48 protein-coding genes and 2 pseudogenes (2 of these 50 cut by a window edge) are annotated in these 57,086 nt (G+C 68.6%); 26 read left to right on the top strand and 24 right to left on the bottom strand.

Features of this window, described 5'->3' with window-relative positions:
* The 8 genes from mdcA to ACYCO6_RS23100 form a co-directional block, all read left to right on the top strand.
* On the top strand, positions 1–1,459 hold the 3' portion of the coding sequence (gene mdcA, locus ACYCO6_RS23135; protein WP_459763678.1) for a malonate decarboxylase subunit alpha. Its footprint begins 188 nt before the window's first position; 1,459 of the gene's 1,647 nt are visible here — the last part of the coding sequence; its start codon lies beyond the left edge, outside the window; the stop codon is at positions 1,457–1,459.
* Positions 1,460–1,649: 190 nt separating this feature from the next.
* The gene (gene mdcC, locus ACYCO6_RS23130; protein WP_459763676.1) at positions 1,650–1,958 is read left to right on the top strand and encodes a malonate decarboxylase acyl carrier protein; all 309 of its coding nucleotides are present in this window, start codon (positions 1,650–1,652) and stop codon (positions 1,956–1,958) included.
* 2 nt (positions 1,959–1,960) lie between these two features.
* Positions 1,961–2,890, top strand: coding sequence for a biotin-independent malonate decarboxylase subunit beta (locus tag ACYCO6_RS23125; RefSeq protein ID WP_459763674.1), 930 nt, complete (start codon positions 1,961–1,963; stop codon positions 2,888–2,890).
* A complete protein-coding gene (mdcE, locus tag ACYCO6_RS23120; protein WP_459763672.1) occupies positions 2,877–3,593 on the top strand; it encodes a biotin-independent malonate decarboxylase subunit gamma in 717 nt (238 codons plus the stop codon). Before ACYCO6_RS23125 ends, mdcE begins: the two co-directional genes overlap by 14 nt.
* Complete coding sequence (gene mdcG / locus ACYCO6_RS23115) at positions 3,586–4,245, top strand: malonate decarboxylase holo-[acyl-carrier-protein] synthase (protein WP_459763670.1); 660 nt, start codon at positions 3,586–3,588, stop codon at positions 4,243–4,245. Before mdcE ends, mdcG begins: the two co-directional genes overlap by 8 nt.
* Positions 4,242–5,168 carry an acyltransferase domain-containing protein gene (locus tag ACYCO6_RS23110; protein ID WP_459763667.1) on the top strand — a complete coding sequence of 309 codons (927 nt, stop codon included), beginning with the start codon at positions 4,242–4,244 and terminating at the stop codon, positions 5,166–5,168. The genes mdcG and ACYCO6_RS23110 overlap by 4 nt, the downstream gene beginning before the upstream one ends.
* Positions 5,169–5,345: 177 nt before the next feature.
* On the top strand, positions 5,346–6,329 hold the full coding sequence (gmd, locus tag ACYCO6_RS23105) for a GDP-mannose 4,6-dehydratase (RefSeq protein ID WP_459763665.1): 984 nt from the start codon (positions 5,346–5,348) through the stop codon (positions 6,327–6,329).
* Positions 6,330–6,398: 69 nt separating this feature from the next.
* Positions 6,399–7,880, top strand: a complete 1,482-nt coding sequence (locus ACYCO6_RS23100; RefSeq protein WP_459763663.1) for an aldehyde dehydrogenase — start codon at positions 6,399–6,401, stop codon at positions 7,878–7,880.
* A 56-nt stretch (positions 7,881–7,936) separates the two neighbouring features.
* Here the strand turns inward: ACYCO6_RS23100 and ACYCO6_RS23095 are convergent, their stop codons facing one another.
* From ACYCO6_RS23095 to ACYCO6_RS23085, 3 genes are read right to left on the bottom strand one after another with little or no spacing between them, the layout of a single operon-like run.
* Positions 7,937–8,062 (bottom strand): DUF2474 family protein, encoded by a 126-nt coding sequence (locus ACYCO6_RS23095; protein WP_459763661.1) that lies wholly within the window; start codon positions 8,060–8,062, stop codon positions 7,937–7,939.
* An 11-nt stretch (positions 8,063–8,073) separates the two neighbouring features.
* Positions 8,074–9,087, bottom strand: coding sequence for a cytochrome d ubiquinol oxidase subunit II (gene cydB, locus ACYCO6_RS23090; RefSeq protein ID WP_459763659.1), 1,014 nt, complete (start codon positions 9,085–9,087; stop codon positions 8,074–8,076).
* A 5-nt stretch (positions 9,088–9,092) separates the two neighbouring features.
* Positions 9,093–10,535 carry a cytochrome ubiquinol oxidase subunit I gene (locus ACYCO6_RS23085; protein ID WP_459763657.1) on the bottom strand — a complete coding sequence of 481 codons (1,443 nt, stop codon included), beginning with the start codon at positions 10,533–10,535 and terminating at the stop codon, positions 9,093–9,095.
* Positions 10,536–10,730: 195 nt separating this feature from the next.
* Between ACYCO6_RS23085 and ACYCO6_RS23080 the strand changes: the two genes are divergently transcribed.
* On the top strand, positions 10,731–11,543 hold the full coding sequence (locus tag ACYCO6_RS23080) for a universal stress protein (RefSeq protein ID WP_459763655.1): 813 nt from the start codon (positions 10,731–10,733) through the stop codon (positions 11,541–11,543).
* 11 nt (positions 11,544–11,554) lie between these two features.
* Here ACYCO6_RS23080 and ACYCO6_RS23075 read toward each other — a convergent pair.
* The 5 genes and pseudogenes from ACYCO6_RS23075 to ACYCO6_RS23055 all read right to left on the bottom strand — a co-directional run.
* Positions 11,555–11,689 (bottom strand): annotated as a pseudogene (locus ACYCO6_RS23075) (helix-turn-helix domain-containing protein); the annotation flags it as partial.
* 430 nt (positions 11,690–12,119) lie between these two features.
* Positions 12,120–12,785 carry a methionine ABC transporter permease gene (locus tag ACYCO6_RS23070; RefSeq protein WP_459763653.1) on the bottom strand — a complete coding sequence of 222 codons (666 nt, stop codon included), beginning with the start codon at positions 12,783–12,785 and terminating at the stop codon, positions 12,120–12,122.
* Positions 12,775–13,842 carry a methionine ABC transporter ATP-binding protein gene (locus ACYCO6_RS23065; RefSeq protein WP_459763651.1) on the bottom strand — a complete coding sequence of 356 codons (1,068 nt, stop codon included), beginning with the start codon at positions 13,840–13,842 and terminating at the stop codon, positions 12,775–12,777. The genes ACYCO6_RS23070 and ACYCO6_RS23065 overlap by 11 nt, the downstream gene beginning before the upstream one ends.
* A gap of 312 nt (positions 13,843–14,154) precedes the next feature.
* Positions 14,155–14,949 (bottom strand): MetQ/NlpA family ABC transporter substrate-binding protein, encoded by a 795-nt coding sequence (locus ACYCO6_RS23060; protein ID WP_459763649.1) that lies wholly within the window; start codon positions 14,947–14,949, stop codon positions 14,155–14,157.
* A gap of 1,102 nt (positions 14,950–16,051) precedes the next feature.
* On the bottom strand, positions 16,052–16,471 hold the full coding sequence (locus ACYCO6_RS23055) for an efflux RND transporter permease subunit (protein WP_459763647.1): 420 nt from the start codon (positions 16,469–16,471) through the stop codon (positions 16,052–16,054).
* Between the two features lie 914 nt (positions 16,472–17,385).
* Here ACYCO6_RS23055 and ACYCO6_RS23050 point away from each other — a divergent pair.
* Positions 17,386–18,105, top strand: coding sequence for an HWE histidine kinase domain-containing protein (locus ACYCO6_RS23050; protein ID WP_459763645.1), 720 nt, complete (start codon positions 17,386–17,388; stop codon positions 18,103–18,105).
* Positions 18,106–18,430: 325 nt separating this feature from the next.
* Here the strand turns inward: ACYCO6_RS23050 and ACYCO6_RS23045 are convergent.
* Both ACYCO6_RS23045 and pucL read right to left on the bottom strand, forming a co-directional pair.
* A pseudogene (locus tag ACYCO6_RS23045) lies at positions 18,431–19,034 on the bottom strand (methyl-accepting chemotaxis protein); the annotation flags it as partial.
* 297 nt (positions 19,035–19,331) lie between these two features.
* Positions 19,332–20,174 (bottom strand): factor-independent urate hydroxylase, encoded by an 843-nt coding sequence (pucL, locus tag ACYCO6_RS23040; protein ID WP_459763643.1) that lies wholly within the window; start codon positions 20,172–20,174, stop codon positions 19,332–19,334.
* A 166-nt stretch (positions 20,175–20,340) separates the two neighbouring features.
* Between pucL and ACYCO6_RS23035 the strand changes: the two genes are divergently transcribed.
* Genes ACYCO6_RS23035 through guaD form a run of 4 tightly spaced genes read left to right on the top strand, consistent with a single transcriptional unit; the run spans position 20,341 to position 26,622 of the window.
* Positions 20,341–21,180 carry an FAD binding domain-containing protein gene (locus tag ACYCO6_RS23035; protein ID WP_459763641.1) on the top strand — a complete coding sequence of 280 codons (840 nt, stop codon included), beginning with the start codon at positions 20,341–20,343 and terminating at the stop codon, positions 21,178–21,180.
* The gene (locus tag ACYCO6_RS23030) at positions 21,177–23,912 is read left to right on the top strand and encodes a molybdopterin-dependent oxidoreductase (RefSeq protein ID WP_459763639.1); all 2,736 of its coding nucleotides are present in this window, start codon (positions 21,177–21,179) and stop codon (positions 23,910–23,912) included. Before ACYCO6_RS23035 ends, ACYCO6_RS23030 begins: the two co-directional genes overlap by 4 nt.
* Complete coding sequence (locus tag ACYCO6_RS23025; RefSeq protein ID WP_459763637.1) at positions 23,912–25,258, top strand: NCS2 family permease; 1,347 nt, start codon at positions 23,912–23,914, stop codon at positions 25,256–25,258. The genes ACYCO6_RS23030 and ACYCO6_RS23025 overlap by 1 nt, the downstream gene beginning before the upstream one ends.
* Complete coding sequence (guaD, locus tag ACYCO6_RS23020; RefSeq protein WP_459763635.1) at positions 25,258–26,622, top strand: guanine deaminase; 1,365 nt, start codon at positions 25,258–25,260, stop codon at positions 26,620–26,622. The genes ACYCO6_RS23025 and guaD overlap by 1 nt, the downstream gene beginning before the upstream one ends.
* 21 nt (positions 26,623–26,643) lie before the next feature.
* Here the strand turns inward: guaD and ACYCO6_RS23015 are convergent, their stop codons facing one another.
* From ACYCO6_RS23015 to ACYCO6_RS22985, 7 genes are all read right to left on the bottom strand, one after another.
* Positions 26,644–29,361 (bottom strand): ATP-binding protein, encoded by a 2,718-nt coding sequence (locus ACYCO6_RS23015; protein ID WP_459763633.1) that lies wholly within the window; start codon positions 29,359–29,361, stop codon positions 26,644–26,646.
* Positions 29,362–29,611: 250 nt separating this feature from the next.
* The gene (locus tag ACYCO6_RS23010; RefSeq protein ID WP_459763631.1) at positions 29,612–30,217 is read right to left on the bottom strand and encodes a K(+)-transporting ATPase subunit C; all 606 of its coding nucleotides are present in this window, start codon (positions 30,215–30,217) and stop codon (positions 29,612–29,614) included.
* Between the two features lie 21 nt (positions 30,218–30,238).
* A complete protein-coding gene (kdpB, locus tag ACYCO6_RS23005) occupies positions 30,239–32,329 on the bottom strand; it encodes a potassium-transporting ATPase subunit KdpB (RefSeq protein ID WP_459763629.1) in 2,091 nt (696 codons plus the stop codon).
* Between the two features lie 57 nt (positions 32,330–32,386).
* The gene (locus tag ACYCO6_RS23000) at positions 32,387–32,584 is read right to left on the bottom strand and encodes a hypothetical protein (RefSeq protein ID WP_459763627.1); all 198 of its coding nucleotides are present in this window, start codon (positions 32,582–32,584) and stop codon (positions 32,387–32,389) included.
* A 1-nt stretch (position 32,585) separates the two neighbouring features.
* Positions 32,586–34,301 (bottom strand): potassium-transporting ATPase subunit KdpA, encoded by a 1,716-nt coding sequence (kdpA, locus tag ACYCO6_RS22995; RefSeq protein WP_459763625.1) that lies wholly within the window; start codon positions 34,299–34,301, stop codon positions 32,586–32,588.
* Between the two features lie 22 nt (positions 34,302–34,323).
* Positions 34,324–34,413: a K(+)-transporting ATPase subunit F gene (locus ACYCO6_RS22990; RefSeq protein ID WP_459763623.1), complete on the bottom strand. Its 90-nt coding sequence runs from the start codon at positions 34,411–34,413 to the stop codon at positions 34,324–34,326.
* Positions 34,414–34,806: 393 nt separating this feature from the next.
* Positions 34,807–35,856: an ABC transporter substrate-binding protein gene (locus ACYCO6_RS22985; protein WP_459763621.1), complete on the bottom strand. Its 1,050-nt coding sequence runs from the start codon at positions 35,854–35,856 to the stop codon at positions 34,807–34,809.
* A gap of 163 nt (positions 35,857–36,019) precedes the next feature.
* Between ACYCO6_RS22985 and ACYCO6_RS22980 the strand changes: the two genes are divergently transcribed.
* Positions 36,020–36,379, top strand: a complete 360-nt coding sequence (locus ACYCO6_RS22980) for a hypothetical protein (RefSeq protein WP_459763619.1) — start codon at positions 36,020–36,022, stop codon at positions 36,377–36,379.
* Between the two features lie 102 nt (positions 36,380–36,481).
* Positions 36,482–37,456, top strand: a complete 975-nt coding sequence (locus ACYCO6_RS22975) for a homocysteine S-methyltransferase family protein (protein ID WP_459763617.1) — start codon at positions 36,482–36,484, stop codon at positions 37,454–37,456.
* Between the two features lie 151 nt (positions 37,457–37,607).
* On the opposite strand, the gene ACYCO6_RS22970 is transcribed toward ACYCO6_RS22975, so the two are convergent.
* Positions 37,608–41,339: a vitamin B12-dependent ribonucleotide reductase gene (locus ACYCO6_RS22970; RefSeq protein ID WP_459763615.1), complete on the bottom strand. Its 3,732-nt coding sequence runs from the start codon at positions 41,337–41,339 to the stop codon at positions 37,608–37,610.
* A 513-nt stretch (positions 41,340–41,852) separates the two neighbouring features.
* Here ACYCO6_RS22970 and ACYCO6_RS22965 point away from each other — a divergent pair.
* The gene (locus ACYCO6_RS22965) at positions 41,853–42,269 is read left to right on the top strand and encodes an NADH:ubiquinone oxidoreductase subunit NDUFA12 (RefSeq protein ID WP_459763613.1); all 417 of its coding nucleotides are present in this window, start codon (positions 41,853–41,855) and stop codon (positions 42,267–42,269) included.
* A gap of 128 nt (positions 42,270–42,397) precedes the next feature.
* Positions 42,398–43,057 (top strand): DUF2155 domain-containing protein, encoded by a 660-nt coding sequence (locus ACYCO6_RS22960; protein WP_459763611.1) that lies wholly within the window; start codon positions 42,398–42,400, stop codon positions 43,055–43,057.
* A gap of 4 nt (positions 43,058–43,061) precedes the next feature.
* Here the strand turns inward: ACYCO6_RS22960 and aat are convergent, their stop codons facing one another.
* The 4 genes from aat to ACYCO6_RS22940 form a co-directional block, all read right to left on the bottom strand.
* On the bottom strand, positions 43,062–43,745 hold the full coding sequence (gene aat / locus ACYCO6_RS22955) for a leucyl/phenylalanyl-tRNA--protein transferase (RefSeq protein ID WP_459763609.1): 684 nt from the start codon (positions 43,743–43,745) through the stop codon (positions 43,062–43,064).
* Between the two features lie 77 nt (positions 43,746–43,822).
* Positions 43,823–45,175: an acetyl-CoA carboxylase biotin carboxylase subunit gene (accC, locus tag ACYCO6_RS22950; RefSeq protein ID WP_459763607.1), complete on the bottom strand. Its 1,353-nt coding sequence runs from the start codon at positions 45,173–45,175 to the stop codon at positions 43,823–43,825.
* Between the two features lie 105 nt (positions 45,176–45,280).
* Positions 45,281–45,754 (bottom strand): acetyl-CoA carboxylase biotin carboxyl carrier protein, encoded by a 474-nt coding sequence (gene accB, locus ACYCO6_RS22945; protein ID WP_459763605.1) that lies wholly within the window; start codon positions 45,752–45,754, stop codon positions 45,281–45,283.
* Between the two features lie 161 nt (positions 45,755–45,915).
* Positions 45,916–46,698 carry a DsbA family protein gene (locus ACYCO6_RS22940; protein WP_459763603.1) on the bottom strand — a complete coding sequence of 261 codons (783 nt, stop codon included), beginning with the start codon at positions 46,696–46,698 and terminating at the stop codon, positions 45,916–45,918.
* Positions 46,699–46,913: 215 nt separating this feature from the next.
* Here ACYCO6_RS22940 and ACYCO6_RS22935 point away from each other — a divergent pair, with 215 nt between their 5' ends.
* The gene (locus tag ACYCO6_RS22935; RefSeq protein WP_459763601.1) at positions 46,914–48,068 is read left to right on the top strand and encodes a pyridoxal phosphate-dependent aminotransferase; all 1,155 of its coding nucleotides are present in this window, start codon (positions 46,914–46,916) and stop codon (positions 48,066–48,068) included.
* Positions 48,069–48,072: 4 nt separating this feature from the next.
* On the opposite strand, the gene ACYCO6_RS22930 is transcribed toward ACYCO6_RS22935, so the two are convergent.
* Positions 48,073–48,771 carry an HAD-IA family hydrolase gene (locus tag ACYCO6_RS22930; protein ID WP_459763599.1) on the bottom strand — a complete coding sequence of 233 codons (699 nt, stop codon included), beginning with the start codon at positions 48,769–48,771 and terminating at the stop codon, positions 48,073–48,075.
* 162 nt (positions 48,772–48,933) lie between these two features.
* On the opposite strand from ACYCO6_RS22930, the gene ACYCO6_RS22925 reads away from it, so the two are divergent.
* The 7 genes from ACYCO6_RS22925 to ACYCO6_RS22895 all read left to right on the top strand — a co-directional run bounded on the left by ACYCO6_RS22925 (position 48,934) and on the right by ACYCO6_RS22895 (position 55,379).
* A complete protein-coding gene (locus ACYCO6_RS22925) occupies positions 48,934–49,398 on the top strand; it encodes a hypothetical protein (protein WP_459763597.1) in 465 nt (154 codons plus the stop codon).
* 130 nt (positions 49,399–49,528) lie between these two features.
* A complete protein-coding gene (gene rpiA, locus ACYCO6_RS22920) occupies positions 49,529–50,242 on the top strand; it encodes a ribose-5-phosphate isomerase RpiA (RefSeq protein WP_459763595.1) in 714 nt (237 codons plus the stop codon).
* A gap of 43 nt (positions 50,243–50,285) precedes the next feature.
* A complete protein-coding gene (locus tag ACYCO6_RS22915; RefSeq protein WP_459763593.1) occupies positions 50,286–50,846 on the top strand; it encodes a DUF2059 domain-containing protein in 561 nt (186 codons plus the stop codon).
* Positions 50,847–50,904: 58 nt separating this feature from the next.
* The gene (locus ACYCO6_RS22910) at positions 50,905–52,125 is read left to right on the top strand and encodes an O-antigen ligase family protein (RefSeq protein ID WP_459763591.1); all 1,221 of its coding nucleotides are present in this window, start codon (positions 50,905–50,907) and stop codon (positions 52,123–52,125) included.
* On the top strand, positions 52,122–53,504 hold the full coding sequence (gene gor, locus ACYCO6_RS22905) for a glutathione-disulfide reductase (protein WP_459763589.1): 1,383 nt from the start codon (positions 52,122–52,124) through the stop codon (positions 53,502–53,504). Before ACYCO6_RS22910 ends, gor begins: the two co-directional genes overlap by 4 nt.
* 55 nt (positions 53,505–53,559) lie before the next feature.
* The gene (locus ACYCO6_RS22900) at positions 53,560–53,880 is read left to right on the top strand and encodes an RNA polymerase sigma factor region1.1 domain-containing protein (RefSeq protein WP_459763587.1); all 321 of its coding nucleotides are present in this window, start codon (positions 53,560–53,562) and stop codon (positions 53,878–53,880) included.
* A 116-nt stretch (positions 53,881–53,996) separates the two neighbouring features.
* On the top strand, positions 53,997–55,379 hold the full coding sequence (locus ACYCO6_RS22895; RefSeq protein ID WP_459763585.1) for a class II 3-deoxy-7-phosphoheptulonate synthase: 1,383 nt from the start codon (positions 53,997–53,999) through the stop codon (positions 55,377–55,379).
* Positions 55,380–55,687: 308 nt separating this feature from the next.
* Here the strand turns inward: ACYCO6_RS22895 and ACYCO6_RS22890 are convergent, their stop codons facing one another.
* Positions 55,688–57,086 carry the 3' portion of an EAL domain-containing protein gene (locus tag ACYCO6_RS22890; protein ID WP_459763583.1) on the bottom strand. 1,469 nt of this gene lie beyond the right edge of the window, so 1,399 of the gene's 2,868 nt are visible here — the last part of the coding sequence; its start codon lies off the right edge, out of view — the gene reads right to left on this strand; the stop codon is at positions 55,688–55,690.

Genomic DNA, 57,086 nt, shown 5'->3' with positions numbered 1-57,086 from the left:
CACCGCCTGCGATCCCGGCAAGGTGCACGACCTTCACATGGTCCAGTCGGGAATCGTGCTGCCGGAGCACCTCGACGTGTTCGAGACCGGCGTCGCCAAGCGGCTCGACTACTCGTATTCCGGTCCGCAGGGCGCGCGCATCGCCAAGATGCTCTACGGCGGCCAGATCGAGCTTGGGGCGGTGCATACCTACCTGGAGCTGTTCGCCCGCTACTTCATTGACCTGACACCCAACGTGGCACTGATTGCGGGCGTCTCGGCCGACCGGGACGGCAATCTGTATACCGGGCCGAACACCGAGGACACGCCCACCGTCGTAGAGGCGACGGCGTTCAAGAACGGCGTCGTGGTCGCACAGGTGAACGAGATCGTCGACAAGGTCCCCAGGGTCGACATCCCTGGCGATCGGGTCGACTTCGTGGTCGAGGCCGACACGCCGTTCTACGTCGAGCCGCTCTTCACCCGTGACCCGGCGGCGATGACCGAGACGCAGATCCTGATCGCCATGATGGCGATCAAGGGGATCTACGCCGAGTACGGCATCCGCCGGCTCAACCACGGGATCGGATTCGGGACGGCGGCCATCGAGCTGCTGCTGCCGACCTACGGCGAGAAGCTCGGCCTCAAGGGCAAGATCGCCACCCATTGGGCGCTCAACCCGCACCCGACCCTGATCCCGGCGATCGAATCCGGCTGGGTGAAGCAGATCCACTGCTTCGGCTCGGAGGTCGGCATGGACCGCTACATCCGCGAGCGGCCCGACATCTTCTTCACAGGTGCGGACGGGAGCCTGCGGTCGAACCGGGCCTTCTGTCAGACAGCCGGCCTCTACGCCTGCGATATGTTCATCGGCGCGACGCTCCAGATCGACCTAATGGGCCATTCCTCGACGATCACGCAGTCGCGGGTCGCGGGGTTCGGCGGTGCGCCCAACATGGGCTCGGACCCCCACGGTCGCCGCCACCCGTCCGATGCCTGGATGAAGGCGGGGCGGGAAGGGCAGATCGTCGGCGATCCGGCGCTGATGCGCGGGCGCAAGCTCGTGGTGCAACTGGTCGAGACCTTCGGCGAGAAGCTGGTCCCAACCTTCGTGGAGAAGCTCGACGCCCTAGAGCTTGCGAAGAAGATCGGCCTCGAACTGGCGCCGGTGATGATCTACGCCGACGACGTGACCCACATCGTCACCGAGGAAGGCATCGCCAACCTCCTGCTCTGCCGGGACGCCAACGAGCGCGAGCAGGCGATCCGTGGGGTGGCCGGCTATACTGAGGTCGGCCGGGGTCGGGACCGGGGGAAAGTCGAGGCCTTGCGCGCCCGGGGCGTCATCCGCCGACCGGAGGATCTCGGCATCGAGCCGCTGGACGCCGACCGGGCGCTGCTCGCCGCGAAGTCGATCAAGGATCTCGTGCACTGGTCCGGCGGGCTCTACGAGCCGCCGGCCCGGTTCCGGAACTGGTAGGAAAGGCGAGACGCCCGGCCGCCCCATCCGCCGCCTCATCCTGAGGTGCCGGGCGGCAGCCCGGCCTCGAAGGACCCTTCCCGGAATCGCGCTGATTTCTGGAGGGCTCCTTCAAGGCCTCCGCTCTGCTTCGGCACCTCAGGATGAGGTGTCTTGTTTGGATGAAGGGTCCTCTTTCTAGGAACCGGCCATGGAATCCCTGACCTTCCGCCACACCACGAAGAAGCCGCTGCCCGGCTCGGTGCCGAACGCGATCACCGGCGTGGTCGCCTCGGGCAATCTGGAGGTGCTGCTGGAGCGGGTCCTGCCGCCGGATTCCTGCGAGGTGGCCATCGAGACCCCGATCGCCGGATACGGCGACGTCTGGGAGGCGGTGGTGGCAGATTTCGTCGCACGGGCCCAGCCTGGCGGCCTTCGCATCAGCATCAACGACGGTGGCGCACGCCCCGACACCGTGTCGCTGCGCCTGCTCCAGGGCGCCCGGCTGATGGAGGCCTGACCATGGCTGGGGACCGCCCTGCGAGCGTCGATCCGGATGCGCTGAGCTGGTACGAGGCAACGGCCCGCCAGCGCGCCGTGGCGCTGACGGATCCGGGAAGCTTCCGGGAATTCCTCGGCCCGACCGAGCGGTGCATGAGCCCCCACCTGCCGCTCTTCGATCTGCCCCGCGCCTTCGATGACGGCATCGTGGTCGGCCGCGCGACCCTCGACGGCAGCCCTGTCCTGATCGCCGCCCAGGAGGGCCGCTTCATGGGTGGCGCCTTCGGCGAGGTGCACGGGGGCAAGCTGGTCGGCCTGCTCCGGGCTGCCTTGGAGCTGAAGCCGAAGGCGGTGCTGATCCTGTTCGACACTGGCGGCGTCCGTCTGCAGGAGGCCAATGCTGGCGAGACGGCCATCGCCGAGACCATGCGGGCCATCGTGGACGTTCGCGCGGCCGGGATTCCGGTGATCGGGCTGATCGGCGGCCGGGCCGGCTGCTACGGCGGTGGCGGCCTCATCGCCGCCACGTGCTCGCGGCTCGCGGTATCGGAGGGCGGTCGCATCTCGGTGTCCGGCCCCGAGGTCATCGAGACCAACAAGGGCGCAGAGGAATTCGATTCCCGGGACCGGGCGCTCGTCTGGCGCACGATGGGCGGCAAGCACCGCCGGCTCACCGGTGGCGCCGATGCGTTCTGCGCCGACACCGTCGCGGCGTTCCGGAGGGCCGCCCTCGACCTGATCGGCCGGGCACCGGCCTTCGACCTCGACGCCCTCGAGGCCGAGCAGGCGCGGCTCGAAGCCCGGATCGCGCGGTTCGGCGATTGCCGCGATGCCACCGATGTCTGGGCGCGCCTCGGCGTGAACGATCCCGAGTCGGTTCCGGCGATGGACATCGACGCCTTCGACGACACCGTGGCCCGGGTCAGGGAGGCCGACCATGACGCTCGCTGAGATTCTCGCTTCCTTGTTTCCGAAGGGGCATGCCGTCTCGGTCCGCGACGGACTGGTGACCGGGAGCGGCCCCTTCGCGGGCGGCCAGATCCGCGTCGTGGGTGTTGACGGCGATACGCCGCTCGGAGTCGACGGGGCGCTGACGCTGTCGCGTGCCGTGCTCGACGCGGTCCGGGCGGGCGACCGGGCACCGATCCTGGTGGCGGTCGATTCGGACAGCCAGCGCATGAGCCGTCGGGACGAGCTTCTGGGCTTGAACGAATGCTTGGCGCATCTCGCCAAGACACTGCTCCTCGCGGACCGTTCTGGGCATCCGACGATCGGGCTGATCTACGGCCATTCGGCCGCCGGTGCCTTCATCGCCACGGCGCTTGCCACGCGGGTCCTGGCGGCGCTGCCCGGCGCCAATCCGAGCGTAATGGACCTCCCCTCGGTCGCCCGTGTCACCAAGCTGCCCCTGGAGAAGCTCCAGGACATGGCGAAATCGACACCCGTCTTCGCGCCGGGCATCGACAACATGGTAGCGACCGGCGCGGTCCATGTGGTCCTCGATCCGGACAAGCCGCTGGACAGCCAGATCCGCGACCTCATCGCGGATCTGCAGCCCGGTGACGTGCGGGACCGTCTCGGCGAGGAGCGCGGCGGCCGTCCTGTGGCGCGGGCCGTGGCCGAGGCGGTGGCCGGTCAGGCCCGCCTTGCCTGAACGCTACACGCGCCACGATCTCGTCCGCGCCGATCCTGCGGCCTGGGCAACGTGGCTCAAGACCCGGGCCGATCTCGACGGCGTTCCCCACGTCGCCGGATGGGCCGAGGCGGGACGGCCGCTCATCGTCCGCCGCCGTGTGCCGGGCGAGTCCGCCTCGGATGTGTCGCTCGGTCTGCCCTTGCCGCCCGCCGACGGGAAGCGGCGGATCGGATTGGCCCTGCCGGCAGCGGCGCTCTCGCCCGTGACCGAGGTGACCCTCGCTGCGGTCGCCAAGCTGGCGCCGGTACTATGGGGTTCGACCCTCGATGCGCTGGTAGCGCTCGGGCGTTCCCACGGCAGCGCACCGCGGCCGTTCGGCGGGTTGCTGTGGCAGGCCGTGACCGGCCTGACTTACCTGAGCACGAGCTCCGATCTCGACCTGCTCTGGCCTTGCGGTGAGACAGTGCCTTCCGGCCTGCTTGATGGCATCGCCGCCATCGCGGAGGCGGCGCCGATGGGCATCGACGGAGAGATCCTGCTGTCGGACGGCGCCGGCCTGCACTGGCGCGAATTGCGCGATGCGCCGGATGGCGGGTCAGTGCTGGTCAAGAGCCTGGATGGCCTCGTCCTGCGCCCCGTCGATCCTCTCCGAGCTAGGGTCATCGGATGACGCTCGCGATCCTCCTGTCCGGTCAGGGCGGTCAGCACCCGGCCATGTTCGACCTTACGGCCGAACATCCGGAGGCTCAGGAGGTCTTCGCGGCCGCGAGGCCGCTCCTCGGCGGCGCAGACCCGCGCGATCTCGCCCGAAGCGGCGGCGAAGCGCTGCACGCCAATCGTTCCGGTCAGATCCTCTGCTGTGTTGCCGCGCTCGCCGGCTGGCGCGCGCTCGGGCCGGCACGGTCGGCGCGAGCCATTGTGGCCGGCTACAGCATCGGGGACCTCGCGGCCTGGGGCGTCGCCGGCCGCTTCGATACAGAGACCGTGCTGAGGCTCGCCGCCCGACGCGCCGAGGCGATGGATGCCGCCTCCGGTGCAGGTTTCGGTCTGGCCGGGATCCGCGGCCTGAGGCTCGAAAGTCTCGGTCCCCTCGCGGAGCGGCACGGGTGTCACCTCGCCATCCGCAACGCCGCAGATAGCGGCGTGGTCGGCGGGCGGCGCGACGCCCTCGACGCACTATGCCGCGAGGCGAGTGCGTCCGGGGCGCAGCGAGCGGTCGTCCTGCCGGTCCACACGCCGTCCCACACGCCGCTACTGGCGGCCTCCACACAGGCATTCCGTGCGACGCTCGGCACGACGACCCCATGCCGTCCCCCGCCCGGAGCGCCGCGCCTCGTCAGCGGCCTCGACGGCGCAGCCGTCTTCCGCGTGGAGGAAGGGCTCGAAAAGCTCGCACGCCAGATCTCGCACACCATCGACTGGGCGGCATGTCTGGAGGCCTGCCGTGAGTATGGGGCCGATCGCGTCCTGGAACTGGGGCCTGGCCACGCCCTGGCCACCATGGCCCGCAACGCGCTCCCAGAGGCGCGGGTCCATGCGCTGGAAGAATTCCGATCCCTCGCGGGAGTCACCGATTGGCTGACCAGGCGGTAGGCGCAAGGGATCGAACTTGCGAAAGTTCGCCCGGGCGGCGTCTTTATTCGCCCGTTGCCCGCATCCGGCACGCCGCTACGGTGTGCAGCTTCGCACAATATTGATGTCGGACCCTCGCCTTGACGCGGATGCCGCCGGGGTCGTAGCAGCCGGGCATCTTCGGGACGGGACGGGTTCATGACGGCCAAGCGAGCGCTGATCACGGGTGTGACGGGCCAGGACGGGGCGTATCTGGCGCAGCTGCTCCTGGAGAAGGGCTACGCGGTCACCGGGATCGTGCGCCGCTCCAGCCATGCCGGCGTGTTCGACCACCGGCTGAAGTGGCTCGGCATCCTCGACGACGTCGAGCTGGTCGACGGCAACCTGCTCGACCTCTCGGCGCTGATGCGCATCGTCCAGGCCGCCAAGCCCGACGAGATCTACAATCTCGCCGCCCAATCGTTCGTCACCTCCTCCTGGCAGCAGCCGCTGCTGACCGGGCAGGTCACGGGCCTGGGCGCCGTGCACATGCTGGAGTGCCTGCGCTCGGTGGCGCCGCACGCGCGCTACTATCAGGCCTCGACCTCGGAGATGTTCGGGCTGATCCAGGAGGAGCGCCAGAGCGAGTCGACGCCGTTCTACCCGCGCTCGCCCTACGGCGTGGCCAAGCTCTACGCGCACTGGATGACCATCAACTACCGCGAGAGCTTCGGTCTGCACGCCTCGAACGGCATCCTGTTCAACCACGAGAGCCCGCTGCGGGGTGTGGAGTTCGTCACCCGCAAGGTCACGGACGCGGTGGCGCGGATCAAGCTGGGCAAGCAGAAGGAGCTGCGGCTGGGCAACATCGACGCCAAGCGCGACTGGGGCCATGCCCGGGACTACGTGCAGGCGATGTGGCTGATGCTGCAGCAGGACCGGCCGGACGACTACGTGATCGCCACCGGGCGGACCACGACGGTGCGGGGCATGTGCGCGATCGCGTTCAAGCATGTGGGCCTGAACATCGACGATCATCTGGTCATCGACCCGGCCCTGTTCCGTCCGGCGGAGGTGGAGGTGCTGCTGGGCAACCCCGCCAAGGCCAAGGCGACCTTCGGCTGGGAGGCGCAGACCAGCCTCGAGGCGCTGATCACCGAGATGGTCGACGCCGACATCAAGCGCCTCAGCGCCAACGCCTGAGCGGCAGAGGCTCGCCGCCACCCGCCCGCTGGTCCATATGGCGCGCATCCTGTCTCGGAGGTGCGTGCCGTGAAGACCTACCAGCTCTACATCGACGGCGAGTACGTCGATCCGACCGAAGGCGCTTGGTTCGAATCGGTCGATCCCTACCGGGGTGAGCCCTGGGCTCGGATTCCCCGGGCTTCGCGGGCCGACGTCGATCGGGCGGTGGCCGCCGCCAGGCGCGCTATGTGGGAGGGGCCCTGGGCCACCATGACGGCCTCGGCGCGCGGCAAGGTGTTGCGGCGGATCGGCGACTTGGTGGAGCGCGAGGCGAAGGCTCTGGCGGAGGTCGAGGTCCGTGACAACGGTAAGCTCTTCGCCGAGATGTACGGCCAGACCCGCTACCAGCCCGAATGGTGGTGGTATTTCGCGGGGCTGGCCGACAAGGTCGAGGGCGCCCAGGTGCCGATCGACAAGCCGGAGACCTTCGCGTTCACTCGGCACGAGCCGGTGGGCGTGGTTGGGGCGCTGACCGCCTGGAACTCGCCCCTGCTGTTCGTGGCCTGGAAATGCGCGCCCGCGCTCGCGGCCGGCTGCGCGGTCGTGATCAAGCCTTCCGAGTTCGCCTCAGCCAGCACGCTCGAATTCGCCCGCCTGACCAAGGAAGCCGGGCTCCCGGACGGGATGTTCAACGTCGTGACCGGCTTCGGCGGCGAGGCGGGCACCGCCATCGTCGAGCATCCGGATGTCGCCAAGATCACCTTCACGGGGTCTGACGTCACGGGCGCGAAGGTCTACGAGGCGGCTGCGCGCCAGATCAAGCGCGTATCCCTGGAGCTCGGCGGCAAGTCCCCCAACATCGTCTTCGCCGATGCCGACCTGAAGGCCGCCGCCGCGGGCGCGATCTCGGGCATCTTCGCGGCGACCGGGCAGACCTGCATCGCCGGCTCCCGTCTCCTCGTGCAGAACAGCATCCGCCAGGAATTCACCGAGCGGCTGGTCGAACTCGCCCGCACCGCCAAGCTCGGCGACCCGATGCAGGCCGACACCAATATCGGGCCGATCACCACGCCGCCCCAATACACGAAAGTGCTCGACTACATCGCGCTGGCCAAGAGCGAGGGTGCACGCTGCGTGTTCGGCGGCAATCCCGCCTCCGGACCCGGCGTGATCGGCGGCCAGTTCGTCGAGCCGACGATTTTCACCGGCGTCACCAATGACATGCGCATCGCCCAGGAGGAGGTGTTCGGCCCGGTCCTGTCGATCATCGGCTTCGAGGACGAGGCCGAGGCGCTGAAGGTCGGCAACGACGTGATCTATGGGCTCGCCGCCGGCGTCTGGACCCAGGATATCGGCCGCGCGATGCGGATGTCGAAGGGGCTGCGGGCCGGCACGGTCTGGGTGAACACCTACCGGGCCGTCAGCTACATGATGCCGTTCGGCGGCATGAAGCGCTCCGGCATCGGCCGCGAGAGCGGCATCGAGTCGATCCGCGAGTTCCTGGAGACCAAGAGCGTCTGGATCTCGACCAGCCGCGAGGCTCCGGAGAACCCGTTCGTGATGCGGTGAGGGACGGGGCCGCGTCGCCCGAGGGCGGCGCGGCGTCCGGCTTCTCGAACCCGGTCTCACACCGTCTTCAGCAGCCAGCGCAGCGGCAGCGCGATGGCGGTGAGGCCGGCGACGCCGCCGGCCCACAGGGCGACGAACCAGCCCAGGCGACGCAGGGACGTCACGGCGGTTACTCTGGTCATCGCCCGGCCTCCTAGTGGTAACCGGGGGCGCCCGCCGCGACCTTGCCGCGGAACAGCCAGTAGACGTAGGCCGTGTAGACCAGCACCATCGGCACCAGCACCACCGCGCCCGCCAGCAGGAAGGCCTGGCTGCTCGGATGGGTGGCGGCGTCCCAGATCGTCACCGCCGGCGGGACGATCATCGGCCACAGGCTGATCCCGAGGCCGATATAGGACAGCAGGAACAGCCCCAGCGCGCACAGGAACGGCGTCACCTCGGCGCGCCGGTCGAGCGCCACGAAGAAGCGCCAGGTCAGAAGCGCCACAAGGATCGGCACCGGCGCGGCGAGCGCCAGATTCGGCCAGGACAGCCACCGGGCCCGGAACGCGTCGCTCAGGATCGGCATGGCCGCGGAGACCGCCACGATGGCCGCGATCGTCACGAGACCCAGCCGGCGTGCCAGCTGGTAGGCCCGGAGCTGGAGTTCGCCGTCGGTCTTCCAGATCAGCCAGCACGCGCCGAGCAGGCCGTAGCCCGCCACCAGGGCGGCGCCGGTCAGGAGCGAGAAGGGCGTGAGCCAGTCCCACCAGCCGCCCGCATAGGCGCGCTCGCTCACGCGAATGCCCTGCACGTAGGCGCCGAGGCAGATCCCCTGGCAGAAGGCTGCGACATAGCTGCCCCACGAGAAAGAGCGATCCCACCAGAGCTGAGTCCAGGGCGTCGGTGCGCGGAAGCGCATCTCGAAGGCGACGCCGCGGAACACCAGGGCCAGCAGCATCAGGATCAGCGGCATGTAGAGGGCCGGCAGGATGGTCGCGTAGGCGAGGGGAAAGACCGCGAACAGGCCGCCACCGCCGAGGATCAGCCAGGTCTCGTTGCCGTCCCAGACCGGCGCGACCGTGTTGACCATCACGTCGCGCTCCGCCTTGCCGCGGACGGCGGGGAACAGGATCCCCACCCCGAGGTCGAAACCGTCCATCACCACGTAGAGGAAGACCGCGGTGGCAATGAGGAGCGCCCAGATGAGCGTGAGATCGAGGGACATCGGGCTTACTCCGCAGGCTGCGCGATGGGCCGGCCGCTCGTCTGGCCACCGGCGACGAGGGCGGGAGCCGGCGTGATGCCGGCCGTGCGGATCGGCAGGTCCGTGGGCGGCCCGGGCTCGTGGGCATGCGGAACTTGGTTGAACAGGTGCAGCAGGTACCAGATGCCCGCGCCGAATACCGCCAGGTAGACCACCGCGAAGGCGGCCAGCGAGGCGGCCACGGCGGGGGCGGCGATGGGCGCGACGCTGTCGGCGGTCCGCAGCATCCCATAGACCGTGAAGGGCTGGCGACCCGCCTCGGTCACGGTCCATCCGGCGGTGACCGCGATCAGGCCCGAGGGCCCCATCGCGACGGCGAAGCGATGCAGCCAGGGGGTATCGTAGAGCCGCCCCTGCCGGCGCAGCCAGAGCGAGGCGACGCCTAGCGCGATCATCAGCAGGCCGAGGCCGACCATCACGCGGAAGGACCAGAAGACCAGCGGCAGGTTCGTCGGCCATGTGTCGCGCGGCATGTCCTTGAGGCCGCGAACCTCGCCGTCGACGCTATGGGTGAGATAGAGGCTCGCGAGGCCTGGAATGCCGACCCGATCGCGAACCGTAGCGGCCTCCGCGTCCGGCCAGCCGAACAGGATCGCGGGCGCGCGCCGCTCCGTGTCGAAATGACCTTCCATGGCGGCGACCTTAGCCGGCTGGTGTTCGTAGGAATTGCCGCCGTGCAGGTCGCCGATCACGAGTTGGGCCGGCGCCACGACGGACGCCATCCACATCGCCATGGAGAACATCAGCCGTGCCCGGGGATTGCCGCGGTCGCGCAGGAGATGCCACCCACCCACCGCGCCGACGATCATCGCGGTGGTGAGATAGGCGCCCGTCACCGTATGAGCGAAGCGGTATGGGAAGGATGGATTGAAGATGATCGCCCACCAGTCGGCCGGGGCGAAGCGGCCGTCCGGCCCGAGGACGTGGCCAGCGGGCGTCTGCATCCAGGAATTGGCCGACAGGATCCAGAACGCGGAGACCAGGGTGCCGCCGGCGACCAGGCAGGTCGCCAGGAAGTGCAGCCGCTTGCCCACGCGCTCGAGGCCGAACAGCATGACCCCGAGGAAGCCGGCCTCAAGGAAGAAGGCGGTGAGCACCTCGTAGCCCAGCAATGGCCCGAGAACCGGCGCCGTCCGGTCAGCGAAGGCCGACCAGTTGGTGCCGAACTGATAGCTCATGACCAGGCCCGACACGACGCCCATGGCGAAGGCGACGGCGAAGATGCGGAGCCAGTAGCGGTAGGTGTCGAGGTAGACGGCCTTGCCAGTGCGCAGCCAGAAGCCTTCGAGCACCGCGAGATAGCTCGCCAGCCCGATGGTGAAGGCCGGAAACAGGAAGTGCCAGACGACGGTGAGCGCGAATTGGGCTCGCGCGAGGTCGACTGCGCTGGGCAGTTCGAGGGCGGACATCGGGGTCTCCGGAAAACGGACCAGAAGGATCTGGCGTGATCCCGACGAACGCTCCTTGATCCAACTCAAAGCCTGGCAGCGCAGACCCGCGGAGGCTCAGGCGGCCCAGCTCATTGCGCTGGATCAAGGCTGCGCGGCGCCCGGTCACCGACAGTGCCTCAGCCGGTCCCGGTCTCGGGCCCCGAGGAGGCCGCCATGAGCTACGCCAACATCCTGGTATCTCTCGACTTTGCGGAGACCGCGCCGGACCGTGTGCGGCTCGCAGCCGATCTCGCGCGCCGCTTCGACGCGACGCTGACCGGCGCCGCAGCCGCGGAGGTGCCGGCGCCGCTCTTCGCGCATGACATCCGCGACGCGCAGGCCCAATACGACCGCGCCAGGGATGAGATCTTGCACGAGCTCGAGCGGGCGCATGCGGTGTTCGCGCGCTGCGCCGGCGAGGCACCCAGGACCGACTGGCGCAGTGCCACCGCACGGCCCTTCGCCTATTTCGTGGAACAGGGGCGCGCCGCCGACCTGCTGGTGATCGGACGCGGCGGTCCGACCGATCTCGATCCTGGTCCGCTCGGCATGGCACCCGGTCCCGTCCTGATGGAGGCCGGCCGGCCGGTCTTGGTGGTGCCGCCGTCGATCTCGAGCCTGCGTGGGGACCGCATCGTGGTGGCCTGGAAGGACACGCCCGAGGCACGCCGGGCTGTCACCGGGGCTCTCCCGTTCCTCCAGTCTGCCAAGCAGATCACCGTGGTCACCGCGGGCGAAGGTGCCCGGTTCGAAGGAGCGCAGGATGTCGCCGCGCATCTGACACGCCACGGCGCCTCCGCGACCACGCATCTTCTGACCACGACGACGAGCGACGGTGACGAGATCCTCAGATTCGCCCGCAAGCAGGACGCGGACCTGATCGTGATGGGCGCCTACGGCCATTCGCGCCTGCGGGAATGGGCGTTCGGCGGGGCGACCCGTCACATTCTGGAGACGGCCTCAATCTGCTGCCTGATGGCGCATTGATCGGCCGCGGCTCAGCTCGCCGCCCGCCGCTCGAGCCCGCCGGGATCGATCAGCCGCACGCCGCCGGGCACGATCAGGATGGTCTTCTCGCGATCGAGACGCGTGAGCATCCGGCTCACCGTCTCGATGGTGAGGCCGAGATGGTGCCCGGCGGCTCTCCTCGGACTGCGCGCTATGAGCCAGAACGTTGTGGGCCCGCAGCTCCTGGCTCCGCTGCCTCATCGTTCCCAGATTCGTTACCGCCTTGATCTCACCGGCGCTGGACGGTTCACATCGTTGATCATGCCGATGCGGAACACCGAAAACATCCCGATCCCGGTCGAGATGCAAAACAAGCATCACCGCAGAGTCGATCATGATCGCGTGCAGGCTGGAAGGTTGGGTCCTGGCGCAGTCCGGCCGAGAAGAAGCCATTGTGAAATGACTTCTGAATGATGTGTCTGCCCATAAGGTCGGGAGTGCATCGCACATACGGCCTGATATGGCAGAGCGCACAGAGGCGGCGCCTCAGGCGGCGACGTGTTTCCTCTGTCTCGAACGTTTTTCCGGTTCTCGGCGCCACGCTGGAGGAGCCTTTCAGGAGCGGCGCACGCGCCGGTTGACCCGACGCGCGAGCCGCTCGCCCGCCGTCTGCACCGCCTGCACCAGGACGATAAGCACGACGACGACCGCAAGCATCACTTCTGGCCGGAAGCGCTGGTAGCCGTAGCGGATCCCGAGATCGCCGAGCCCGCCGCCTCCGACGACACCGGCCATTGCGGAGAATCCCAGGAGCGAGACGACGGCCAGCGTCAGACCCAGCACGATCCCCGGCATCGCCTCGGGAATCAGCACCTTGGCGATGATCTGCACTGGGCTCGCTCCGAAGGCATGGGCTGCCTCGACGAGCCCGTGATCCACCTCGCGGATCGCCGTCTCGATCAGGCGCGCGATATACGGCACCGCCGCCACGGTGAGCGGCACCGTAGCGGCGTAGGTACCGATCGAGGTCCCCGCCACGAGCCGTGTGAACGGGATGATCGCCACGACCAAGATGATGAAAGGCGTTGAGCGCGTCGCGTTGACGACGAGTCCCGTAACCGTGTTGAGCGCCGGCGCCGCGAGGAGCTCGCCGCGCTGGCTCGTCGCCAGGAACACGCCCAGCGGCAGGCCGACCAATGTCCCGATCCCGGCGGAGAGCGCCACCATGGTCAGGGTGTCGAGTGTGGCCCCGGCGAGCAGGCCGGCGTAATCAGGCCACACGGGCCGCCTCCTGGGCCGGAATCAGGTAGCCGAGCAGGTGCGCCGCGATGCCGGCATGGGCGAGGTAGGCCTGTGCCCGAGCGACCACGTCCGGCGTGGGAGACAGGGCGACGGCGAGGGCACCGAAGGGCAGGTCACCGATCTCGTCCACCGCCCCGGCCAGGATCGTGGCCTCGATGCCGGTCTCGCGGGCGAACCGTGCGAGGATCCCACCGTCACCGCCAGGTCCCCGGAAGGCGATGCGCAGCACCGGCGCCCGGCCGGGGCGCGGCTCGACATCGATCCGCGCGGCAAGGCCGGGCGGAACGGCGAGCCCGATCTCCGTGGCGAGCAGGCTGCGGGTGATGTCGGTCTGCGGCCGGGTGAACACGTCGAAGACCGGACCGCTCTCCACGACCGCGCCCCGGTCAATCACCGTCACATGCTCCGCGATGGCCCGAACCAGCGACATCTCGTGCGTGATGAGTATGACGGTGAGCCCGAACGTGCGGTTGATCCGCTTGAGCAACGCCAGGATCGCGCGCGTGGTCTCGGGATCGAGCGCGGAGGTCGCCTCGTCGGAGAGAAGCACACCCGGCCCGGTCGCCAGCGCCCGGGCGATGCCGACGCGCTGCTTCTGCCCACCCGAGAGTTCGGCCGGATAGCGGCCCGCCAGAGCCTCGAGGCCGACGAGCGCGAGCAACTCCGCGACGCGGTCGCGGATCGCAGCGCGCCTCCACCCCGCAAGTTCCAGCGGCAGAGCGACATTGCCGGCCGCATTGCGCGAGGAAAGCAGATTGAAGTGCTGGAAGATCATGCCGACCCGGCCCCGGACGGCTCGCAGGTCCCGCTCGCACAGGCTCGACACCTCGGCGTCGCCGACGAAGACGCGGCCTGCGCTCGGACGCTCCAGGCCGTTGATGAGCCGGATCAGCGTCGACTTGCCGGCACCCGACCGGCCGATGATCCCGTAGATGGAGCCTGCCGGAACGGTGAGGTCGACACCCGTGAGGGCGGCGACCGGCTGAGCCCCCCGGCACGCGGGGAAATGCTTCGAGACCTGTTCGAAGCGGATCATGGGGCCTGCCTGTCTCCGAACCGGCGAAGGCACTACAATGTCGACCACTCGTGGCTCCCCGATCGGGACCAGTTGCCCCGCTTTGCGTCGTGCCGGCTGAAGGTCTCATGATTCGCGGCCGGCCCGAGGCCAGCCAAAGCAACTACATTCCGAATGGATCCGTCTGAATGTCGCAGATTAATCTTCCCGGATGTCAATGAAGGGACATCGTTTTCTCCGGCGACACTTATGGATCGGACACCAGAGCAGGTGAGCATCTATCAGGGTGACCTGAACCAACCCGCCGCGGCATGGTCCCGCGCCCGTGCTCCGTCACGTCGTCCGGACCGGGATGACGGATCCCTTGTAACGATCGTGGATGAAGCGGGCGGCTTCGGCGGAGGTCAAAAGAGACGCGAGCCGCTGGATCCGTTCGTCGTTGGCGAGCGGCTGGGTGGTGACGAGGACGTTGGCGTATGGGTTGCCCTCGGCGCGCTCCAGAGCGAGCGCGTCGCGCGCGGGGACGAGCCCGAATTCCAGGGCGTCGTTGCCGTTGATGACGGCGAGCGCCACGTCGTCGAGGGTCCTGGGCAGTTGCGGCCGTGCTACCTCGACGATCCGAAGGTTCTTCGGGTTCTCGGCAATGTCGCGGATCGTTGCGAAGGCCCCGTCACCGCCCGTGCGCAGGCGGATCAATCCGTTCTCTTGGAGGAGCCTCAGCCCACGGCTGAAGTTGGTGACGTCGTTCGCCAGCGCGACGGTAGCACCCGGCTGCAACTCCACCACGGTCCTGACGCGGTGCGAATAGATCCCGAGGGGCTCGATATGCACGGCGGCGACGACGGCGAAGCGGACCCCGAGTTCCGCCTCCTCCGAGCGGAGGTAGGGCACATGCTGGAAGAAGTTCGCATCTGCATCGCCGTCGCGCAGGAGCGCGTTCGGGCGCACATCGCCGCTGATCTCTATGACCTGTACCGGATAGCCCGGCGCGAGTCTTGCCGTGACGAAGTGCAGGATTTCCGCGTGCGGCACGGAGGAGGCCACGATCCGAAGCGGCGATGCTGCCCGGGCTCCGTTTGCCGCCAGCACCAGCGCTCCAGCCAGAACGGAGCGTCGCGTCGTCGTCATCTGGACCTCGTCGTCATGGTGTAGGGCGGAGCCGGGATGATTGACGGAACTGGCTGCCGGGACGTGCTGGCCGAGGTTGCGCCCAGCCATTCACCGGCGGAGGCGGTTCCCATCAGGTTTGCGCATCGGCGTGGGCCCATGCGCCTTGCGCTCACAGGAGGCGAAGACAGAGCGACGCGCGTTGGCAGCTTCATGAGAAGGGGCGACCACGACATTCTCAGTCCGCCTGATCGGCCGACCTGAAGTAGGAACGCGGTCAGGTTAGCCCAGGCATGCGAGAATGTAATCCCAAATATGGCCAGGGCAACAGGAAATCGTTCCCGCGCCGCGCCCTCGTGGCAGGACCTCGTTTGCTGTGGCCGGCTTTCCGACGCCGAGCGCACGCCGAACGTCTTGGGAGGCCACACGCAGAAAGCGCATCGCCCATCGTGACGGACTCGATCGGATCAGAGCCGGGTTCCCGACTACCGGCCCGTGAGAAAGCCGGAAGCCACTTACAACGGTCTTGTCTGCCGTTCCTTCAGCCACATCAGACCGGCCAGGACCATCCATGGGCACACGAACAGGATGAAGGCGAGCAGCCCCACGGCTAACCTCCTGGCAGAGCGCGGCGGATCTCAGGAAACGTTAGGGGGATTCGATGGATCCCGCGCAATCGCCGTCAACCGGGCCTGGCGAGCCATCGCGATCAACTCCGATGCGGTGAGGCCGCGAGACGGCAGCGGCTCGGGACAATCGGCAGCTCTGGGCGGACGCGGCGCCGGCGGGAGCGTGGCGGCCCGTCCCGGCCAGAGCCGCTTGAGCCGACCGGCCTTCCGCAGGGTTTGATCCGCCACGCATGCACCTCCCGCAAATCACCTGCTGCCACGGGTAGGCGAGGGCTCGGGATTGGGTAAGGCGAGGGCCGACAAGGGTCGGGCCGCGGTCCGGCGTCAGCGGCATGAACAGCCCTCTAGGCGAGGCCGTCAATCGCCCTAACACCGCGCCTCTTCTGGCCGCTCCCGTTCGCGACGGCTGCCCGAGAGGCTCGCCTCGATGCTGGTGGCGGCATCGCCCTCGGTGAGGCCGACGATGCCGGCCAGCGCACGGTTGAAGTCGACCTTCAGGGCGGGACTTCTCGACTGCTCCTGGATCCGCGCGTCGGCGATACCCGCGACCCGCCGGATCCGCGACAGCAGCGTGTATGCGTAGGCGCGGTTGGCGCCGACTGGGATTCGATGGGTTCGATGTCGTTGACGGTGGTGGTCAGCGAGCGCTCGACGACCGACACGATGCGGCCCGACGTATCCTCGGGTGGCAGGCTTGTATGTTGCCAGACGACGCTGATCACCGGGATACCGATGCTCGGGAAGATGTCGGTCGGACTCCGGAAAAGCGTTAGGACCCCGAAGATCAGGATCAGAATCGACATCGCGAAGGTGTAGGAGCGCAGAAGTGCGAGTCTAACGGTTGCGGCCATCGTTGAAGACTTGGCCGCGTCGCGATGTGAGGATGAAGCCGGGGCGCGCGCTGCGACCTGCATTTGGCATTCTGGATACAGCCGGCAATTTGGGCGATGTCGTGGCTTCGGTCAGCTCTCATTTTTGGAAACATTGAGAGACAATTTATTGTAGTTGTCATAATTCAGCTATTCGGAGATATTACCAAGTAAAGAGCAAAAATAACTGCATTATTGTTCAACAGAGTCCGCTCCGAGCGGCGCCCCGGGGTTGCATCATCCTCCCCATAGGCGGATACAGCCGCGAGCACCCTGCGCGAATGGTGATCGCGGTCCGACGGCTCCGGCTGTCGGGGAGCCGCCATGGAGGCAGGGACTCCGATCTGCAGGCCGACCGGTAAAGCCCACCATCGCGATCGCTCATCGTGCCGAACGACTGGTGCGACAAGTTTTCAAGACGCTTGCAAGCAAATTTGGGAAAGCTGAATGCGACGAACATCGGCGGGCATGTTTCCAATCATCCCCGGCACTGGCCAGTGCGGTACGCGTTCAGGGCGAATTCGATCCAGAGGTCATGTCGCTATCCGCAATTGCAGGAGCAGCCCGTCTCACGGCATTGTCGCTGCAAGTCCTGCCTCAGAATAGTGACAGCCTCTGATGAAATCCCTCTTGTGCCTGGAATAGCGGCTCGCCCCATGGCGCGGACGTAAACAGCGAGCACCCTGTCCTCGGCCTCGTCCAATTGCTCCGTCTGAGGAGGGCGGCGCCGGTGAGGGTGTGGACAGCGCCGAGTCTCGATGTCGGCGACTTGGCGTCCCCAAGTCACTCCGGTGTTGGCGCGCTGATGCGCCGCCGCCCAAGTTGGAGGCGTGACAGTGAGACCCAGATCGGTCAACACGGTTGACCGACTTTGTTGAACGCGTGAAGCTTGCGTGGGCAGATTGTCGACCACTTGAGCCGAACGAACCCTCATGGCTATTCGCGCGGAGAAGGCCGGCATGGCAGAGGCTCACGACACGGCGGCCCGTGTCGCGCAACTGGAAGCGGACAATGCGCGGCTACGACGCCTCCTGGACGAGGCGGGGGCGCCCGATGGGCTGCGCCATGGATTGCGCGACACGATGGCCATGCTCCGCGCTGTGCTGCGTTTGTCAGCCGAGAGCGCCGAGAGCGTCGAGAGCTACGCGACACATCTGGAGGGACGGCTCGACGCCATTGCACGGGTCCGCGTGACGGCGGACACCTTCGGTGAGGTCAATCTGCACACGCTGACCTCGGATGAGTTGATGGTCCATCTGATCCGGGAGGGCGACCAGGCCGAGATCACCGGTCCGACGATACGGCTCCGGCCGAAATCGGCGCAGCTCGTCACCCTCGCGATCCACGAACTCTCCAGCAACGCCGTGGAGCACGGGGTCTTCGGCCTGGCCGAAGGCCGGGTCGACGTGTCGTGGTCGCTTGTCGAAGAAACCGCGAGCCATCCCGGCATGCTGACGCTAATCTGGAAGGAATCGGGCGGGGCAGGCGTGACCGCCCCGACCCGGCGGGGCTTCGGCATGCAGGTTCTCGAAGAGATGCTGAGCTATGAACTCGGCGCCCGCGTCGATCTCGCCTTCGAACCCGACGGCCTGCGCTGCATGATCCGCTTCCCCCTGGTCGCCCGCGTGGGACGCGTCGTCGACGAGATCGCCCCCGAGGAGAACGGCGAGCCGCTCTGATACCGGCTCCCGAGGGCGCTTCAGCCTATGGGCCCGCGCGGCTTCACGAACCTGACGCGTCGCGCGGTCGGCCCGCTCGCTCGCCTGCGCGATCGTGTCCATGCCGGCCGCGATGGCGGAGACGGCCTGCGACGCCGTCTGCATGCTCCCGGACATCTCCCGCGTCACCGCAGATTGCTCTACCGCCGCCGCGATGGCGGCCGACACCTCGCTGAGCGTGCGGATGGTGCCCTGGATCGCGCCGATCGCCTCCACGGCTTCGCGGGTCGCCGCTGGGTCGAGGCGATCTGCCCGCGATTCCGATCCGTCGCCAACCCCGTCTGCGCCGCGAGAGCCTTCACTTCGGAGGCGACCACGGCGAAGCCGCGGCCGGCCTCGCCGGCCCGGGCCGCCTCGATGGTGGCGTTGAGCGCCAGGAGGTTCGTCTGCGCGGCGATCCCGGAAATGAGGCCGACCACGTCGCCGCTCTGGGTCGCCTGCTCGCTCAGGCCCGCCACGATGCCGCCGGTGTGCTGCGCTTGTCCCACCGCTTGGCCGGCGATGTCTGCCGCGTGGCTCACCTGCTGACTGATCTCGCTCACCGAGACAGACAGTTGCTCGGCGCCTGAGGCCATGGAGCGGATGTCGCCCGAGACACGGCCGACCGTCTCGGCCGCTTCGCCGGTCTGCCGCGTCACGTCCTCCACGGCGCGGCCGATCGCGTCCAGATCGCTGCCGATGGCCCGCTGCGCCTCGGCCCGGCGCTGGCGCTCATGAACATGCGCGGTGATGTCGGTGGCGAAATCGACGACCCGGACCGGACGGCCATCCGCATCGGTGATCGGGTTGTAAGTCGCTTGGATCCAGACCTCGCGTCCGCCCTTTGCGATGCGCTTGTACTCGGCCGTCTGGAAGTCGCCGCGCCTGAGCCCTTCCCAGAACTGCCGATAGGCCGCGCTCTCGCGCAGTGCCGATTCAACGGATCTTACAGACACCATAACTATTTCCAAGTGCGGCGGCATGAATACGCGGAAGAAATAGCTTTCGCTTAGGAGTTGCGGTGCCATAATCTAGGTTAGCGTCGGTAGATTCATTGACCGGGCATCCGGTTGCAAGTAGCCTGAAACGTTGCCGGCCTACCAGCGACGGCAGCGGGCAGCCCGATCGGCAGTGGATCACCGGTTCATTCAGAGCCGGGTCTGGCGCCTCCCCTTGCGGTGTTTGCTCGACCCGGAACGTCCACCGTTTCAGCGGTCCCGGCTGATCGTTGCTTCAATCCGGCCATACGGTTCGTCGGTCGGCAAGAAAACGGTGCCCGGATTGCCGAGCCCGAAGGGCCTCAGGTCGATCGGCACGTAGTGCTTGTTGGGCATGACGAAGGTGATCTCGGCGAGTTCTTGTATCGCGGCGAGCGCTGCCTCGCCCATTCGGTACATGCTGTCCTGGACACCTCGGCTGTAGGTCGTCCCGAAGACTTCGAGCACCGTCGAAAGGATCCGCGCGTTGGCGGCCTCGTAATCGGCGGGCTCCGACGACCAGATCCAAGTCGCGTCCATGCTGGTCGCCGCGATACGGTCGTCCGTATCCGGCAGGGTGCGGTAGCGGTCGTCGACGAAGCCGGCCCAGCCCGATTGCGTGGTCTTCATGAACGTGTAGTTGCGCAGACCCGAGCGCAGGATCGTTCCGGCGCGGTCGGCGGAGAGGCCGACATAACCGGTGCCGTTCCCGTCCTTGGTGAAGGTGTGACCGTGCGGCAGGCCCCCGACAGCGTGGCGCAGCCAACGCGTCTCCTCGGCCTCGACGGTGACCGCCTCGATCTGCGGATAGGTATCGAGCAGGACACGCGCGACCGCGGCGACGAAGGCCTCCTTGTCCAGGGAGAGATTCTGCGCCGCCATGAGGTTGACGATGTTCTTGACGCTGTCGGTGGCGATGCAGGCCCGGTTGTCACCCTCAGTCCAGGCGGCATCGAAGCGCCCGGTCATCATCACGGAGAGAGTCAGTTCGCGGGGCGTGTGGTGATCGCCGTCGCGGGCCAGGCGCATCACCCGGACCCGTTCCTTGCCGTAGCGCGAAGCCGTCAGGGCCATGGGGATCTCCGACAGATGGCCGCGAAGTCGCGACCCACGGTGCAGCTTAATGCGGCAGCAACAGCCGTTCCAACGTTGCCCGGATCCGCGGCGACTTGACCGCCACGGCGCACCGGCAGGCATATTGCGAGGCTGAAGCTGCCCGGCATCCGGCCCACGAGGGGGTATGGACCTCAACACGATCGAGACCGTTCTCCGGCCCCGCAGCCGCTCCGAACTGCCCGATTGGCGGGACGGCGACGCGTGGCTCGGGGGCGGGACCTGGCTGTTCTCCGAGCCGCAGCCCGGGATGCGGCGCCTCGTCGATCTCACGAGCCTCGCCTGGTCTCCGCACACGATCGACCCGAATGGTCTGACATTGGCGGCGACCTGCACGATCGCACATCTCGACCGGCTGGAGCTGCCAGCGGCCTGGATCGGCGCGCCCCTGATCGGACTTTGCTGCCGGGCCCTGCTCGGCTCCTTCAAGATCTGGAACGTGGCCACCGTCGGCGGCAATCTGTGCCTGGCGCTGCCGGCAGGGCCGATGATCGCGCTGGCCACCGCCTTGGAAGGCACCTGCGCGATCTGGTCTGCGGATGGCAGCGACCGATGCCTGCCGGTGACGGAGTTCGTCCTCGGACCTCAGCGGAACGCCCTGCGCCCCGGAGAGATCCTGCGCAGCCTGTTCCTGCCGGCCGCCGCCCTCGAACGGCGAGCGGCGTTCCGGCGCATCAGCCTCAGTCCGAACGGCCGCTCCGGGGCGCTGCTGGTAGGCACGCGGGACGCGGCCGGCGCGTTCGCGCTCACCGTCTCGGCCGCAGTAAAGCGCCCGCTCCGTCTGGCCTTCGGGACTCTCCCGGACGACGCCACCCTGGATCGTGCGCTGAAGGACACGATCCCGGACGCGCTCTACCACGATGACGTTCACGGCCAGCCGGACTGGCGGCGGCACATGACCCGGCATCTCGCCCGGTCGATCCGGGATGAGCTCGGCACGCATGGCGCGGAGGAGATCCCGCAATGAGGCTGACCGTCAACGGCTTCGCCCACGAGGGCGAGCCCCGGCCGGGACAGTGCCTGCGCACCTTTCTCCGCGACGCCGGCTGGTTCGGCGTGAAGAAGGGCTGCGACGCGGGCGATTGCGGCGCCTGCACGGTGCATCTCGACGGCGAGCCGGTGCACAGCTGCCTGCTGCCCGCGTTTCGGGCCGAGGGCCGCAGCATCACCACCATCGAGGGACTGGCCGGCCCCTGCCGGCCGCAGGATCAGGTGGCCCCTGGGGTTCATCCCGTGCAGGCCGATTTCCTGGCGGCGCAGGGCTTTCAGTGCGGGTTCTGCACGCCCGGCATGATCATGACGGCAGCGGCCCTCGACCAGAGCCAGCGGCAGGATCTCGGCGCCGCTCTGAAGGGCAACCTCTGCCGCTGCACCGGTTACCGCGCCATCCGGGACGCGATCGCGGGCCGCTCACATACGGATCGGAGCGCCGACGGCGGCGATCCGGTTGGACGCAATCTGCCGGCGCCGGCGGCGCCTCTCATCGTGGCTGGCCGCGCACGCTTCACCTTCGACATGCCCTCCGGCAAGGCACTCCATCTCAAGGTCCTGCGCTCGCCGCACGCCCATGCCCGCATCCTGACGATCGAGACAGGAGCGGCGATGGCCATTCCGGGCGTGGTCGCCGTGCTCACCCATGCGGACGCGCCGCAGCGCCGTTTCTCCACCGGCCGCCATCAGGATCCACGGGACGACGCGGCGGATACGTGCGTCCTCGATCCGGTCCTGCGCTTCGTCGGCCAGCGGGTCGCCGCGGTCGTCGCCGAGACCGAGGCGGCCGCTGAGGCGGGTTGCCGGGCGCTGCGCGTCAGCTACGCGCTCCGCCCGGCCCTCCTCGACCCGGCCGATGCGCTCCTGCCGGACGCGCCGCGCGTTCATGATCCCCGCGATCGGCCGGGAGCGGATGCGCCGCCGCTCGGGAGCCATCCGAACCTCGCAGCCGAGGTGCACGGGGAGGTCGGCGACGTCGAAGCGGGCTTCGCCGCGGCCGACTTCGTCTATGCCGGGACCTTCCGGACCCAGCGGGTGCAGCACGCCGCGCTGGAGACCCATGGCTGCCTCGGCTGGCGCGATCCCGACGGGCGCCTGACGCTCCGCACCAGCAGCCAGGTGCCGTTCCTGACCCGGGACGCCCTGTGCAACCTGTTCGGCCTGGAGCGGGACGCGGTTCGCGTCGTCTGCGGCCGTGTCGGCGGCGGGTTCGGCGGCAAACAGGAGATGCTCACCGAGGATCTCGTGGCGCTCGCCGTGCTGCGCACCGGGCGTCCGGTGCGATGGGAGCTGACCAGGCCGGAGCAGTTCACCGCGACCACAACGCGCCACCCGATGCGGGTCACCGTGAAGGTCGGCGCCCATCGGGACGGCAGGCTCACGGCCATCAGCCTCGACGTCCTCTCCGACACGGGCGCCTACGGCAACCACGCGGGCGGCGTGATCCATCACGGCTGCAACGAGGTGCTGGCCGCCTACGCGTGCCCGAACAAGCGGGTGGACGGCTTCGCGGTCTACACCAACACGGTGCCGGCCGGCGCCTTCCGAGGCTACGGCCTCAGCCAGACGATCTTCGCCCTGGAATCGGCCCTCGACGAGATCGCCCGCGGCCTCGGCATCGACCCGTTCGACCTGCGCCGGATCAACGCCGTGAAACCCGGCGACGCGATGGTGTCGAACAGCTTGGAGCCGCACGACGTGGTGTTCGGCAGCTACGGGCTCGACCGGTGCCTGACGCTGGTGCAGGAGGCCCTGCGCGCCGATCCCGGGGCCGATCCGGAGCCGGGCTGGCGCGTCGGCACCGGTATGGCGATGGCGATGATCGATACCATTCCCCCGCGCGGCCACTTCGCCGACGCGCGGGTGAGCCTGGACGCGGATGGCGCCTACACCGTGCATGTCGGCACCGCCGAGTTCGGCAACGGCACCAGCACGGTGCATCGGCAGATCGCGGCCTCGGCCCTGCGTGCCGAACCGGACCAGGTCTGCGTCGCGGGGGCCGATACGGATGCAGTCGGCCACGATACGGGAGCCTATGGCAGCACCGGTACCGTTGTGGCCGGCCTCGCGACGCTCCGTGCCGCCGAGGCGCTCGCCGAACGGATCCGGAACCGGGCGGCGCAGCTGCGCGATGTCGATCCCTCGGCCTGCCGCCTCTCCGATGGATCGGTCGAGACGCCGCGCGGTCCCGTGGCGCTCGCCGCGCTTGGCCCTCTTGAGGCGCGGGGTCGCGCCGACGGCAGCCCGCGCTCGGTGGCGTTCAACGTCCAGGCCTTCCGGGTGGCGGTCCATCCGGTGAGCGGCGAAGTCCGCATCCTCCGGAGCATCCATGCCGCCGATGCCGGCCGAGTGATCAACCCGATGCAGTGCCGAGGCCAGGTCGAGGGCGGCGTCGCCCAGGCGATCGGAGCCGCGCTGTACGAGGATTTCCGCATCGACGCGGACGGCCGGGTCGTCACGCAGACATTCCGCGACTATCACATCCCGGCCTGCGCGGACGTGCCGGACACCGAGGTCCTGTTCGCCGAGACCCACGATAGCATCGGGCCGCTCGGTGCCAAGTCGATGAGCGAATCGCCGTACAATCCGGTCGCAGCGGCCCTCGGCAACGCCATCCGCGACGCGACGGGCACCCGGCTCACCGCCACTCCCTTCGCGGCCGACAGGATCTACCGGGCCGTGGCGGCCGGGCGAGGCGGGGAGCCGTGATGGACATGAAGCGCGACGCGGCGGTGCCCGATCAGGGCACCGTCGGTTTCCTGGAGCGCACCTTCCGGCTCGCCGAGCATGGGACGAGCGTGCGCACCGAGTTGCTGGCAGGCCTGACCACCTTTCTGACGATGGCCTACATCGTCTTCATCAATCCCAGCATCCTGGCCGATGCCGGCGTGCCCCGGGGCGCGGTGTTCGTGGCGACCTGCCTCGTCTCGGCGCTCGGCTCCATGATCATGGCGCTTTATGCCAACTACCCGATCGCCCTGGCGCCCGGGATGGGGCTCAACGCCTACTTCACCTACGTCGTGGTCCAGGGTCTGGGCTTCTCCTGGCAGGCGGCCCTCGGCGCGGTGTTCATCTCGGGTCTCTGCTTCCTGACTGTCACCCTGACGGGCCTTCGCGCGCTCATCGTCGACGGCATCCCGCGCTCGATGCGCATCGCCATCACGGTCGGGATCGGCCTTTTCCTGGCAATCATCGCGCTCAAGAACGCCGGTCTGATCGCGGCGAGTCCGGCGACCTTCGTCACCCTGGGCGACCTGCACAAGCCCGAGGTCGTTCTGGCAGTGATCGGCTTCCTGATGGTCGCGGTCCTCTCCGTCCGGAAGGTGCGGGCGGCGCTGCTCGCCAGTATCCTCACGGTTACGGCCCTGAGCTTCATCTTCGCCGGCAACACCTTCCAGGGCATCGTCTCCCTGCCGCCCTCGATCGCCCCGACCCTGTTCGCCCTCGACATCAAGAGTGCCCTGTCGGGGGGCCTCATCAACGTCATCCTGGTCCTGTTCCTGGTCGAGCTGTTCGATGCCACCGGCACGCTGATGGGCGTCGCGAACCGCGCCGGCCTGCTGACCGAGGGGCGGATGCAGCGCCTCGACCGGGCGCTGATGGCGGATTCCGTCTCGGTCTTCGCCGGCTCATTGCTCGGCACATCCAGCACGACCGCCTATCTGGAAAGCGCCTCCGGCGTGGAGGAGGGCGGTCGTACCGGCCTCACCGCCGCCACCGTAGCGGTGTTGTTCCTGGCCTGCTTGTTCTTCGCCCCGCTGGCCGGCGCTGTCCCACCCTACGCCACGGCGCCGGCCCTGTTCTACGTCGCGTGCCTGATGCTGCGCGAGCTGGTCGAACTCGATTGGGACGATCTCACCGAGGTGATCCCGGCCTGCGTGACGGCGCTGCTCATGCCCTTCACCTACTCGATCGCCACCGGCGTCTCCTTCGGCTTCATCACCTACGCAGTGCTGAAGCTGCTCTCCGGCCGCGGGCGGGACGTAAAGCCGGTCGTCTGGGTGATCGCGGGCCTCTTCCTGTTCAAGTTCATCGAGACCGGCGGGGCGCATTGATGGCCGGGAGCTCTTTGGCCGGCCCGGGGCGGCTTGCGGCGCTCCGCGGACGCAGCGCGAGCCTCACCGGCAACCCGTTCCTCTCGGAAGGGGTGCTCGATCACATCGCAGACGCCCTGATCCTGATCGAGGATGGACGGATCGCGGCCGTCGGTCCCTATGCCGATCTGATCGGCCGGTTGCCGGACGGCGTATCGGTGGCGGAATACGCGGACGCCCTGATCCTGCCGGGGCTGATCGACACCCACGTCCACTACCCGCAACTCCAGGTAATCGCGAGCTACGGCGAACAGTTGCTGGCCTGGCTCGACAAGTACACCTTTCCGGCCGAGCTGGAATTCGCCGATCAAGCCCATGCGGAGCGGGTGGCGAAGCTGTTCTTCCGCGAGATCCTGGGCGCCGGCACAACGACGGCGGCGGTCTACTGCACGGTCCATCCCGGGTCGGTCGAGGCATTCTTCGCGGAATCCGAGCGGTTCAACACCCGCATGATCGCCGGCAAGGTCCTGATGGACCGCAACGCGCCGGAGGCACTGCGCGACACGGCCCAGCGCGGCTACGACGAGAGCAAGGCGCTCATCGCGCGCTGGCACGGACGGGGGCGCCAGCTCTACGCCGTGACGCCGCGTTTCGCCCCCGCCTGCACGCAGGCGCAGCTCGATGCGGCCGGCGCGCTGCTGACGGAGTACGCGGATGTCTATCTGCAGACCCACCTGTGCGAGACCACCGATGAGGTCGCCTGGGTAAGGGACCTGTTTCCCGACCGGGCGAGCTACCTCGACGTCTATGCCCGATCCGGCCTCGTCGGGCCGCGCTCGGTCTTCGGTCACGCGATCCACGTCAGCGAGAACGATCTCTGCACCTGTCACGCCGCCGGGGCGGCTCTGGCCCATTGCCCGACCTCGAACGGCTTCCTCGGCAGCGGTCTGTTCCGCCTGTTCGATGCGCTGGAGCCCCGGCGGCCGGTGCGCGTGGGGCTCGGCACCGATGTCGGGGCCGGAACCACGTTGTCGCTTCTGAAGACGTTGGGCGATGCCTACAAGGTCGCGGCCCTGAACGGGACCAAGCTCGACGCGCTGCGTGCGTTCTGGCTCGCGACGCTTGGCGGCGCCGAAGCCCTGCGCCTGGACGACCGGATCGGCCGGATCGCCCCCGGATACGAGGCGGATCTCTGCGTTCTCGACTTGGCGGCGACCCCGCTGCTCGGGTTCCGCACGGGCACCTGCCGGGACATCGAGGAGCTGCTGTTCGTCCTGATGATCCTCGGCGATCACCGCACGGTTCGGGCGACCTGGGTTGCCGGGGAATGCGTCTACGACAACCGACGCTCCGGCGACCCGCTCCGCTATCCGCCTTCTGCCTGAGCTGGATTCCGACGGGCTCCTTCAGGCGGCGATATCCTTGGTGGCGGTCGGAACCGGGACGGGGAGGGTGATCGTGAAGCAGGCGCCGCTCCGGTCGCGCCGGTTGCCGGCCGTGACGGTGCCGCCCATCGCCTCGACGAAGCCCCGGGAGATGGAGAGGCCCAGGCCGGTGCCGGCACGGACCCGATCACCCTTCCGGGCGCGGTAGAACTTGTCGAACACCCGCTCGATGTCGGCCTCCGCCAGGCCGTCGCCCTCGTCGAGTACCACGAGGTGAACCCTGTCGCCTTCGCGCCGCGCTTGGATCGTCACCGTCGAGCCCGCGGGAGCATATTTGGCGGCGTTGTCGAGAAGGTTGACCAGCACCTGTTCGAACAGGACCGGGTCCAGAAGCAGCGCCGGCAGGTCGGGGGCGACCTCCACGGCGACCCGATGATCAGCCAGAACCTTCGAGATGCGCCGGAGGGCGGTGTCGACGGTCTCGGCGAGGTCCTGCGCGGAAAGGTTCGGCACTACCGCGCCCGCCTCCAGGCGGGTCATGTCGAGCAGGTTGGCGATGAAGCGGTTGAGCCGCTCTGATTCCGCGATGATCGTCCCCAGCAGATCCGCCTTGGCCTCGGGCGGCAGAGCCGCGTCGAGATCGCGCAGCGTGCTCGCCGCTCCCAGGACGGATGCGAGCGGCGTCCTGAGATCGTGGCTGATCGAGGTAAGCAGCGCCTGGCGCAGACGATCTGTCTCGGCGGCGCGCTCGGCGCGGTCGAGATCTTCGACCAGACGCACCCGCTCGACGGCGAGCGCCGCCATATCGGCGAGCGCGTCGAGCAGGCGACGATCCTCCGGCGTGAGGATCGGCCCGGACCCGTCCCCATCGAGACCGATCACTCCGATCGTGCCGCGACCGGTCCGCATGGGCAGGAACAGGCGCCGGGCACCCGGCAGCGTGTCGGCGCCGCGGCCGGCTGGCCGATCGTTGTCGAAGGCCCATTGCGCCGCCGCCACGTCGGCCTCCTCCAGCCTGTCCTCGGGCGGGTAGCCGGCCTGGACGGTGACGATCTTGCCCTCGGGCAGGAGGACGACGACGCGCACCTTCAGCATCGCCGCCACCTGCGCACAGGTGGCCCAGAGCACGTCGTCGAGGGTGCCGCAGGCGGCGAGTTTGCGAGAGAAGCCGAAGAGCCGCTCGGTCGTGCGCGCACGGCCCTGGCTGACCACCGCTACCCGGCGGGCGCGGGACGCCAAGTTCGAGACCAGCACGGCCACCAGGGTGAAGAGCAGGAAGGCGGCGACGTTGGTCGGATCGGCGATGGTGAAGGTGTAGACGGGCGGCAGGAAGAAGAAGTTGTAGGCTAGTGACGCTGCCATGACAGCGGCCAGCGCCGGCCCGAGCCCCCAGCGCACGGCAACCGTCACGACGGCGGTCAGCAGGAACAGGTCGGCGTTCTCCACGCCCGCATAGGGTTCGGCCAGGATCGCGGCGGCGAGGCCGGCCACGATCACCGCCATCGCGCCGCCATAGGGCCACGCATCGAAGCCGGATCGCGGAGCGGCCATCGTGATCGCCCGGCGCGGCGGATGGTCCACCGGGACGGCTTCGCCAGGAACGACGTGAACGCTGATGTTGCCGCTGCGGCGCACGAGGTCGTGCACCACCGATCCGTTGATCAGCTCGAAGAACCACGACCGGTTCGCCTTGCCGACTACGATGTGGTTCACGTTGGCCGAGCGGGCATAGGTGAGCACGTCGTCGGCGATCCGTCGGCCGCCCGGCAGGGTGACGGCATCGCCCCCGAGCCGGTCGGCGAGGCGCAGGGCCTCGGCGATCCGGTCGCGCTCCGTCTCGCTCGAGGCAGCCGCGCGCGCACCCTCGATGGAGAGGGCCGTCCAAGGTGCGTGCAGGCGGTCGGCAAGCCGCTTGGCGTAGCGCACGAGGCCGGCTGAGCGCGGATCCTCGTTCACGCAGACCAGTACCCGCTCGCCCGCCGCCCAGGGGCCGGCGATGGCGTTGGCCCGCATGTGGCTGAGCAGCTCGTCATCGACCCGGTCGGCCGTGCGCCTGAGCGCCAATTCCCGGAGTGCCGTCAGGTTGCCGCGGGAGAAGTAGTGCTTCAGGGCGCGCTCGGCATGGGTCGGGACGTAGACCTTGCCGTCCTTCAGGCGCTGGATCAGGTCGTCGGGATTGAGATCGACCACCTCGATGTCGTCGGCCCGGTCGAGGACTCCGTCCGGCACGGTCTCGCGCACCCGGATGCGGGTGATCGAGGCGACCACGTCGTTGAGGCTCTCGACGTGCTGGATGTTGAGGGTGGTCAGGACGTCGATGCCCGCGTCGAGCAGTTCCTCGACGTCCTGGTATCGCTTCGGGTGGCGCGAACCCGGCGCGTTGGTGTGGGCGAGTTCGTCGACCAGCGCCAGGGCCGGCCGGCGGGCGAGCAGCGCGTCGAGGTCCATCTCCTCCAGGACGGTGCCGTGATACGGCACGGGCCGCCGTGGGATCACTTCGAAACCGTCGAGCAGGGCCTCGGTCTCGGCCCGATCGTGCGTCTCCACGACGCCCACCACGACGTCGGTCCCGGCCTTCAGACGGGCGCGACCGATGGTCAGCATCTCGTAAGTCTTGCCGACGCCCGGGGCGGCGCCGAGGAAGACCTTGAGCCGACCGCGCGTCCGCTCCTCCCGGCGCGCCGCTTCGAGAAGCGCATCGGGGGAGGGACGGTTCGGGTCGCGGCCGAGTTCGGGCATGATCCTCGTCTCAGGGCCTGTTGGACTCAGGCGTTCCCATCCGCGCCCTCATCCTGAGATGCCGGAGCGTAGCGGAGGCCTCGACGGAAACTTGCAGCCGGCCGCGCGATCCCTGGCGGGCTCCTTTGAGGCTCACTCCGCTCGCACCTCAGGATGAGGGCGTGGATCGGACGTGTCCACACGTCACGGTGCGGCTATGCCTAGCCCGGGGCGGGATCGTGGTTCAGCCCAGGTACGGTCACCGCGTCGCTCAATGACGGGCGAGATCGTCGAGGGCGAGGTTCAGCGCCAGGACGTTGACGCGGGGCTCGCCCAGGATGCCGAACGTTCGGCCCTCGATGCGGGCGGTCACGAGGTCGCGCAGCTTGTCCTCCGGGATGTTGCGGGCCTTGGCAACGCGGGGAACCTGAAAAAATGCAGCCTCCGGCGAGATGTCGGAGTCGAGGCCGGACCCGCTGGTCGTCACGAGATCGACCGGCACTGGGGCATTCGCGTTCTCGGCCTTCAGCGCGTCGAGGTCGCCCTTCACCCGCTCGGCCAGCGCCGCGCTCGTCGGGCCGAGATTCGAGCCGGAGGAATTGGCTGCGTTGTAGGGTGCCGGTACTGTCTTTGAGGCATCGGCGGGATCCGGTGCGGTGGTGGCCGAGGGCCGCCCGTGGAAGTAGCCGGCACCGGTGAAGTTCTGGCCGATCAGACTGGAGCCGATGATTGTGCCGTCGCGCTCGATCAGGCTGCCGGCGGCCTTGGCGGGGAACAAGACGCCGGCGAGGCCCGTCATGGCGAGCGGGTAGACGATGCCGGTGATCACCGTGAGCGCGGTGAGCAGGACCAGGGCGGGGCGAAGCTGTGTGAGCATTGCGGGTCTCCGAGGACCGGTTCAGGCGAGGCGGAGGGCGGAGACGGCGAGGTCTATGGCCTTGATGCCGATGAACGGGACAAGGACGCCACCGAGCCCGTAGATCAGGAGGTTGCGCCGCAGCAGCGCGGCCGCGCCGACAGCCCGGTAGGTGACGCCCCGCAAGGCCAGCGGGATCAGCGCCACGATAATCAGCGCGTTGAAGATGATCGCCGACAGGATCGCGCTCTGCGGCGAGGCGAGATGCATCACGTTGAGGGCCTGCAGCTGCGGGTAGAGGCCCAGGAACATCGCCGGGATGATGGCGAAATACTTGGCCACGTCGTTGGCGATCGAGAAGGTCGTCAGCGCGCCGCGGGTCATCAGCAGCTGCTTGCCGATGCCGACGATCTCGATGAGCTTGGTCGGATCGCTGTCGAGATCGACCATGTTGCCGGCCTCGCGCGCCGCGACCGTGCCAGTGTTCATGGCGACGCCGACATCGGCCTGCGCCAAGGCGGGAGCGTCATTGGTGCCGTCGCCGCACATGGCGACGAGCTTGCCGTCTGCCTGCTCGTTGCGGATCAGGGCGAGCTTGTCCTCCGGGGTGGCCTGGGCGAGGAAGTCGTCGACACCCGCCTCAGCCGCGATGGCCGCGGCGGTGAGTGGGTTGTCCCCGGTGATCATCACGGTGCGGATGCCCATCTGGCGCAGCTCCACGAAGCGCTCGCGGATGCCGCCCTTCACGACGTCCTTCAGGTAGACGACACCGAGCAGACGCCCGTCGTGGGCCACCGCGAGCGGCGTGCCGCCGGCCTTGCCGATCGCCTCGGCGATGGCCCGAACTTCTGCCGCGGCCTCGGTCTCGACGGCCGGTTGGTAGGCGAGCGCCGCGCTGGATCCGCGGCTGGGGGCCGGCTGGCCGGAGAGCGCTGCGATCACCGCATCCACTGCACCCTTGCGGATGGAGGCGAAGTCGAGGTCCACGCCGGACATGCGCGACTGTGCGGTGAACGGCACGAAGGTGGCGTTGAGCCCCGCCATGTCGCGGGCGCGAATGCCGTACTTCTCCTTGGCGAGCACCACGATGGACCGGCCCTCCGGGGTCTCGTCCGCCAGGGAGGCGAGCTGCGCCGCGTCGGCCAGCTCCCTCTCCGAGACGCCGCGCACGGGCCGGAACTCGGTAGCCTGACGGTTGCCGAGCGTGATCGTGCCGGTCTTATCGAGGAGCAGCGTGTCGACGTCGCCCGCCGCCTCGACGGCGCGGCCCGACATGGCCAGTACGTTGAAGCGCACAAGCCGGTCCATGCCGGCGATGCCGATCGCCGAGAGCAGCGCGCCGATGGTCGTCGGGATCAGCGTGACGAACAGGGCGACCAGCACGATCACGGGGATCGCGCCGCCCGCGTAGCTCGCGAAGCTCGGGATCGAGGCCACCGCGAAGACGAACACGAGGGTCAGGCCCGCGAGCAGGATGTTCAGGGCGATCTCGTTCGGCGTCTTCTGCCGGGAGGCGCCCTCGACCAGCGCGATCATGCGGTCGACGAAGGTCGAGCCGGCCGCGGCGGTGATGCGGACCTTGATGGCGTCGGAGAGCACCTGCGTGCCGCCGGTCACCGCCGAGCGGTCGCCGCCGGATTCGCGGATCACCGGGGCGGATTCGCCCGTGATGGCGGCCTCGTTCACCGAAGCCACGCCCTCGATCACCTCGCCGTCGGAGGGGATCAGGTCACCGGCCTCGACCAGCACGACATCGCCGACCTTGAGGGAGGTGCCGGGCACCATCTCGTAGGTCCGGCCCGGCCCCTTGAGGCGCTTGGCGGTCATCTCCGTGCGGGTGCGCCGCAGGCTGTCAGCCTGGGCCTTGCCGCGGCCCTCGGCGAGCGCCTCAGCGAAGTTGGCGAAGATCAGGGTAAACCACAGCCAGAGGATGATCTGGCCGGAGAAGGCGAGGTCGCTGCCGCCGGTGAGGAGGTCGCGGGCGAACAGGATGGTGGTGAGGGCAGCCACGGCTTCGACCACGAACATGACCGGGTTGCGGATCATGGCACGGGGGTCGAGTTTCCTGACGGAGCCGATGAGGGCCGGCGCGACCAGGGCGGCGCTGAACAGGGATGCGGTCTTGCGGGACATGATGGTGTGTCCGGAGGGGTGCGGGTGGCCCGGCGCGGCGCGCGGGGCGCTGTCGTGTCAGGGGACGATCGTGGCGGCGGTCAGCGCGTAGGCCGCCAGCAGGGCGAAGCCGCCGAGCAGCACGATGCTGAGGAGCGCCAGCACGAGGTTCGAGGTCCGCAGGGGCGGGGCCCCGGCGCGTCCGCGCCGTTGCGGCTGCCGGTGCAGGACGCGGTGGTGGCGTGGCAGGCGCCGGGCGGGGAGGGCGCGCGGCATCTCAGCCCCCCGTCGCGAAGGTCTGGCCAGCCGCACCCGCGAGGTGCTCGACCACGGGGCCGAGCGCCAAGGACGGGAAAAAGGTCAAACCGCCGATGATCAGGATCACGCCGACGAGGAGCCCGACGAACAGGCCGCCATGCGTCGGGAACGTGCCCGCGGAGGCCGGCACCATTTTCTTGGCCGCGAGCGAGCCCGCGATGGCCAGAACCGGGATCTTCACGAAGAACCGGCCGACCAGCATGCCGATGCCCAGCGTGCTGTTGTAGAACAGCGTATTGGCTGTCAGCCCGCCGAACGCCGAGCCGTTGTTGGCCGCCGCCGACGTGTAGGCGTACAGGATCTCGGTGAAGCCGTGCGGGCCGGCATTGGCCGGCCCGGCAAGGCCCGCCGGCAGCACGGTCGCCAGGGCGGTGAAGCCCAGCATCATCAGCGGCAGGCACAGGATCCCGAGCATGGCCATCTTCACCTCCTTCGCCTCGATCTTCTTGCCGAGGTACTCGGGGGTGCGACCGACCATCAGGCCCGCCACGAAGATCGCCACGATCACGAAGATCAGCATGCCGTAGAGGCCGGCGCCGACACCGCCGATGATGATCTCGCCGAGCTGCATGTTGAGCAGCGGGATCAGGCCGCCGAGCGCCGTGAACGAGTCGTGCATGGCGTTGACGGCGCCGCAGGAGGCCGCCGTGGTGATCACCGCGAACAGCGCAGAGGCTGCGATGCCGAAGCGGGTCTCCTTGCCCTCCATGTTGCCGCCGGTCAGCCCGAAGCTGTTCAGGACGGAGCTGCCGTTGGCCTCGGCCCAGTAGGTGACGAAGACACCCGCGAGGAACAGGATTCCCATGGCGCCGAGGATCGCCCAGCCCTGGCGCTCGTCGCCGACCAGACGGCCGAAGACGTTGGTGAGTGCGGCGCCGATCACGAAGATCGAGACCATCTGGACGAAGTTCGACAGGGCGGTGGGGTTCTCGAACGGGTGCGCGGCGTTGGCGTTGAAGAAGCCGCCGCCGTTGGTGCCGAGCATCTTGATCGCCACCTGGCTCGCCACCGGCCCGAGCGCGATCGTCTGCTTGGCGCCCTCCAGCGTTGTGGCGTCGACGTAAACGCCGAGCGTCTGCGGTATGCCCTGCCAGACCAGGAACAGCGTGTAGGGCACGCAGATCGGCAGGAGCACATAGAGGGTCGCCCGGGTCACATCGACCCAGAACGACCCGATCGTGCCGGACGACGCGCGGGCGAAGCCGCGGATCAGCGCCACCGCCACCGCGATGCCGGTCGCCGCCGAGAGAAAGTTCTGGTGCGTCAGCCCCAGCATTTGAGACAGGTACGAGAGCGTGGTCTCGCCGCCGTAGGACTGCCAGTTGGTGTTGGTGATGAAGCTGGTCGACGTGTTGAAGGCGAGGTCCGGCGCCACGGGGGCCTGATCGGCCGGGTTGAGCGGCAGGAAAGCCTGTAGCCGCAGGATCGCGTAGAGCACCGCGAACCCCAGCACGTGGAACAGGATCACGGCGCCTGTGTAGGCAAGCCAGTGCTGCTCCTGCCGGGCGTCGATGCCCGACATGCGGTAGAGCTGGCGCTCGACGGGGCCGAGCACGGGCGAGAGAAGGGTGCGCTGTCCAGTGAAGACGCGGGTCATGTAGGACCCGAGGGGCTTCACGAGCGCCAGAACGATCGCGCCGTAGAGCGCGATCTGGATCCAGCCGTTGAGGGTCATAGGGGAAGGTCCGTCAGGCCGCTCAGAACCGCTCGGGGCGGACGAGGGCGTAGCTGAGGTAGACGAGGAGGCCGGCGGTCACGCAGGCGCCGAGGGCGAGGTCGAGGGTCATGGCGGCCTCTCTCAGAGCCGCTCGCACAGGACGGCATAGCCGGCCGAGGCGGCGAAGAAGGCGAGCGCCCCCGCGAGGAAGACGATGTCGAGCATGATGAGCGCGTCCGGTTCGGCGGACCGGCTGCGGTGACTCCGCGCCCGGCCTTGGCCAGCCGGGACAGTGGCCCCGAACCGCGTTAGGGTTCGAGACAGGGGCGGGGCGGATCTTATAAGGGCCGCGTTAAGATGGGGCTGGCGCCGCCGTCATGGCGAGCGAAGCGAAGCAATTTGCGGCGGCGCCTAAGCGTGCAGGCGTCGCCTTGCCCTGGGTCACTTCGCTGCGCTCGTGATGATCGAGCGGGCCTCGGTAACCGGAGTTCCGGCAGAAAATCGACGGGCCGCCCGGATGCTCTCAGCTTCCGGGGAGATCGTGGACCTCGTCGAAGAAGAACTCTTTCCAGCTGGTCGGCTTCTGCTTGATGTAGCCGGCGCGGGAGAAGAACTGGGCCGCCGGAAGCAGATTGCTGGGGGCTGCTGAATACACCATGCCCGGCCGCGCGATGAGGCCGGCGAGCGTTTCGGCGGAGATGCTCTCCTTGTTGACCTCGAGGTAGATGTCTGCCGCCGCGCGCTTGTCCTTCTCGATGAAGGCGATGGCTTCCTTGATGGCCCCGACGAACGCCGTGATGATTTTGGGATTGGCGTCGTGGAACGCCGTCGTGCTGTAGACGCAGCCGTTCGTGATCGGTCCGCCCATCACCGCGACGGAGTCGAGGACCTCGTGGACGTCCGGCATGGCCAGCTCCTGATCCTGGTAGGGCGGCTGGGAGAAATGCGCGGTGACGCCGTTGTTCTTGTTCTGAAGCGCGATCATCGCGTCGGGATGCCCCATGCCGACCGTCATCGCGTTGAACTTCTCCAGAGCCCCGGCGCCGAATTGCTTCTCCACGGCGATTCCCAGCACCGCCGGCTGCGTCCCGACCCGGATGGTCGGGACTGCGATTCGGTCCGACGGCCCGAAATCGGCCAGCGTCTTCACCTTGGGATTGTTGGTAACGAGCTTCATCGGCAGGGCGCCGGTCGCCACGACACCCCGGACCCGCCCCCCCGTCTTGCCCCACATGATCAGCATGTTGGGGCCGCCGCTGATGACCATGTCGACGCCACTGGACAGCAGGGCGTCATTGCTCGCCCCGCCATTGGTCAACCGCGTCCATGTCACACGCAGGTTGTCGATCCCGGCGGCCTGGGCGTGTTTCTCCACGAGGCCGAGCTTCTCAGCGATCACGGCGGGCAGATAAGACAGGCCCGGCTGCTTCGCGATGCGCAGCTCGCTCGCTTCCGCCCGCGCGGCGCTGGACCGGATCAGGGGCGCTCCCAGGGCGGCCGCCGAGACGCCGAGTTGGAGGAGCGTTCGCCGGGTGGAGCCGCCGGACGCTGTCTTCCTGTTGCCGAAACGCATTGGGCCCCCGTACGGGATTGATGAACCCGACCGGTCTTTCCGGCCGAACCGTGCGGGAGGCTACTTCAGGACCGCGTTGGCGGGTAGCGGGATTTGGTATCCCAGAGAAGCGATTGAGTTTACTTCCGGTTTTCTGTCACTCGGCGCGTTTCGAGTCGCCACCGTGATCGACGCCAAAACCGGCATCTCCGGTGCGGGCCGGGGCGGTGCCGACAACAGGTTCGGTTACGCTGAGAGCAACGAGAAGTTGGTGCCGTACGGCCCGCTCAAGCACGTCCACATGTCCGCGATTGCCAAGACGATCGAGTGGCTGAGCGGCGGCAGCGCCGGCGGATTGGTGTTCACGCCGCGCTTGGCCGCGCTCCCGCGGTACGTTCCGCGATGGGCGGATTTCGGAACGTGCTGGCATCGTGTGCTGTCGTCGGAAGCTTTACGCTTGACTGTGAAGACAGCGGGACAGCCTCTCGGGCGTCCTGCTGCCACCACATGCAATCTGCCCACCGTCGCGCTCGATCTACCGTAATCTTGACTTCGCGCAGGCTGCGCGACGAGATTGCGGGCTCGCTGGGAATGGCAACCGCCCGCACCATCAACGGAATCGGTCTGCCTGCTCCGGAGGCGCGCGATGCCCCTGTTTCGCAGTGCTCTGCCTCAGCTCAGCGGGCGTCCCTTCCTGACCGACGGCGGCCTTGAGACCACCCTCGTGTTCTTGGAAGGGCTCAGCCTGCCCTGCTTCGCGGCGTTTCCGCTACTCTGTAGCGAGGAAGGTCAGAGCCGGCTGCTGCGCTTCTTCGAACCCTACATCGCGCTCGCCCGGCGTTACCGGGCCGGCATGATCCTGGACACACCGACGTGGCGGGCCAATCCCGACTGGGGCGCGCAGCTCGGCTTCGACGCAGGTGCCCTCGCCGACGTGAACCGCGAAGCCGTCCGGTTCGTCGCGGCCCTGCGGCATCGCCATGCCGGCGCCGATCTGCCACTCGTTCTCAACGGCGTGATCGGACCGCGCGGCGACGGCTACAGCCCCGAATCGGACATGTCGGCCGATCAAGCCGCCGACTACCACCGCGCCCAGATCGAGGTTTTCGCCGCCGGCGAGATCGACATGGTCAGTGCGGTCACGCTGACCTCGGTCGCGGAAGCGGTCGGCATCGCCCGCGCGGCCCAGGCGGCCGGCCTGCCGGTGGTGATCTCCTTCACGCTCGAGACCGATGGCCGTCTGCCCTCGGGGCAGGCCCTCGGCTCCGCGATCCGAGAGACCGATGCGGCTACGGGGGCCTACCCGGCTTACTACATGATCAACTGCGCGCACCCGGTGCATTTCGAGACCGTACTGGCGGACCAGGAGCCCTGGCTCGAACGCCTCCGAGGCCTACGAGCCAATGCCTCGACGAAGAGCCACGCCGAACTCGATGCCGCCACCGAGCTCGATATCGGCGAGCCCCGGGATCTGGCGCGCCGCTATGCCGGTCTCCGGAGACGCCTGCCCAAACTTACCGTGCTCGGCGGGTGCTGCGGCACTGATCACCGGCACCTCACCGCCATCTGCGAGGCCTGCTTCGAGGAGGCCTCGACGTCAGTCCAGAGCGGGAGCCGGTGAAGGGGCTGGCTGTTTGGCGCGAAGAGCACGTCATCGCAGGAGGGGTCGATGGGCTTCTACGCGCCTCACATAGTGGCTCAGACTTCAGTTCGGTGGGCCGATTCTATGGTTCGGCCCACACTCGCTACAACGCCGCGACCGGATACCCGGCTCATGAGCAGCCGGTGGTGCTCCCGCAAGTATCGCACTTCAGGCAGGTGCCGTTGCGGACCAGCGTGAAATTCGCGCATTCCGGGCAGGCCTCGCCGACATAGCCCTTCATCTTCGCCTCGGCGCGGCGGTCGGCGACGCTCCGCTCCGCCTTGGCGAAGGGGAGGGTCTCGGCGATCGTCTCAACCTGCTCGGCCGCCGCCGGCTCCGCCTTCAGCGCCGCGCTGCCGCGGATCGCGTGGACCGTGCCGCCGGCAGGCGACGACTGGCCGGCGCTCGCCGCACCGACGCCGAGGCTGCCGCCGGCCGGACCGCCCTGGATCAGGGTCAGCCGGTCGGCCGAGCCGCGGAGCAGGCCGCGGGAGACGATCGACGATGCGGGAGCCGGCTTCGGGCCCTCGCGGGTCGTGTCGCCGCTCTCGCCGCCGCCGATCACCGTGCCGCCGATCTCGGCGGGGCTGACATGGGCGAGGTCGGCGCGGCCGAGATACGAGACCGCCAGCTCGCGGAACACGTAGTCTAGGAGCGAGGTCGCGTTCTTGATCGCGTCGTTGCCTTGCACGAAGCCCGCTGGCTCGAACCGCGTGAAGGTGAAGGCCTCCACATATTCCTCCAGCGGCACGCCGTACTGGAGCCCGAGCGAGATCGCGATGGCGAAGTTGTTCATCAGGCTCCGGAAGGTCGCGCCCTCCTTGTGCATGTCGATGAAAATCTCGCCGAGGCGGCCGTCATCGTACTCGCCGGTGCGCAGGTAGACCTTGTGGCCGCCCACCACCGCCTTCTGGGTGTAGCCCTTGCGGCGGGCCGGCAGCTTCTCGCGGGAGCGGATCCGCTCGACGCGCTCGATCACCCGCTCGACGATCTTCTCCGCGGCGGCGGCGGCCTTGGCGGCGGCCGGGGCCTGGATCAGGGCCTCGATTCCCTCATCCGCCTCATCGTCCTCGTCCGAGATGAGGGCGGCGTTGAGCGGCTGCGACAGCTTCGAGCCGTCGCGGTAGAGGGCGTTCGCCTTCAGGGCGAGTCGCCAGGACAGCAGATAGGCCGCCTTGCAATCCTCCACCGTGGCGTCGTTCGGCATGTTGATGGTCTTGGAGATCGCCCCCGAGATGAAGGGCTGCGCCGCCGCCATCATGCGGATGTGGCTCTCGACCGACAGGTAGCGCTTGCCGATCCGGCCGCACGGGTTGGCGCAGTCGAAGACCGGGTAGTGCTCGAGCTTCAGGCCCGGCGCGCCCTCCAGCGTCATCGCCCCGCAGATATGGGTGTTGGCGGCCTCGATCTCCTTCTTGGAGAAGCCGAGGAACGGCAGCAGCTCGAAGGTCGGGTCCGACAGCTTCTCGGCCGGGACCTTGAGGGTCTGCGTGAGGAAGTCGTCGCCCAGCGTCCAGCGGTTGAACACGAACTTGATGTCGAAGGCCGATTTCAGGCCCTTCTCCACCGCGGCGATCTTCTCGTCGGTAAAACCCTTGGCGCGCAGCGTCGTCGGGTTGATGCCCGGCGCCTGCCCCATGGAGCCGTGGCCGACCGCGTAGGCCTCGATCTCAGCGATCTCGGATTCACGGTAGCCGAGCGCCCGCAGGGCGTCCGGAGCGGCCTGGTTGATAATCTTGAAGTAGCCACCGCCGGCGAGCTTCTTGAACTTCACCAGGGCGAAGTCGGGCTCGATGCCGGTGGTGTCGCAATCCATCACGAGGCCGATCGTGCCGGTGGGCGCGATCACGGTGGCCTGCGCGTTGCGGTAGCCGTGCTCCTCGCCGAGCTGGAGCGCCCGGTCCCAGGCGGCGCGGGCGTGGTCACCCAGATCCGCCTGCGGGATGTTGGCGTGGTCGAGGGCGACCGGCGCGACGTTCAGGAACTCGTAGCCCTCGGTCTCACCGTGGGCGGCCCGGCGATGGTTGCGGATCACCCGCAGCATCGCGTCGGCGTTCTCCTCGTAGGCCGGGAAGGTCCCGAGTTCGGCGGCCATCTCGGCCGAGGTGGCGTAGGCCACGCCGGTCATGATCGCGGTGAGCGCGCCGGCGAGCGCCCGGCCCGCATCCGAATCGTAGGGTAGGCCCATCGTCATCAGCAGGCCGCCGATATTGGCGTAGCCGAGGCCGAGCGTCCGGTAGCGGTAGGAGAGTTCCGCGATCTCCTTCGAGGGGAACTGCGCCATCATCACGGAGATCTCGAGCACCACCGTCCAGAGGCGGTTGAGATGCTCGAACGCCTCCACGTCGAAGCGCTTCGTCTGCCGATCGTACAGCGTCAGCAGGTTCGCCGAGGCGAGATTGCAGGCAGTGTCGTCGAGGAACATGTACTCGGAGCACGGGTTCGAGGCCCGGATCCGCCCGCCGGCCGGACAGGTGTGCCAATCGTTCATCGTCGTGTTGAAGTGCAGGCCGGGATCCGCCGAGGCCCAGGCCGCCTCGCCGATCCGCTCCCAGAGGTCCCGTGCCTTCAGGGTCTTCGTGACCTTGCCGGTGGTGCGGGCCGTGAGGTTCCAGTCGGCATCCGCCTCGACAGCGCGCAGGAAGTCGTCGGTCAGCGAGACCGAGTTGTTGGAATTCTGGCCCGAAACCGTGAGGTAGGCCTCGGAATCCCAGTCGGTGTCGTAGACGGGGAACTCGATCTTGGTGAAGCCCTGGCGGGCGAACTGCACGACGCGCTTGATGTAGGCATCCGGCACCGAGGCGCGGCGGGCCGCCTTGATCTCGCGCTTGAGCGCCGGGTTGCGCTCCGGATCGAAGCAGGCGTCACCCTCGGCCTCACACTGGGTGCAGGCCTTCATCACAAGGTTCAGGTGCTTCGAGACGACCTTCGAGCCGGTCACCAGGGCGGCGACCTTCTGCTCCTCCTTGACCTTCCAGTCGATGAAGGCCTCGATATCCGGGTGGTCAATGTCGACGATCACCATCTTCGCGGCGCGCCGCGTGGTACCGCCCGACTTGATCGCGCCGGCCGCCCGGTCGCCGATCTTGAGGAAGCTCATCAGACCCGACGACTTGCCGCCGCCGCCGAGCTTCTCGTTCTCGGCGCGCAGCATTGAGAAGTTCGAGCCGGTGCCCGAGCCGTACTTGAACAGGCGCGCCTCACGCACCCACAGGTCCATGATGCCGCCCTCGTTCACGAGGTCGTCCTGGACCGACTGGATGAAGCAGGCATGCGGCTGCGGATGCTCGTAGGCCGAGGCGGACTTGGTCAGCGCGCCGGTCTGCGGGTCGCAGTAATAGTGCCCCTGGCTCGGGCCATCGATCCCGTAGGCCCAGTGGAGGCCGGTGTTGAACCATTGTGGCGAGTTCGGCGCCACCATCTGGCGGGCCAGCATGAAGCGCAGCTCGTCCATGAAGGCCGAGGCGTCCTCCTCCGAGGAGAAGTAGCCGCCCTTCCACCCCCAGTAGGTCCAGCAGCCGGCCAGCCGGTCGAAGACCTGTGTGGCGGAGCATTCGGAAACGAAGCGCTCCTCCTCGGGGAGCTCCGCCAGGGCCGCCTCATCGGGAACCGAGCGCCACAGGAAGGAGGGAACTGCATTCTCCTCGACCTTGCGGAGCCGGGCCGGGACGCCCGCCTTTCGGAAGTACTTCTGCGCGAGCACGTCGCTCGCCACCTGGCTCCAGCTCTCCGGCACGTCGATGCCGTCGAGGCGGAACACCACCGACCCGTCGGGATTGCGGATCTCGCTGAGCGCCTTGCGGAACGGAATGCCGGCGTAGGGCGATTGTCCGGCCGTGGTGTAGCGACGCTCGAACCGCATGAAACACACCTCTCCCGACGGGACACGACGGTCCCGGCCCCGCGAGACGCGGGGTCTGTGCCCGATGATGGGATTCGCTCCCGGCCGCGCCAGATGGACAGACGCGCGTCGGGTTCGCGAACGAATGCGTGGAACGGTCGACCCTGCCGAAACGCACCACTCCAAAGGGCGCGACCGATGCAGGGAGATTACCGCTCCCTCCGCTCTCTCGTCAACAAGTGGTGTGCGACGACTCGGTTCCACGCTAGATGTTGTGCCGGCTCGCAAAAGCCTGTGGATATCAGCGCAGGCCCCGATAAGTGTCGTTCCGGCTTTCCGGATTCGGAACGGGAAAATTTTAGATTCACAGGACGAAAGGTCGGCGATTCCGGGCAGCCAGCCACGGGGCTGGCGGAGGGGCCTGAGCGTTGCCGCGCAGCGACACTTCGGTCAGGACGCTGGACTCGCGCGCGCGCGGTCACCATAACGGCGCCGAGAAGCGCCTCGGCGGCGCGACACGACCCGGGACCGGCGATGGCGCTGAAGGACACTTTGCTGCGCGTCTTCACGTGGTGGAACGGCCAGACCGTCTCCGTCGCGCTCCAAACCGCGCGAACCGGCATCTTCGTCGGCGAGGACGAGTTCGGCAACAAGTACTACAAGGCGGAAGGGCCGCTGATCGACCGCTCGGTCGGGTCGGAACGGCGCTGGGTGGTCTATAACGGCTACGCTGATGCCTCAAAGGTGCCGCCGGGCTGGCGCGGCTGGCTCAGCCACAACTTCGACGTCGCCCCGAGCGAGGAAGACTACAGGCCGCGGGCGTGGCAGAAGCCGTATATGGAGAATCAGACCGGCACGCCGAACGCGTACCGCCCGCAGGGGTCCCAGCTCTCCTGGGGATCGCGGCCGGCGGCGACCGGCGATTACGTGTCCTGGACGCCGGGCGAATAGCCCGGCCGGCTCCGAGCCCGTCTGGCGCCCTTTTGCCGCCACCGTTGCGGTGTTCATGGCGGGCAATCCCGACCGTCCGCCGCGCATCTGATGGCGCGACCGGCCTCCCTCGTCTAGGGGTCCGAGCCTTGAGCCGCATCACAGCCCTCGCACGTCGCGCGCTCGTCCCGGGCCTCGCGCTCGTACTCTGCGCCGGCCCGGCCGCGGCCGACAAGATCAAGAACCCGACGGCCGTCTTCTCGGGCCTCGACAAGATCACCGGACGAATCGTGTCCTTCGAAGTGGCGGTGGACGAGACCGTCCAGTTCGGCGCGCTGCAGCTCACCCCGCGGGTCTGCTACACGCGCCCGCCGACCGAGACCGCCAAGACCACGGCCTTCCTCGAAGTCGACGAGGTGACCCTCGACAACAAGTACCGCCGCATCTTCACCGGCTGGATGTTCGCGGCGAGCCCGGGCCTGCACGCGATCGAGCACCCGATCTACGACGTGTGGCTGGTCGATTGTAAGGGCGGCAGCGACGTCATCGCCGAAGCGAAGGAACAGGAGGACGTCCCGGCGGTGGCGGCCAAGCCCGAGAAGCCCAAGCGGCCCGGCAAGGATGCCACCAAGACGGCGCAGCAGATCAACGCGGCCGGTCAGGTGGACGTCGAGGCGCCGCGCGGCGTGCCGGTGCAGCCCCGTCAGAAGCCCTCACGCAAGTTCTTCCCCTCGAACGAGGGTCCGGCGGCCGCGCCGCCTCCGCCGCCGCATCAGCCGCAGAACCTGTTCGACGCCCTGTTCCGCTGAGGCTCTAAGTCCCGTCGCCCGCGCCCAGCGCTTCAAGGACGCGCGCGCCCGGGACAGAACCGTCGCAGGGCCAGACGTTCCAAGTCGCCGTCTGGTCGAGGGCCTCGGCGAGCCGGCGCTTGTACACGTGCCGTGGCAGCTCCTCCGCGCCGAACTGTGCCAGGTGCTCGGTCACGAACTGCGTGTCGGCAAGACGATAATGCCCGGCCCGCAGGCGCCCCATCAGGTGGACGAGGGCGACCTTCGAGGCGTCGCGCACCTCGTGGAACATGCTCTCTCCGAAGAAGGCGGCTCCGAGAGAGACCCCGTACAGGCCGCCCACGAGCCGCCTCTCATCGCCGGCATAGACCTCAACCGTGTGGACGTGCCCGAGTTCGTAGAGCGCGCCGTAGAGTTCGCGAATGCGCCCGTTGATCCATGTCCGCTCGCTGTCCCGACGCGGGGCCGCGCATCCCGCGATTACCCCGTCGAAATCCGTGTCGCACCGGACCTCGAACAGATCGGACCGCACCGTCCGGGCGAGGCGCCGCGGTACCCGGAAGGCGTTCAGCGGCAGCACGCCGCGCGCCCGGGGCTCGACCCAGTAGAGGGTCGGATCGTGCGCGTCCTCGGCCATCGGGAAGATGCCGGCCGCGTAGGCCTTCAGCAGGATCTCGGGGGTGATGTCCACGCGGCTGGAATCGTGCATGGCCTTAATGTCGCGCGCGGCCCGACCGAAGGCCAGAGGCCACGCAGCGCGATTCCCGCGTTGTCGGCCAGCCGTGCTCAGGCCTTCATGCCGCCGGCTTCCAGGAAATGCTCCAGCCAGTGGATGTCGTAAAGGCCGTTCTGCACGTCGGGATTGCGGACCAGGGTCCGGAACAGCGGCAGCGTCGTGTCGATGCCGTCGATGACGAACTCGTCCAGGGCTCGGCGCAGGCGCATCAGGCACTCGTTGCGGGTGCGGCCGTGTACGATCAGCTTGCCGATGAGCGAATCGTAGTGGGGCGGGATCCGGTAGCCCTGGAAGGCCGCCGAATCGACCCGGACACCGAGGCCGCCCGGAGTATGATAGTGCGTAATCTCGCCCGGCGATGGACGGAAGGTCTCCGGGTGCTCGGCATTGATCCGGCACTCGATCGCGTGGCCCTCGACCTTGATGTCCGATTGCGAGACGGAGAGCGGGCCGCCAGAGGCGACCTGGATCTGCTCGATCACGAGATCGATCCCGGTGATCATCTCGGTGACCGGATGCTCGACCTGTATGCGGGTGTTCATCTCGATGAAGTAGAACCGCCCATCCTCGTACAGGAACTCGATGGTACCGGCGCCGAGGTAGCCGAGCTCCTTCATGGCGTTCGCGCAGACGCCGCCGATCTCGGCGCGCATCGACTCGTTGAGCGCCGGCGAGCCGCCTTCCTCCCAGACCTTCTGGTGACGGCGCTGGAGTGAGCAGTCGCGCTCGGCAAGGTGCACTGCACCGCCGCGGCCATCGCCCAGCACCTGGACTTCGATGTGCCGGGGCTTCTCGAGGTACTTCTCCAGATAGACCGCGTCGTCGCCGAAAGCGGCCTTGGCCTCGGAGCGAGCCATACCGATCGCCTGCTCCAGCTCGGCCTCCGACCGCGCGACCTTCATGCCGCGCCCGCCGCCGCCGGCGGCCGCCTTGACCAAGACCGGGTAGCCGATCTCGGCAGCCACGCGCTTGGCCTCGTGGGGATCCTCGACGCCGCCCTCCGAGCCCGGCACGCAGGGAATGCCGAGCTTGAGCGCGGTGCGCTTAGCCTCGATCTTGTCACCCATGGTGCGGATATGCTGCGCCTTGGGACCGATGAAGCCGATCTGATGGTGCGCCAGCACCTCGGCGAAGCGGGCATTCTCCGACAGGAAGCCGTAGCCGGGATGCACGGCATCCGCCCCGGTGATCTCGCAGGCGGCGATGATCGAGGGAATGTTGAGATAGCTGTCGCGGGCGGAAGGCGGTCCGATGCAGACGCTCTCGTCGGCCAGCCGCACGTGCATGGCATCCGCATCCGCGGTGGAGTGGACCGCCACGGTGGCGATCCCGAGCTCCTTCGCCGCCCGCAGGATGCGCAGGGCAATCTCACCGCGATTCGCGATCAGGATCTTGTCGAACATCGGACCCGTTAGGGCATCCTGGCGATCCCGGACCGCGCAGGATGCTCTATCCTCTCGTTATGCGGCGTCTTCCAGGATGGACGGGCGCGCGGCCCGACGCATGTCCTAGCTGATGACGAGCAGAGCCTCGCCGAACTCGACCGGCTGGCCATCCTCGACGAATATGGCGCTGACCGTACCGGCGCGGGGCGCCACGATCTCGTTGAAGGTCTTCATCGCCTCGATGAGGAGCAGCTTGTCGCCGATCTCGACCTTCGATCCGACATCGATGAAAGTCTTGGCCTCGGGCGAGGGGCGCAGATAAGCGGTGCCGACCATCGGCGAGGGCACGGCCCCGGGATGGGAGCGGGCCGGCTCGGCCGCCGCGACCGGCGCGGCTGCGGGTGCGGCCGCGGGAGGCGCCGCAACGGCCGCAATCGGGGCCGGGGCCGCGACCTGAACGTTCACGGGTTCGAGTCGCCGCGCGACGCGGATGCGCAGGTCGCCCTTCTCGACCTCGATCTCGGACAGGCCGGTCTCGGTGACGAGGATGGCGAGCTCGCGCACGAGCTCGGGATCGATGGCATCGTTCTTTGGCATCCGGCCTACTTCGTCTCGCGGCGCTTCGGTCCGTCCATCCGGCTTCGGCGCTGGATCTCGACCGCGCCCCTGCGGCTGGCGGCTCTTAGACGAAGGCGGCCCGGCGCGACAAGGCCGCGCGGTTCGCCTCCGGTCGCGTTCAACGCCTCAGCCCGTCCCGCTCAGCAGGAGGCGTGCCCGCACTGGCGCACGTCGGCGATGGTCTTGCGCATCGGCTCGATGCCGACCGCGCCCGGAATGACCTCGTCCCCGATGATGAAGGCCGGGGTGCCCGACAGGCCGAGGCGGTCGCCGAGACCCCGGTTCTCGCTGAGCGCGGCCTTCACCTCGGGGGCGGCCATGTCCTTCTGCAGCTTGGTCGTGTCGACGCCCAGATCCTTGGCAACCTGGATCGCCCGGGCGCCGTTCACGCGGCCCTTCGACTCCAGAAGCTTCTGGTGGAACTCGAACAGCTTGTCGCCCTTGAGCTGCTGGCGCACCGCGATGGCGACCTGACTGGCCTCAAGCGATTCCGGACCCAGCACGGGAAAGTCCTTGATGACCACGCGCAGCTTCGGATCGGACTTGATCAACGCCTGCACATCCCCGAGCGCCTTGCGGCAGTAGCCGCAATTGTAGTCGAAGAACTCGACCATCGTGACGTCACCCGAGGGGTTCCCGGCGACCACGTCGTGGGGCCCGTTGATGAGCGCCTCGCGCGCCTCCTTCAGGGCGGCGGCCTGGGCGAGACGCTGGGTCTCCGCCTGCTGCTTCTCGGCCTCGGCCAGCGCCTCCTGGAGCACCTCCGGGTGCTTGATCAGGTACTCCTTGACGATCGCCTCGATGCCGGCGCGCTGCGCGTCCGTGAAGGGTTGAGCGGCCGGTGCCGAGGTCTGCGCGAGAGCCGGACCGGCGAAGAGGCCGAGCGCCAGAGCCAGCGCGGGCAGGGGACGGATGAAAGGCATGGATCCTCGCTTGCGCGGCGGCCCGGGCCGCACGTGTCGGGAGCGTTAGGCATTGGGTTAGGCGTTTTCGCGGCGTCCGGTCAAATCCCAAGCCGGCCCCGCGAATCGGCCGCGACCGCCGGTCGCTCGAGGCGGCGCCCGGTTGAGGCTTGAGCCGCCAGGGTCTACCCCCGTGCGTCGGCCCACCGGCCGCTTTCAACGCTTCGAAGGACCGCATGACCCCGATCTCCCGCCGGGCCGCCGCCGTCCAGCCCTTCCTCGCCATGGATGTCATGGCCGCCGCGGCCGCCAAGGCCCGCGCGGGCGACGACGTGGTGCGGATGGAGGTCGGCCAACCGTCGGCACCCGCGCCCCGCGCGGTGATCGCGGCCGCACAAAACGCCCTCGCGTCGGGCCGTGTGCCGTATACCGAGGCGCTCGGCCTGCCGGCCCTGCGCGAGCGTATCGCCCGCGACTACGCCGAGCGCCACGGCGTCCCGGTCAGCCCGGAGCGGGTGGTGATCACCACCGGCTCGTCGGCCGGCTTCATCCTCGCCTTCATGAGTCTGTTCGATGCCGGCGCCCGGGTCGCGGTGCCGCAGCCCGGCTACCCGGCCTATCGCAGCATCCTGGCCGCGCTGGATCTCGTGCCCGCTCCGATGGTGCTGCGCGAGGAGGACCGCTTCGCCCCCACCGCCGCCCTCCTGCGCGCGACCCATGCCCGGGAACCGGTCGCGGGCGCGCTTGTGATGAGCCCGGCAAACCCATCCGGTACGGTCATCACGGAGCCCGCCCTGCGCGACCTCTGCGCAGCAGCGCGCGCCCTGGGCCTCCCGCTCATCTCCGACGAGATCTACCATGGCCTCAGCTACGGCATTCCCACCGTCACGGCCCTGCGCTTCGATTCGGACGCGGTGGTGATCAACTCGTTCTCGAAATACCACTGCATGACCGGCTGGCGCGTCGGCTGGATGGTCGTGCCGCAGGCGCTGGTCCGGCCGATCGAGCGGCTCGCGCAGAATCTCTACATCTCGGCGCCCTACCTGTCGCAGGTCGGCGCGCTGGCGGCCTTCGACGCCACCGAGGACCTGGACGCCGTGCGCGACGGCTACGCGCGCAACCGGGCGATCCTGCTCGACGCGCTGCCCGGCCTCGGGCTCGGCCGCGTGCACCCGGCCGACGGCGCCTTCTACCTCTATGCCGACGTGGCGAACCTCACCAATGACGCTTCCGCCTTCTGCCGGCGGATGCTCGACGAGGCGCACGTGGCGGCAACGCCGGGCCTCGATTTCGATCCGGAACTCGGAAGCCACCACGTCCGGTTCTCGTTCGCGGGCTCGGAGGCCGAGTGCCGCGAAGCCGTGGCGCGGCTCCGGGCGTGGCTCCGCTGACGGATCAGAGCGCCTCCACCGGGACCAGAGTGCCGACCGCCTCGACGAGCTGCGAGAAGTGCTCGATCACCCGGTCCGGCCCGAGATCGGTCACCGGCACATCGGTGTAGCCGAAGGTCACGGCCACGACCGGGATACCGGCGGCCTTGGCGGTGTCGATATCGGTCCGGGAATCACCGACCATCACGGCGCGGGCCGGGTCGCCGCCCGCGCGCGCGATGGTGCCGGTCAGGTGGCGCGGGTCGGGCTTGAAGTGCGGGAAGGTATCCCGGCCGCAGATCGCCGCGAAGCGATGCCCGATCCCCAGGATGCGCAGCAGCTCGACGGACTGGCCCTCGTACTTGTTGGTGCAGACCGCGAGGCGGAAGCCCGTCTCCTCGAGAAGGTCCAGGGCCTCGACCAAGCCCGGATAGAGGTGGGAGGTATCGGCGAGATGGTCGCCGTAATGGGCGATGAAATCCGCGAAGAGGCGGTCGTGGTCCTGAGGCGAGAGGGTCCGCCCTTCCGCCTCGAAGCCGCGCCGGATCAGGGCCTTCGCGCCTGCTCCGATCAGCCCGCGCGCCTGGGACAGCGGCAGTTCGGTCAGGCCCTCGCGCCGCAGAAGCACGTTGAGCGTGCCGATGAGGTCGCCAGCGGTCTCGGCGAGCGTCCCGTCGAGGTCGAACACGGCGATCGGCGGCTGGGTCGTCGGTTCGGCGGACATTCTCGATGGGCTCCTGGTGGCTGGGGCCTCGCTACCGGGGTGCAGAGGCGGGAGCAAGCTGGCCGGCGGCGTGCCGACCATGCGTGACCGGACCGGTCGAACGCCCCAGACTCGCCCGAAAGCTTAGCGAAAGGCAGCCTTCACCAGCCCCCGGGATCCGCGATGAAACCGTCTCTGCCCTTCCTGGCCGCCTGCGCGGCTCTCTATTCGCTGCCGGCGGCGGCGACCTCGTTCGAGTTCGTACCCGCGCCCCAGACTGACCTGAACCGGATGTACCGGGTCGACAAGGTGACCGGCGAGGTCACCTCTTGCCAGTACGGTCTGCAGGAATCCGGTGGCGGAATTGGCCAGACGGTCTGTTTCGGGCCGGGCGAGGGCGCCGGGGCTCAGGCCCCATCGGAATACGGGCTGGTGGCGAGCCGCCATACCCGCGAGGCCGGCGTCTTCCGGGTGAACTACCGGACCGGCGAGATGAGCATCTGCTTCGTCCTGGTGAAGAAGGAGCAGGTTGTCTGCACGCAACAGGCCAAGCCCGGCTCCGAGGGCGCGTCCGATGCGCCGCTGACCGGGCCGGCGCCCGGGCGGGCCGGGGCCAGCGCCACGCCGACACAGGGCGCCCGCCCGTGACGCGGCATTGCCGGCGCGGGCGTTCCGGTCCGCGCTGTCACGTGCTAGGGGCCGGCCGACTCCCGCGGAAAGACCGGCTGCCCATGACGCGCGACATCCCGATCCACCCCGTCGACCGGGCACTGCCGCGGTGAGCGGGCCGGACCTCCGCCGGGCCGCCGCAACGCGCGCCCTCGATCTGGTCGAGCCCGGCATGCGGCTCGGCCTCGGCACCGGTTCCACGGCGGCCGCTTTCGTGGCGCTCCTCGGCGAGCGGGTCCGCGGCGGACTCGACATCGTCGGCGTTCCGACCTCGGAAGCGACTCGGGCGCAGGCCCAGGGCCTCGGCATCCGCCTCGCCACCCTCGACGAGCAGCCGGAACTCGATCTCACGATCGACGGGGCCGACGAGGTCGACGAGCAGCTGCGCCTGATCAAGGGCGGCGGCGCGGCGCTGCTGCGGGAGAAGATCGTCGCCTTCGCGAGCCGCCGAATGGTGGTCATCGCCGACGCCGCCAAGCGCGTGGGCCGGCTCGGCACCTTTCCCCTGCCGATCGAGGTGAATCCCTTCGGCCTGACGGCCACGCGACGGGCCGTGGAAGCGGCGGTGGCGGGTGCCGGCTGCACCGGCGCCGTCCGGCTGCGCTGCCAGGCGGATGGCAAGCCCCTGGTGACCGACGGCGGTCATCATATTCTCGACGCCCATCTCGGCGCCATTCCCGATCCCGAGACCCTCGGGGCCGCACTCTGGGCGGTCCCCGGCGTCGTGGAGCACGGCCTGTTTCTCGGCATCGCCGATGCCGCGATCCTGGCTGCCGCGCGGGATGGACAGGCCGAGATCACCGTTCTCGGCAGCCTCGCCTGAGGCGCCCCCCTCCCTGCAGGCAATCCTCGCAAGAAAGTCCAGCATGTCCCGACGCTTCACCGCCGCGCTCGGCCTCGCGCTTCTGGCGCTCCCTCAGGCTGCCTCCGCTCAGGCGAACAAGCCCGCGCTGGCCCAACCGTCGGCGCAGCCGAGCACCCCGGCCGCCAACACTGCCACGGAGACCTTCACGCCCAGCCATCTCGCGTTGGCCCGTGAGGTGATGCTCAGCTCTGGCATCGCCCGCTCCTTCGACTCCGTCCTGCCCGCTTTCGCCGATCAGATCCGCAAGCAGACGGTCACGCGGCCCGAACTCGCCAAGGATCTCGACGAGGTCCTGGCCTCTCTGCAGCCGGAGATGGAGCTGCAGAAGCAGCGCATGATCGACATCGCGGCGCGCAGCTACGCGAGGAAATTCTCGGAAGCGGAGCTGAAGGAGATCGCGACCTTCTTCCGGTCACCCGCCGGCAAGCACTACGTCGAGGCGCAGCCGCAACTCCTCGATGAGATGGTGCAGGAGATGCAGGACTGGACCCAGGACGTGTCGGAATACGTCATGGTCCGGGTGCGCGCCGAGATGGGAAAGCGCGGACATCAGATGCAGTGAAAGTGCCCCGCTCCTCAGAGCGGATCGGCGTGACGGCAGGCCTCATGAGCGCGGCTGCATGAGTGCGGCCGGTCGCCTCTACGCGGCGGGCGGAGGACTCCTCGCCAGCATGCCGCTGGCGATGGTGTTCGCCAATCGCTCGAGCCCGGCTCTGGTCGGGCTCGCGGCATTCGCCTTCCTGGTGGGTCGCCTTATCGAGGATCCCGCCGGCCTGCGCGGCCGTCTTCTGGCGCCGCTCGCGAGTCCCTTCGGAGGAGCGGCGCTCGCCTTCCTGGGCTGGAGCCTCATCTCGCTCGCCTGGAGCCCGTTCCCGGGCTCGTCTCTCCGGATGCTCGGTGAGTTCCTGCCGACCCTCGCCGCGTCCTACCTCCTCGCCATTTTGGCGCCGGGCCGGATCCCGGCCTTTGCGCCGCGCCTCGGGGCGATCGCGATTGTGCTGGCCGGCGGTCTGATCGCGGTGGATCTCGCCTCCGATCTCGCCCTGGAGCTGGTGCTGGGACGGCGGGTCGCCGCCTTCGTGCACAACCGGCCGGCCCTGACCCTCGATCTCGTGGCCGGGCCGCTCGCTCTGGTCCTGTGGCGCGTCCAAGCCCGAGGCCTCGCGGCGGCTGTGCTGGCCTTCGCGGCGCTCGGCGTACTGCGCTCCATCAGCGGCGCCGCCCAGCTCGGCCTTCTCGCAGGTGTCGCGATGTTCGGCGTCGCCCGGCTGCTCCCGCGGCCCATCGGCATCGGTCTCGCCGCCCTCGGTCTCGGCCTCGCGATCGCGTTGGCCCCCGTCGAAGGCGACCTCCTCGCCCGGTTCATGCCGGAGGCGGCCCACGCGCATCTCGTCCAATCCTCCTCCCGGGCGCGCGTCGCCATCGCGCGCAGCTTCGGGGCGGCCGTGGCGGCCGACCCCTGGCGCGGGGCGGGCTACGGCACGAGCGCACGCTTTGCGGACACACCGGTGGCGCAGGGTCTGGACCCCGAGATGCGGGTCCTTCTCGGTGTCGGCCATCCCCACAACAGCTTCCTGCAGGTCTGGGCCGAACTGGGATTGCCGGGGGCGTTCCTCGCTGCGCTCACGCTGATGCTGATGCTGACACGAATCGGCTCGATGCCGCTGCCGGACCGGTCCGTCGCGCTTGGCCTCGTCGCCTGCGCGGCGGTGATCGCCTTCGTGGAGCACAATGGCTGGGCCGCGTGGTGGACGGCGGGGCTCGGCGCTGCCATGTCGTGGATGCGCGAGGCGTCCCGGCCCCGCGCCGATACGCGACCCGAGATGGACGGTCCCGCATGAGCGATTTCGACGTCGACCTCTTCGTCATCGGCGGCGGCTCGGGTGGCGTCCGCGCGGCACGGATCGCGGCAGGTTACGGCGCGCGGGTCATGCTCGCGGAGGAGTATCGGGTCGGCGGCACCTGCGTGATACGCGGCTGCGTCCCGAAGAAGCTGATGGTCTATGCCGGGCGATTCGCCGACGAGTTCGAGGACGCCGCTGGCTTCGGCTGGACCGTCGAGAAGCCGCGCTTCGACTGGGGCGTTCTCAAGAGCCGCCGCGACGCCGAGGTGACGCGACTCGAAGGGATCTATGACGCGAACCTGATCCGGGCCGGCGTCGAGATCGTGCCGGAACGGGCCGTCATCGAGGATCCGCACACCGTGCGTCTCACCGGATCGGACCGGACGGTGCGGGCGGAGCGAATCCTCATCGCCGTCGGCGCCCATCCCCTCAAGGAGCCCGCGGTGCCGGGCATCGATCTGGCGATCACCTCAAACGAGGTGTTCGAGCTGGAGAGCCTTCCCCAGCGCATTCTGGTGATCGGCGGCGGCTACATCGCGGTGGAGTTCGCCGGCGTGTTCGCGGCGCTCGGCAGCCGGACGACCCTGCTGCACCGGGGCGACCGGCTGCTGCGCGGCTTCGATGACGAGGTCCGCGACGCCCTCGCGGAGGCCTACGGACGGCGCATGGACCTGCGGCTCGGCCAGACCCTGGCAGGCATCGAGCATCGGGAGGACGGGCTCTGCGCCCGACTCAACGACGGGAGCGCGATTCTCGCCGATCACGTCCTCGTCGCCACCGGACGACGTCCGAATGTGGCCGGGCTGGGCCTCGACCGGATCGGCATCGAGGTCGACGCCGCCGGGGCGATCCCGGTGGATGCCTATTCGCAGACGAAGGTTCCGTCGATCTACGCGGTGGGCGACGTCACCAACCGCGCCAATCTCACCCCCGTGGCGATCCGCGAGGGCCACGCCTTCGCCGACACGGTCTTCGGCGGCAGGCCGTCCTGCGTCGATCACCGCCTGATCCCCACCGCGGTTTTCTCCACCCCCGAAATCGGCGTCGTCGGCCACACGGAGGCCGCCGCCCGTGAGATCTACGGCAAGATCGACGTCTACAAGGCGCGATTCCGCCCGATGAAGGCGACGCTCTCCGGTCGCGAGGAGCGGATCCTCATGAAGGTGATCGTCGATTGCGCCACCGATCGGGTGGTGGGCGTCCACATCTTCGGCCACGACGCCGGAGAGGTGATCCAGGCCGTGGGCATCGCCGTCACCATGGGCGCCACCAAAGCCGATTTCGACCGCACCGTCGCGGTCCATCCGACGGCAGCCGAGGAACTGGTGACCATGCGTGTCCCGGAGGTCACCAAGCACCCGGTCGGTGTCGGCTGAGCACGGCGCGGCGCCGGGGCCTCGACGCCGGGCCGGCCCGAGCCATATCAGGGACATGGGCAAGCAGGGTGAAGGCAAGGGCAGGGGCGAGAACGACGCGCACGCGCGGCGGCAGGCGGTGATCGACCGCATGTTGGCTGATGCCCTGCGCCCGGCCTTCAGCCATCGTCCGCCGAGCCACGACGCGTTGTCGCCCGACATCCGCCGGGCGATCGACCGACTCCTTGCAAAGGCCGAAGCGCAGCGCAGCCGGAACCTGACCTACGACGATCTGGAGGAGGCTCTTCCACCGCGCGACGTCTCGGCGGAAGATCTGGAGGCGATCTTCTGGATCCTTGCAGAGCACGGCATCGAGGTTGAAGATGGCGAGGCCTGAAACCGGGGCGCGCCTGCCCCACCGTTTCCGGCACTCGCAAGTGCGAAGGAACCTCTCTATAAGCCGCGCTTCGCGCACGAAGCGCGGTCGCACGAAGAGGTGCGCGGAGAGAGACCATGGGCGAGCGTTGGACACCGAAGAGCTGGAGAGACCTGCCGATCGAGCAGGTTCCCACCTATCCGGACGCTGCTGCCCTCGGCGCCGTCGAGTCGCAGATCGCGAGCTTTCCGCCGCTGGTTTTTGCCGGCGAGGCTCGCAAGCTGAAGGCTGCGCTCGGGCGCGTCGCGGCAGGCCAGGCGTTCCTGCTCCAGGGTGGTGATTGCGCCGAGAGCTTCGACGAGCACTCTGCCGACAACATCCGCGACTTCTTCCGGGTGTTCCTGCAGATGGCGATGGTGCTGACCTTCGCGGGCGGATCGCCGGTGGTGAAGGTCGGGCGCATCGCCGGGCAGTTCGCCAAGCCGCGCTCCTCACCCACCGAGACCCTCGATGGCGTGAGCCTCCCCAGCTACCGCGGCGACATCATCAACGGCATCGGCTTCACGGAAGAGTCGCGGGTGCCGGATCCGCGGCGCCAACTCGAAGCCTACCGGCAGTCGGCCGCGACGCTGAACCTGCTGCGCGCCTTCGCCACCGGCGGCTACGCCAACCTGGAGAACGCGCATCGCTGGATGCTGGGCTTCGTGAAGGATTCGCCGCAATCCTCGCGCTACCAGGACGTGGCCGGCCGCATGACCGACGCGCTCGATTTCATGCGGGCAATCGGCATCAATCCGGAGACTCATCCGGAGGTGCGGACCACCGACTTCTACACCAGCCACGAGGCCCTGCTGCTCGGCTACGAAGAGGCGCTGACCCGCGTCGATTCGACCACGGGCGACTGGTACGCGACCTCCGGACACATGCTGTGGATCGGCGACCGCACCCGTCAGCCGGATCACGCCCACGTTGAATACGCGCGCGGCATCAAGAACCCGATCGGCCTGAAATGCGGCCCGTCCATGAAGGCGGACGGCCTGATCCGGCTCATCGACCTGCTCAACCCGGACAACGAGCCCGGCCGTCTCAGCCTGATCTGCCGGTTCGGAGCCGACAAGGTCGGCGAGCATCTGCCGGGCCTGATCCGGGCCGTCGAGCGGGAAGGACGGTCAGTGGTGTGGATCTGCGATCCGATGCACGGCAACACCGTCGCGGCCGGCCGCTACAAGACCCGGCCGTTCGAGCGCGTCATGCAGGAGATCGAGGGCTTCTTCGGCGTGCACCGCGCCGAGGGCACCTTCGCGGGCGGCATCCACTTGGAGATGACCGGCAAGGACGTCACCGAGTGCACGGGCGGTGCCCGGGCGCTCACCGCCGACGACCTGCAGGATCGCTACCACACCTACTGCGACCCGCGCCTCAACGCGGAGCAGGCACTGGAGGTGGCCTTCCGCACGGCCGAGTTGGTGAAGGCCGAGCGCAGCCACGTGGAGCGCCCGCGTCTCGACGCGGCGGAGTAGGGCGCTTCCTATCGCGACCCGGTTCGGCCTCGGCTCTCCCAGAGCCGAGGCCAGATCCGTTCCCTGAGCTACAGCACGGGTTCAGAATGAGGTTCGGGTCTCCACGAGCATCTGCCTAACGGATTTACACGCCCCCTTCAGGTGCCAGCGACCAGAAAAACCAGCCTAAGTCCCCTTCCGTAGCGATTTCGGGCTCGCCCGGGATCGTTCAAGGCTTTGGTGAGGGGAGCGCGTCGGCGAGGGCGATGGTCGAACATCGTCGCCGGCACGGGAGAGGGGATGCGTCGTGAACCGATGACCCGCCGTGCTCAGGCGATCGCCCGGGCCGAACCGTTCCAGCGGCGGATCACTTCGGCGACCTCCGATACGGGGACCGGTCGGCTGAACAGGTAGCCCTGGACCTCGTCGCACCCTTCCGCGCGCAACTGCGCGAGCTGCGCCTCCGTCTCCACGCCTTCCGCGGTCGTGGTCATCCCGAGGCTGGCGCCCAAGCCGATCACCGCCCGGACGATGAAGTCGGTCCCGTCCTTGATGCACAGGTCGCGGACGAAGGTCTGGTCGATCTTGATCTTGTCGAACGGGAAGCTGCGCAGGTAGCTGAGTGACGAGTAGCCGGTCCCGAAATCGTCCATGGCGACGCGAACCCCCAGCGCCTTCAGGCTGTGGAGGATCGCCGTTGTGGCGCCGGGATTGGCCACCAGAACCGATTCGGTGATCTCGAGTTCCAGACGACGGCCCGGCAGGCCGGTCCGCCGCAGCGCCTCGCGAACGGCGGTCACAAGGCTCGCCGACGTGAACTGGACGGCCGAGACGTTGACGGCGACCTTGAGGCCGTCCGGCCAGCGAGCCGCTTCCTCGCAGGCGCGGCGCAGGACCCATTCGCCCAGCGGAACGATCAGTCCCATCTCCTCCGCGATCGGGATGAACTCGGCCGGCGAAATGAAGCCCCGGATCGGATGATTCCAGCGCAGCAGCGCCTCGAACCCGCAGATCCGGTCGGTATCGAGGCTGTAGATCGGCTGGTAGTAGACCTCGAAGGCCTCTCGGGTGAGCGCGTCGCGCAGGTCGCGCTCCAGAATCCGCCGGGCCTGGAGACGGGCATCCATCTCGGGCTCGAAGAACCGGAACGAGCCGCGCGCCTCGGTCTTGCCGCGGTCGAGGGCGACCTCTGCGTTCTTGAGGAGCTTCTCGCAGCTCGTCCCGTCGCTCGGCGCCAGCGTGATCCCGATGGTCAGTCCGACGCTGATCTGGTGGCTGCTCAGGGTGTAAGGTGCGCCCACTACCTCGATGATGCGGCGGGCGAGCACGGCGGCATCCTCCGCCCGGTCGATGCCGCGCTGGACGATGATGAACTCGTCGGCGCCGAGCCGGGCCACGCAGTCGATTTCGCGCACGCAGGCGGTGAGACGGTTGCCCACCGCCGTGAGCAGCTCGTCGCCGACACTGTGTCCCAGCGTCTCGTTGACAGGCCGGAAATCGTCGAGATCGATGGCGAAGACGGCGAAGCCAGAGTCGCGGCCCGCCTGCGCGACAGCCGTCTCGATCTGCTGTCCCAAGGCCACCCGGTTCGGCAAGCCGGTGAGCATGTCGTGGTGCGCCAGGAAGGCGATCCGCGCCTCGGCCAGCCGGCGCTCTGTGACGTCCTCGTAAGTGGCCACGAACCCGCCGTCGGCTGTCTTGCGCCGATCGATCGCCACGATGCGGCCG

Source organism: Methylobacterium sp. CM6257, from assembly GCF_054611515.1.
Note: the sequence above shows the minus strand (reverse complement) of the source record. Positions and strands in the feature narration are given on the sequence as shown.

Coding starts and splice junctions, on each gene's coding strand:
- guaD (WP_459763635.1), top strand. CDS start 25,258: ATGGCCGGGAGCTCTTTGGCCGGCCCGGGGCGGCTTGCGGCGCTCCGC.
- ACYCO6_RS22895 (WP_459763585.1), top strand. CDS start 53,997: ATGGGCGAGCGTTGGACACCGAAGAGCTGGAGAGACCTGCCGATCGAG.
- gor (WP_459763589.1), top strand. CDS start 52,122: ATGAGCGATTTCGACGTCGACCTCTTCGTCATCGGCGGCGGCTCGGGT.
- ACYCO6_RS23015 (WP_459763633.1), bottom strand. CDS start 29,361: ATGCCCGAACTCGGCCGCGACCCGAACCGTCCCTCCCCCGATGCGCTT.
- ACYCO6_RS23125 (WP_459763674.1), top strand. CDS start 1,961: ATGGCTGGGGACCGCCCTGCGAGCGTCGATCCGGATGCGCTGAGCTGG.
- ACYCO6_RS22940 (WP_459763603.1), bottom strand. CDS start 46,698: ATGCCTTTCATCCGTCCCCTGCCCGCGCTGGCTCTGGCGCTCGGCCTC.
- aat (WP_459763609.1), bottom strand. CDS start 43,745: ATGCACGATTCCAGCCGCGTGGACATCACCCCCGAGATCCTGCTGAAG.
- ACYCO6_RS22900 (WP_459763587.1), top strand. CDS start 53,560: ATGGGCAAGCAGGGTGAAGGCAAGGGCAGGGGCGAGAACGACGCGCAC.
- ACYCO6_RS23095 (WP_459763661.1), bottom strand. CDS start 8,062: ATGACCAGAGTAACCGCCGTGACGTCCCTGCGTCGCCTGGGCTGGTTC.
- ACYCO6_RS23010 (WP_459763631.1), bottom strand. CDS start 30,217: ATGCTCACACAGCTTCGCCCCGCCCTGGTCCTGCTCACCGCGCTCACG.
- ACYCO6_RS23110 (WP_459763667.1), top strand. CDS start 4,242: ATGACGCTCGCGATCCTCCTGTCCGGTCAGGGCGGTCAGCACCCGGCC.
- kdpB (WP_459763629.1), bottom strand. CDS start 32,329: ATGTCCCGCAAGACCGCATCCCTGTTCAGCGCCGCCCTGGTCGCGCCG.
- ACYCO6_RS23060 (WP_459763649.1), bottom strand. CDS start 14,949: ATGACGACGACGCGACGCTCCGTTCTGGCTGGAGCGCTGGTGCTGGCG.
- ACYCO6_RS22970 (WP_459763615.1), bottom strand. CDS start 41,339: ATGCGGTTCGAGCGTCGCTACACCACGGCCGGACAATCGCCCTACGCC.
- accC (WP_459763607.1), bottom strand. CDS start 45,175: ATGTTCGACAAGATCCTGATCGCGAATCGCGGTGAGATTGCCCTGCGC.
- ACYCO6_RS22930 (WP_459763599.1), bottom strand. CDS start 48,771: ATGTCCGCCGAACCGACGACCCAGCCGCCGATCGCCGTGTTCGACCTC.
- pucL (WP_459763643.1), bottom strand. CDS start 20,174: ATGGCCCTGACGGCTTCGCGCTACGGCAAGGAACGGGTCCGGGTGATG.
- ACYCO6_RS23050 (WP_459763645.1), top strand. CDS start 17,386: ATGGCAGAGGCTCACGACACGGCGGCCCGTGTCGCGCAACTGGAAGCG.
- mdcE (WP_459763672.1), top strand. CDS start 2,877: ATGACGCTCGCTGAGATTCTCGCTTCCTTGTTTCCGAAGGGGCATGCC.
- kdpA (WP_459763625.1), bottom strand. CDS start 34,301: ATGACCCTCAACGGCTGGATCCAGATCGCGCTCTACGGCGCGATCGTT.
- ACYCO6_RS22910 (WP_459763591.1), top strand. CDS start 50,905: ATGAGTGCGGCCGGTCGCCTCTACGCGGCGGGCGGAGGACTCCTCGCC.
- accB (WP_459763605.1), bottom strand. CDS start 45,754: ATGCCAAAGAACGATGCCATCGATCCCGAGCTCGTGCGCGAGCTCGCC.
- ACYCO6_RS23030 (WP_459763639.1), top strand. CDS start 21,177: ATGAGGCTGACCGTCAACGGCTTCGCCCACGAGGGCGAGCCCCGGCCG.
- ACYCO6_RS22985 (WP_459763621.1), bottom strand. CDS start 35,856: ATGCGTTTCGGCAACAGGAAGACAGCGTCCGGCGGCTCCACCCGGCGA.
- ACYCO6_RS22990 (WP_459763623.1), bottom strand. CDS start 34,413: ATGACCCTCGACCTCGCCCTCGGCGCCTGCGTGACCGCCGGCCTCCTC.
- ACYCO6_RS22965 (WP_459763613.1), top strand. CDS start 41,853: ATGGCGCTGAAGGACACTTTGCTGCGCGTCTTCACGTGGTGGAACGGC.
- ACYCO6_RS22935 (WP_459763601.1), top strand. CDS start 46,914: ATGACCCCGATCTCCCGCCGGGCCGCCGCCGTCCAGCCCTTCCTCGCC.
- ACYCO6_RS23085 (WP_459763657.1), bottom strand. CDS start 10,535: ATGTCCGCCCTCGAACTGCCCAGCGCAGTCGACCTCGCGCGAGCCCAA.
- ACYCO6_RS22925 (WP_459763597.1), top strand. CDS start 48,934: ATGAAACCGTCTCTGCCCTTCCTGGCCGCCTGCGCGGCTCTCTATTCG.
- ACYCO6_RS23000 (WP_459763627.1), bottom strand. CDS start 32,584: ATGCCGCGCGCCCTCCCCGCCCGGCGCCTGCCACGCCACCACCGCGTC.
- gmd (WP_459763665.1), top strand. CDS start 5,346: ATGACGGCCAAGCGAGCGCTGATCACGGGTGTGACGGGCCAGGACGGG.
- cydB (WP_459763659.1), bottom strand. CDS start 9,087: ATGTCCCTCGATCTCACGCTCATCTGGGCGCTCCTCATTGCCACCGCG.
- mdcC (WP_459763676.1), top strand. CDS start 1,650: ATGGAATCCCTGACCTTCCGCCACACCACGAAGAAGCCGCTGCCCGGC.
- ACYCO6_RS23065 (WP_459763651.1), bottom strand. CDS start 13,842: ATGATCCGCTTCGAACAGGTCTCGAAGCATTTCCCCGCGTGCCGGGGG.
- ACYCO6_RS23035 (WP_459763641.1), top strand. CDS start 20,341: ATGGACCTCAACACGATCGAGACCGTTCTCCGGCCCCGCAGCCGCTCC.
- ACYCO6_RS23055 (WP_459763647.1), bottom strand. CDS start 16,471: ATGCAGGTCGCAGCGCGCGCCCCGGCTTCATCCTCACATCGCGACGCG.
- ACYCO6_RS22915 (WP_459763593.1), top strand. CDS start 50,286: ATGTCCCGACGCTTCACCGCCGCGCTCGGCCTCGCGCTTCTGGCGCTC.
- ACYCO6_RS22975 (WP_459763617.1), top strand. CDS start 36,482: ATGCCCCTGTTTCGCAGTGCTCTGCCTCAGCTCAGCGGGCGTCCCTTC.
- ACYCO6_RS23025 (WP_459763637.1), top strand. CDS start 23,912: ATGGACATGAAGCGCGACGCGGCGGTGCCCGATCAGGGCACCGTCGGT.
- ACYCO6_RS23080 (WP_459763655.1), top strand. CDS start 10,731: ATGAGCTACGCCAACATCCTGGTATCTCTCGACTTTGCGGAGACCGCG.